Annotated in this window: 40 protein-coding genes, 1 tRNA gene and 2 pseudogenes; 27 read left to right on the top strand and 16 right to left on the bottom strand. The window is 27.3% G+C overall.

The features are described from left to right. Positions 1-21: 21 nt before the first annotated feature. The 6 genes from KQ44_RS12915 to KQ44_RS12890 form a co-directional block, all read right to left on the bottom strand. Positions 22-243 (bottom strand): hypothetical protein, encoded by a 222-nt coding sequence (locus tag KQ44_RS12915; RefSeq protein WP_096737747.1) that lies wholly within the window; start codon positions 241-243, stop codon positions 22-24. 11 nt (positions 244-254) lie between these two features. Then, positions 255-524, bottom strand: coding sequence for an HNH endonuclease signature motif containing protein (locus KQ44_RS12910; protein WP_096737746.1), 270 nt, complete (start codon positions 522-524; stop codon positions 255-257). A gap of 198 nt (positions 525-722) precedes the next feature. After that, complete coding sequence (locus KQ44_RS12905; protein WP_013114191.1) at positions 723-1,169, bottom strand: hypothetical protein; 447 nt, start codon at positions 1,167-1,169, stop codon at positions 723-725. 17 nt (positions 1,170-1,186) lie between these two features. Further along, positions 1,187-2,032 carry a DnaA/Hda family protein gene (locus KQ44_RS12900; RefSeq protein ID WP_096737745.1) on the bottom strand — a complete coding sequence of 282 codons (846 nt, stop codon included), beginning with the start codon at positions 2,030-2,032 and terminating at the stop codon, positions 1,187-1,189. Further along, positions 1,998-2,936: a hypothetical protein gene (locus tag KQ44_RS12895; protein WP_096737744.1), complete on the bottom strand. Its 939-nt coding sequence runs from the start codon at positions 2,934-2,936 to the stop codon at positions 1,998-2,000. The genes KQ44_RS12900 and KQ44_RS12895 overlap by 35 nt, the downstream gene beginning before the upstream one ends. Then, on the bottom strand, positions 2,926-3,294 hold the full coding sequence (locus KQ44_RS12890) for a hypothetical protein (protein WP_013114194.1): 369 nt from the start codon (positions 3,292-3,294) through the stop codon (positions 2,926-2,928). Before KQ44_RS12890 ends, KQ44_RS12895 begins: the two co-directional genes overlap by 11 nt. 398 nt (positions 3,295-3,692) lie before the next feature. Between KQ44_RS12890 and KQ44_RS12880 the strand changes: the two are divergent. After that, positions 3,693-4,348, top strand: a pseudogene (locus tag KQ44_RS12880) (Rpn family recombination-promoting nuclease/putative transposase). Positions 4,349-4,462: 114 nt separating this feature from the next. On the opposite strand, the gene KQ44_RS12875 reads toward KQ44_RS12880, so the two are convergent. Beyond that, positions 4,463-5,782, bottom strand: a complete 1,320-nt coding sequence (locus tag KQ44_RS12875) for an ATP-binding protein (RefSeq protein ID WP_240516655.1) — start codon at positions 5,780-5,782, stop codon at positions 4,463-4,465. 282 nt (positions 5,783-6,064) lie between these two features. Then, entirely contained in the window at positions 6,065-6,547 is a 483-nt protein-coding gene (locus tag KQ44_RS12870; protein WP_096737741.1) for an ATP-binding protein, read from the bottom strand. Positions 6,548-6,741: 194 nt separating this feature from the next. On the opposite strand from KQ44_RS12870, the gene rpmH reads away from it, so the two are divergent. The 6 genes from rpmH to KQ44_RS12840 all read left to right on the top strand — a co-directional run bounded on the left by rpmH (position 6,742) and on the right by KQ44_RS12840 (position 11,801). Continuing rightward, on the top strand, positions 6,742-6,885 hold the full coding sequence (gene rpmH, locus KQ44_RS12865; protein WP_008723263.1) for a 50S ribosomal protein L34: 144 nt from the start codon (positions 6,742-6,744) through the stop codon (positions 6,883-6,885). A 60-nt stretch (positions 6,886-6,945) separates the two neighbouring features. After that, positions 6,946-7,293 carry a ribonuclease P protein component gene (gene rnpA, locus KQ44_RS12860; RefSeq protein WP_096737740.1) on the top strand — a complete coding sequence of 116 codons (348 nt, stop codon included), beginning with the start codon at positions 6,946-6,948 and terminating at the stop codon, positions 7,291-7,293. 3 nt (positions 7,294-7,296) lie between these two features. Further along, entirely contained in the window at positions 7,297-7,506 is a 210-nt protein-coding gene (yidD, locus tag KQ44_RS12855) for a membrane protein insertion efficiency factor YidD (RefSeq protein WP_096737739.1), read from the top strand. Positions 7,507-7,596: 90 nt separating this feature from the next. Beyond that, positions 7,597-9,492, top strand: a complete 1,896-nt coding sequence (locus KQ44_RS12850; protein ID WP_096737738.1) for a YidC/Oxa1 family insertase periplasmic-domain containing protein — start codon at positions 7,597-7,599, stop codon at positions 9,490-9,492. A gap of 45 nt (positions 9,493-9,537) precedes the next feature. Next, entirely contained in the window at positions 9,538-10,245 is a 708-nt protein-coding gene (gene jag, locus KQ44_RS12845) for an RNA-binding cell elongation regulator Jag/EloR (protein WP_020004583.1), read from the top strand. Positions 10,246-10,718: 473 nt separating this feature from the next. Next, the gene (locus tag KQ44_RS12840; protein WP_096737737.1) at positions 10,719-11,801 is read left to right on the top strand and encodes an aspartate-semialdehyde dehydrogenase; all 1,083 of its coding nucleotides are present in this window, start codon (positions 10,719-10,721) and stop codon (positions 11,799-11,801) included. 98 nt (positions 11,802-11,899) lie between these two features. Here the strand turns inward: KQ44_RS12840 and KQ44_RS12835 are convergent, their stop codons facing one another. Both KQ44_RS12835 and KQ44_RS12830 read right to left on the bottom strand, forming a co-directional pair. After that, complete coding sequence (locus KQ44_RS12835) at positions 11,900-12,439, bottom strand: hypothetical protein (protein WP_096737736.1); 540 nt, start codon at positions 12,437-12,439, stop codon at positions 11,900-11,902. Continuing rightward, positions 12,436-13,476, bottom strand: a complete 1,041-nt coding sequence (locus tag KQ44_RS12830) for an AAA family ATPase (RefSeq protein WP_096737735.1) — start codon at positions 13,474-13,476, stop codon at positions 12,436-12,438. The genes KQ44_RS12835 and KQ44_RS12830 overlap by 4 nt, the downstream gene beginning before the upstream one ends. A 543-nt stretch (positions 13,477-14,019) precedes the next feature. Here KQ44_RS12830 and KQ44_RS12825 point away from each other — a divergent pair. The 8 genes from KQ44_RS12825 (at position 14,020) to KQ44_RS12790 (ending at position 21,648) form a co-directional block, all read left to right on the top strand. After that, positions 14,020-14,826, top strand: a complete 807-nt coding sequence (locus KQ44_RS12825) for a M55 family metallopeptidase (RefSeq protein ID WP_096737734.1) — start codon at positions 14,020-14,022, stop codon at positions 14,824-14,826. Between the two features lie 110 nt (positions 14,827-14,936). Beyond that, entirely contained in the window at positions 14,937-15,437 is a 501-nt protein-coding gene (locus KQ44_RS12820; RefSeq protein WP_096737827.1) for an NUDIX domain-containing protein, read from the top strand. A gap of 22 nt (positions 15,438-15,459) precedes the next feature. Next, positions 15,460-17,772 carry an RNA ligase gene (locus tag KQ44_RS12815; RefSeq protein ID WP_096737733.1) on the top strand — a complete coding sequence of 771 codons (2,313 nt, stop codon included), beginning with the start codon at positions 15,460-15,462 and terminating at the stop codon, positions 17,770-17,772. A 55-nt stretch (positions 17,773-17,827) separates the two neighbouring features. After that, on the top strand, positions 17,828-18,241 hold the full coding sequence (locus tag KQ44_RS12810; RefSeq protein ID WP_096737732.1) for an ATPase: 414 nt from the start codon (positions 17,828-17,830) through the stop codon (positions 18,239-18,241). A 362-nt stretch (positions 18,242-18,603) separates the two neighbouring features. After that, the gene (locus KQ44_RS12805) at positions 18,604-19,218 is read left to right on the top strand and encodes a PepSY-like domain-containing protein (protein ID WP_096737731.1); all 615 of its coding nucleotides are present in this window, start codon (positions 18,604-18,606) and stop codon (positions 19,216-19,218) included. A 46-nt stretch (positions 19,219-19,264) separates the two neighbouring features. Further along, positions 19,265-19,516 (top strand): PepSY-like domain-containing protein, encoded by a 252-nt coding sequence (locus KQ44_RS12800; protein ID WP_096737730.1) that lies wholly within the window; start codon positions 19,265-19,267, stop codon positions 19,514-19,516. A 305-nt stretch (positions 19,517-19,821) separates the two neighbouring features. After that, positions 19,822-20,748, top strand: coding sequence for a 1-phosphofructokinase (pfkB, locus tag KQ44_RS12795; RefSeq protein ID WP_096737729.1), 927 nt, complete (start codon positions 19,822-19,824; stop codon positions 20,746-20,748). A gap of 192 nt (positions 20,749-20,940) precedes the next feature. Continuing rightward, positions 20,941-21,648 (top strand): hypothetical protein, encoded by a 708-nt coding sequence (locus KQ44_RS12790; protein ID WP_096737728.1) that lies wholly within the window; start codon positions 20,941-20,943, stop codon positions 21,646-21,648. Between the two features lie 94 nt (positions 21,649-21,742). On the opposite strand, the gene KQ44_RS12785 is transcribed toward KQ44_RS12790, so the two are convergent. Together KQ44_RS12785 and KQ44_RS12780 are read right to left on the bottom strand one after the other, a co-directional pair. Beyond that, a complete protein-coding gene (locus tag KQ44_RS12785) occupies positions 21,743-23,077 on the bottom strand; it encodes a tetratricopeptide repeat protein (protein ID WP_096737727.1) in 1,335 nt (444 codons plus the stop codon). Positions 23,078-23,086: 9 nt separating this feature from the next. Beyond that, positions 23,087-23,383: a hypothetical protein gene (locus KQ44_RS12780; protein ID WP_096737726.1), complete on the bottom strand. Its 297-nt coding sequence runs from the start codon at positions 23,381-23,383 to the stop codon at positions 23,087-23,089. A 253-nt stretch (positions 23,384-23,636) separates the two neighbouring features. Here KQ44_RS12780 and KQ44_RS12775 point away from each other — a divergent pair, with 253 nt between their 5' ends. From KQ44_RS12775 to KQ44_RS12765, 3 genes are all read left to right on the top strand, one after another. Beyond that, positions 23,637-24,380, top strand: coding sequence for a hypothetical protein (locus KQ44_RS12775; protein ID WP_096737725.1), 744 nt, complete (start codon positions 23,637-23,639; stop codon positions 24,378-24,380). 115 nt (positions 24,381-24,495) lie between these two features. Continuing rightward, on the top strand, positions 24,496-25,434 hold the full coding sequence (gene lgt, locus KQ44_RS12770; RefSeq protein ID WP_096737724.1) for a prolipoprotein diacylglyceryl transferase: 939 nt from the start codon (positions 24,496-24,498) through the stop codon (positions 25,432-25,434). A gap of 297 nt (positions 25,435-25,731) precedes the next feature. Further along, entirely contained in the window at positions 25,732-27,042 is a 1,311-nt protein-coding gene (locus tag KQ44_RS12765; protein WP_096737723.1) for an NCS2 family permease, read from the top strand. 281 nt (positions 27,043-27,323) lie between these two features. Here KQ44_RS12765 and tlyC read toward each other — a convergent pair whose 3' ends face one another. The 4 genes and pseudogenes from tlyC to KQ44_RS12745 all read right to left on the bottom strand — a co-directional run bounded on the left by tlyC (position 27,324) and on the right by KQ44_RS12745 (position 32,005). Further along, on the bottom strand, positions 27,324-28,145 hold the full coding sequence (tlyC, locus tag KQ44_RS12760) for a hemolysin C (RefSeq protein ID WP_096737722.1): 822 nt from the start codon (positions 28,143-28,145) through the stop codon (positions 27,324-27,326). 13 nt (positions 28,146-28,158) lie between these two features. Continuing rightward, a pseudogene (gene ybeY, locus KQ44_RS12755) lies at positions 28,159-28,595 on the bottom strand (rRNA maturation RNase YbeY). Continuing rightward, the gene (locus tag KQ44_RS12750; protein WP_096737721.1) at positions 28,595-31,102 is read right to left on the bottom strand and encodes an HDIG domain-containing metalloprotein; all 2,508 of its coding nucleotides are present in this window, start codon (positions 31,100-31,102) and stop codon (positions 28,595-28,597) included. The pseudogene ybeY and the gene KQ44_RS12750 overlap by 1 nt, the downstream one beginning before the upstream one ends. 33 nt (positions 31,103-31,135) lie before the next feature. Then, complete coding sequence (locus KQ44_RS12745; RefSeq protein WP_240516651.1) at positions 31,136-32,005, bottom strand: PhoH family protein; 870 nt, start codon at positions 32,003-32,005, stop codon at positions 31,136-31,138. Between the two features lie 289 nt (positions 32,006-32,294). Here KQ44_RS12745 and KQ44_RS12740 point away from each other — a divergent pair, with 289 nt between their 5' ends. From KQ44_RS12740 to KQ44_RS14505, 9 genes are all read left to right on the top strand, one after another. After that, positions 32,295-33,905 carry a peptide ABC transporter substrate-binding protein gene (locus KQ44_RS12740; protein ID WP_096737720.1) on the top strand — a complete coding sequence of 537 codons (1,611 nt, stop codon included), beginning with the start codon at positions 32,295-32,297 and terminating at the stop codon, positions 33,903-33,905. Positions 33,906-34,055: 150 nt separating this feature from the next. Continuing rightward, positions 34,056-35,252, top strand: coding sequence for a bifunctional phosphopantothenoylcysteine decarboxylase/phosphopantothenate--cysteine ligase CoaBC (gene coaBC / locus KQ44_RS12735; protein WP_096737719.1), 1,197 nt, complete (start codon positions 34,056-34,058; stop codon positions 35,250-35,252). A 29-nt stretch (positions 35,253-35,281) separates the two neighbouring features. Continuing rightward, positions 35,282-35,989 (top strand): ABC transporter ATP-binding protein, encoded by a 708-nt coding sequence (locus KQ44_RS12730; protein WP_096737718.1) that lies wholly within the window; start codon positions 35,282-35,284, stop codon positions 35,987-35,989. A gap of 22 nt (positions 35,990-36,011) precedes the next feature. After that, positions 36,012-38,333: an FtsX-like permease family protein gene (locus tag KQ44_RS12725; protein ID WP_096737717.1), complete on the top strand. Its 2,322-nt coding sequence runs from the start codon at positions 36,012-36,014 to the stop codon at positions 38,331-38,333. Positions 38,334-38,404: 71 nt separating this feature from the next. Further along, positions 38,405-38,477, top strand: a tRNA-Thr gene (locus KQ44_RS12720). A 163-nt stretch (positions 38,478-38,640) separates the two neighbouring features. Beyond that, positions 38,641-39,675, top strand: coding sequence for an N-acetylneuraminate synthase family protein (locus KQ44_RS12715; RefSeq protein WP_096737716.1), 1,035 nt, complete (start codon positions 38,641-38,643; stop codon positions 39,673-39,675). A gap of 773 nt (positions 39,676-40,448) precedes the next feature. After that, positions 40,449-41,558, top strand: coding sequence for a cell surface protein (locus tag KQ44_RS12710; protein ID WP_096737715.1), 1,110 nt, complete (start codon positions 40,449-40,451; stop codon positions 41,556-41,558). 511 nt (positions 41,559-42,069) lie between these two features. Continuing rightward, complete coding sequence (locus KQ44_RS12705; RefSeq protein ID WP_013113998.1) at positions 42,070-42,261, top strand: hypothetical protein; 192 nt, start codon at positions 42,070-42,072, stop codon at positions 42,259-42,261. Between the two features lie 86 nt (positions 42,262-42,347). After that, positions 42,348-42,941: hypothetical protein (locus KQ44_RS14505; protein ID WP_168171277.1), on the top strand; the 594-nt coding region annotated here is incomplete at its 3' end.

The raw sequence follows: 42,941 nt of genomic DNA, 5'->3' as shown, positions 1-42,941 counted from the left end.
AAAGTTTACTTCTCTCATTATTCATTCCTTTTTTTCTAATTCTGTTTTTAATCTTACTGCCTCTTTTATAATATCAATAAAACCATCAGCAGGTACATTTTCTTTATTGGTTACAAAGTATATAAACTCAGTCAACAAATAAATAGTATCTTCGCTGCTAATATTTTTAGCATCAATAATAATACGTTCTTCTTTATTATCTCGTTCTATATGTATATATTGTTTTTGACTATCTATTTTCATGATCATATCCGTTAATAATCTTTCTTTTTATTTCCAAAAGCTCCATCTTCTTTTGCTGTTTTTCTGCTATGACACCTTTTGCATAAAGCCTGCAGATTATTTTTATCATAAAATAGAGGATCATCTTCACTTTCTATTCTTTTTATATGGTCCACATGTTCAGCAAAGTTATGGCACTCGTCAAAGTTTTTGCAAAGAGGATTTTCTTTCAAAAAACTTTCTCTAAAAGTACGCCATTTTTTACTTTGATATCTTTTATATGCTTTTTCATCACTTCTCATTATAAACACTCTTTACTTTTGAACATCTTATTTACAAGTTATCAACATTGTTGACAACTTATAAACATAGAATTATTCATTATTGGCTATCTCATCTTCTATATCAGTTAACACTGATTCAAAATCTTCATATTTTCCTCTTTTAATAAAATCTTATAAAAATAATCAAAATAATATTTTGACTATTTATAATAAAAGCTAATTTAATTCTGATTCCTCAAGTTTATGAAACAAATCCAGAGGTTTACTTAAATCAATTTTCTGTGTTCTATAATTTTCAATATAAGACTGATGACTTACAACCTTAGCTTTTGCATTTTCCGTATCTTCTATAGCTCCATTAAAAATGTATATATCACTGAAGATAATCCAATTGAATAATTGTACATTCTGCCATTTATAACAGCCTCTTGCATAGCCAAAGTCTTTTATTTCTAATTTTTCCTGCAATTCTTTATCTATATGAACATCTTTAGCTTTATATTCTCCTACTTTTACAAATAGCTCTCTTTCATATATACCGTTTGAGTAGTTATCTATGATTTTTATTAATCCTAGACTTTTAAATAGCTCTATATCTTTTGTAATATTTCCATCCCAAAATAAAGCTATTTCTGTACTTCTCATTTTTCTGCATAACTGCATAATAACCTCCTTATCCTCTATGATGCTAATTTATCAGATTTGATTTCAAACTTCTGCATTTCTAATTCTATAATATTTAAGTTCTTTAATCTGCTTGTAAGCCTGCCTTTGATTTCATCAATATTATCTTTTCTTGTTTTAATATTTAGACTGTTCATTAAACCTATATAGCTTTTATTTGATGTTAGTATCACTGTTTTTTCTAATTCTCTGATTTTATCAAATAGTTTATAATAGCCTTCGGCTGCATAATGAAAACCTACGCTGTCAATGTCGTCTATCATAATAATATCTGCAAATTTTATATTATCTATTTTGGCATCTATACTTGATTTCAAATCTCTATCCTGTGCATTTTTATTAAATAAGTTTTTATGCATATCTTCAAAACTAGATGCTTTCATATACAATGCTTTAATATTATTAATAGCATATATCTGCCATAACATTTTTAGCATTGTAGTTTTACCAGTTCCGCTTTCTCCTTCAATATAAAGTGAGTTCATACTTCCTAATTCTAAATATTTTTTTATACTGCTTACTAACTTTTGATTATTAAACTTTTCTGCAAAAATATTTAATGTCATATCATTGTCTAATTTATTAAATACCGTATTATATCTTTTTATTATTATTTCCAAATCCTCTATTTTTTTTTCTATCTTGCTTTTTTCATCACTCACACAATAGCAAACAATAGGAACTATACTTTTAGAACCTTTTACAAATCCAAACTCATCGCATTTTGTGCAGTGAGGGTCTTTGCCTTCTCTTGCCGTTTTTTTCAATTCTTCCAAATGTTTTTTATAGCTAAGAAGGCAATAACTGCTATCCGCAATTTGCAATTTTAGCATACGCTTCATTTATGTTTCCTCCTTTTTCTAATTCATTTAATAAGAAGTCTAATTTATCAAGCCCTCGAGGGATTGCATATTTTTTATTGCTGTCGGTTTTATTTTCTTTGTTGGTATTATTTTGATGACTTTCATTTTTTTGACATAAAGCCATTCTTAATAAGTCTTGAAGTTTTAATGAGTATCTTTTGTTTAATGGTAATTTTAAGAAATTAAACTTTACTATAGACAACGCTTCATCAAAATTATCATGCACACGTTTTTTGAATATATCAATTAAAAAGCTAGTATATATTTTATGATATTTATGATTGATTTTAACGCCTATTAATTCTTTATGAAGCTCATTATATTTTTCTAAAAACTCTTCCTCTTTTTTATCCTCTTCTTTTTCCTCAGGAGTTTTTTCTTCTTCGCTTTTTTCTTTTTCCTCTTTGATTAATTTCGGAGGCTGCAGAGGTTCAGTGCTTACATCATCATTAAACAAACTAGGCTCATCGTATTTCTGCTCTACAGGTGCATCCATGTTTCGTATTGCTCTGTCTTCTTCTACTAGCATCTCTATAGCTTTTTTTAATCCAGAGAAATTATATACTGTTCCTGTTCCTGCAAATCTATCGCCTATGTAAACATTTCTGCTTGAAAAAGTTAAATAGCCTTTTGCATACAAGCTCTGTCTTTGTCTATAATAATTTTTTTCTTTTGGATTTATTTCTTTGTCCCTTATTTCTTTATCTTTCTTCCAGCTTAAACTCATTACAGCGATTATAAACTCAAACTCGCTTGCTGTAAGTCCTAGTCTTTTTCGATAATAAATTAATGTATTCGGTATTGATGTAAAGCCTCTGTCAAGCATGGCATCGCCATACGTTGCTATTAAATATTCACTTTTTATTTCTCTTTCAGTCTGCATTCTCTTCCGCCTCTGTAAATAATTTTTTTGCTAGTTTATATAAATTATCAAGATGATTTGTATTGTTATTTTTATCAAGCTCCATAGCCATTTCTATAGTTTTTATTTTTCTGTTTTTTGCCAATTTTTTAAGATTAATCTTTTTTATTCTTGCATATTCTGCATATAGAATCTCATATCTTAATCCTATTAATTTATTATTTCCAAAGCTCACTTTATAAATATACTCATAAAGTTTTCTTCTGATGTTGTTATCAGATATCTGCTCTTCATTAAAGTTTGATAAATCTTTTTTATTAAATATTTTTTTTATAATATTTTTGAAAAATGCTTTAACTCCTTTTTCATTAACTATCATTTTGAACTTCTCCCCATAACTATATTTTTTAAAAATATACCTCCTTCTGCAGTAACAAAAATTATTACATCAAAGAACGATGCTGAAGATTTTGAAAAGTATAAATTTCTACTGCATTTATTTTTGATATTTTTTAGCAGGAATGCTAATAGATAAAATAGACTCTGTTTTTTATTATAAAAGCTGTAACCAAACTTTTTATTTATGATTTTCGATATTTTGAGAAATTGATTTTGTTTTAAATCTAGTATGCGATTAACACATACTAGATTTTTTATATTGTCGATAAGAGAAATTTTTGAAACTCGTACCGCCTTCAATAATCTTTGAAAAGCAGTTAAAACGATTATTTTGTACGCTATCTTTTAGGTTCTGTAGGTAACAATGATAACAGAAAAATAATTATATAAATACAGTTATCAGGAAATATATATTTTTTTAAAGAGAATATACTATTATATATCTATAAGAACATAGTAAATGAAGTGGTATAAAAAGAGCCTTATGATATAATAAGTGAAGTTATAAGTATCAACTTTGTAAACTTCAATATGGATTTTAATGACATAGGAAAACCTCATAGATGTTTTAGGCTGATAGATACTGAAAATCCAGAAGTTGTTTTGGATATGGTTCAAATGTACATAGTAGAAGTTACAAGGTTTATGAAAATATTATATAATACAAACATAAAAGATATAAAAAGAAATAAAATACTATCTTGGATAGAGTTTTTCACGGCTAAGTATTTGGATAAAATTAAAGATAAATTAAAGAGGTTAATAATATCATGCCTAAAGTAATTAATAAATACGAACATTTTATATCTATTTAGGATGAAATGGAAGTCTATAATGCTAGATTTATATGGCAGACTTTAATGCTTAAAAGAGAACGTGAAGAAGGCTTACAGGAAGTTATAGAGAAAGGTTTACAAGAAGGCAGAGGAGAAGAACAGCTTGCTATAGCTAGGAGTTTAAAAAATTCTGGTATAGATATAAAGCTCATTAGTGAAAATACTAGTCTTAGTGTAGAGGAAGTATTAAAATTGTAATTTTATGCATTATTATTTTTATTAGTTTTGAAATAATCATTTTAATATTTTACAAATTTTTAGTAAAAATTATGAGAGTAAAATTATATATTTAATATTTATTTTGAGATTATATTAATTTTTGCTTGGTATACCAAAAGGTATTCTTAATTTTACTATAGTTCCAGCACCTTCTGAACTGTCTATAGTAATAGTACCTTGCATAGTGTCAAGCAAATCTTTTACAACAGATAATCCTATGCCCATTCCTCCATATTCTCTTTCAAATCTTGAATCAGCCTGATAGAAAGGTATAAATATCTTTTTTAATTTACTAGGTTTAATTCCCTTTCCAGTATCTTTAACAGTTATTTCTATTTCATTAGGTATTATATTTTTCATAGTGTGATAATTAAATAAGTCTGGAGAAAAATCAAGCTCTTTTTTTTCTATAGTATCTAATGTTCTTATATTTATGGATATAGTTCCAGATTTTGTGAATTTGAAAGCATTTGATATAATTCCTTCCATAATAAGTCTGAATCTTTCATGGTATCCTATTAATATACGGCAGTTTTTTTCTATATTCATTTCTATTTTTATATCTTTAGGATAAATAAATTTGTATCCGTCTATTATGATGTTAAGCTCTTCTTCTACATCAAACTCAGATACATATTTAGAAGCCTCATCATCTTTTAAAGCTATTTGTATAAGATTATTATTAGTATCATAAAGTTTTTTAATACTTCTTGAAACTATATTAAAAAACTCCTCTCTTTTTTCTTCAGGCATATTATTTTTTTTAAGTAAATTAATATACCCCATAATTTCAGTAAAAGGGTGTCTTAATTCATGCGAAACAGTAGCTTTAAACTCTCTTATAAGTCTGTTGTAGTGTTCAGCACTTTTTTTAAGCGAACTAATTTCATTTAGAAGAGTATGAAGCCTTTTTTGAAGTATTAGATTATGATTTTTTTGATGTTCATACATTATTGAAAAATAAAGTCTATGAAGTCCTATTTCTGTGCCTGCATTTTTTATAACTCCTTCCTTACACCATCTCATAGCTTTATCAAAAGGTACAAAAAAAGTTTCTATACTCTCTTCCATAACAGAACCGTCAGTTTTTATTTCTTTTTTGGGAGTAATACCTGTAATATCGCAGGTAGCAATATTTATTCTTTCAGTAATAATACCAGATGAGCTATAATATCTATGACCTAATACATTTATGCTTTTTAATTGCACATAATATCCTGTTTCTTCTTCAAGCTCTCTTTGTGCACATTTTTTTATTCCTTGATTAGGATTTTTATCATTCATTTCATCTTCTTCAAGCATTCCTGCAGGAAACTCCAAAAAGTTCATTATATGCTCATCAATATCTTCAGGATTTTTACCAGTCATAACTTTTTCTCTGTAATAGACAACAGGTCTGAAAGTATTTATCATAAGTACATGTACTTGATTATCTATATAGGAGTATGGTACTATAATAACAGCATCTCTTCCTTTTCTGTTTATTATATCGCAGTTATATTCTTTGGAAAAAGATCCGTCATTATATTCATTAATAGCAATAAATCTCTCTAAATTAACAAATCCTGTATCTAATTGAATTGGAGGAGATTTTTTAAAGAATTTTGTATCTTTAACTTTTTTAACTTTTTGTTATTATTATTACTATCCATAAGTAAAAACTCTTTTTTATTAAAATTATTAAAAATTATTTTTTTATTGTTCTTTTGAAATAAATTTTATTAGAGTGATGGAGTTACCTTTTTTATTGAATTTTACTTCATCGAAATACGATTTAATCATCATCATTCCTCTTCCGCTTTCGCGTGCAAATCCGTCATTATTGATTTTTTTTGCTTCTTGTTTAGGCTTAAATCCAAGTCCCTGATCTTTCACATTGATATAAATATTGTCATCTTCAATTTTTAATACTATTTCAACATGTGTGTTTTTTGCTTTATCTGTTTTCAAAAGTTCTTTTAATTTTTTATTGTAAATATTTTTTTTAAGCCATTCTTTTTTAGTTTCATAAAGTATATGTAGGTTTCCATGCTCAATAGCATTCATAATTACTTCGTATAATGCTGAGGCGAATAGATCCAATTCATTATTTCCTATATATTTTTTCACCTCTAAACATATTTCTTCTATTAACGGAGTAATATCTTCTAGTTTGTTTTCGAGAATATACTTTTTCATTTTATGATTATATCATCATAACAATATTATATCAAATTTTAATTTTTATGTAAAATTATGATTTTGTTATTTTTTGATTATATATTATGTACTTGACAAAATGTTTTTTATATAGTAGAATACTTCGGTACATTTGTATAATTTTTTGATAAAAATCTAATTAAGAAATATAATCTTTTTAAGGAGAAAAATAAATGAAACGAACCTACCAGCCAAGTAAACTGCGTCGTGCTAGAAAATTTGGCTTTTTTAAACGTATGGCAACAAAACATGGACGCGATGTATTAAAACGCAGAAGAAGAAAAGGCAGATACCGCTTAACTGCTGCAGACGAATAATGCTTTTATAAGCAATTATTAAAAACAGTACTTATGGAAAACTGTGATAGGGAATATTAGTTGAAGTTATATAGTAAAGAGCGGTTAAAACATAGAAATGATATATCTGCATTCTTTAATAAGAATAGTAGTGTGAAAAGAATAAGTAATTCCAACTATACTGTTCTTTTATTAAAGAATAATCGCTTATATTGCAGGTTTGCTGTGGCTATCAAAAAAAATAAAACTAATTCCGTCGGCAGAAATAGGGTAAAAAGAATTGTGAGAGAAATATTTAGAAGCCAAAAAGACCAAATCCCTGCCGGCTATGATTATTTTATTATTATTAATAAATTTGATAGTTGTTATTCCCCTTCTTTTAACGATTGCAAAAAAAATTTGATAAAGTTATTTCAGAAGGTTTTATAAATTATGAAACATATTCTTTTACTTTTAATTTTTTTCTATCAAAAGGCTGTCTCCCCTTATTTGAAGCCTTCATGCAGATATATACCTTCATGTTCAGAGTATGCTAAACAGGCTGTTATTAAATATGGGGCTATAAAAGGCAGTTTCCTCGCAATTGCCAGAGTACTAAGATGTAATCCTCTAGCAAAAAAAATATATGATCCTGTACCATAATCTTTTTTGCAAAGACCATCTTCCTTTTTTAATTGCTTAAATAAATTCTCATTTGTTGTATATAATTGATTTAAGGAGCTTTAATATTTTATGAGCAATAATAAAAGAATGGTTATAGCATTCGCCCTTACAGCTATAATATTATTCATATATATGTTCTATCAGTCTAAAGTAATGAAACCTGTTTATAGTTCAAATACTAGTACTAACTCAGCGGCTGTTTCCAACATTATAGAAAATAATAATAACACTGTAAATTATTTATTAGATACTGCCCAAATGCAAAATTTTGCAAAAATAGAAGATACTAATGCATTACCTTTAAATAATGAAAAAATATTAGAAAATGAATATGTTATAGCCTCTTTTAAAAATGGCTCTTTATTTTCTTATAAATTAAAAAATTATTATCCTCAGGATTTGGGCAGAGATGCTACTAATGAAATTATTGATATGGTAGAGCAGGTTTATGAAGGTATTTATCCTTTTACTGTAACTTTTCAGAATCTTTCTAATTCCATTGCAATGCCTGAAAATTTAAATTATCAATTAATTTCGAATGAAAATGATGGTTTGGTAAGCTACAGTGCTCTAGCTCTTATAGATAATGTTCCAGTAAGAATTACAAAGACTTTCAGTTTTGGCGAAGACCCTTATCAGTTAAAAAACTCTGTAACTATAGAAAATATAGGAGAAAAAGATTTATCGCTTTTTTATTCTTATTTTTTGGCTACTGGAATAGGACCTTACAGAACAGATAAAAATTCTGTAAGAGAAGATGCTACAAGAGCACAATATTTAATAAAGGGAAGCGGTAAATCAAAAATATTATTAACAGGTGATATAGTAAAAGATAATATATTTTCAAGATTATTCGGTTCTTCTTCAAGAGGAATAAAAACTAATCAGATGAGATATAGTGTATATGAAGGTCAGGATAAATGGGCAGCTTTAAATAACAGATATTTTGCTATAATTTCTTCATCAGCTCAGCCAGATAATACAGTTTTTGAAACTATGACTTTTTCAAAACCTTCAACTAATGAATATAGAAATGATTTCCATTTAGCAAATTTGGTTTCTAAACATAGCATTAAAAGCGGTTCTTCTATAACTGATACATATTCAGTATTTATGGGACCTAAAGTTAGAAGACTATTTTCTAAATATTATGTAGAAGAATCTTATGAATCAATATTTCAGGAATCTTTCTTGGGTATTAATTTAAGACCTTTAACATATATATTGGATATTATGCTTAATGGTTTGTATAATATAACTAAAAACTATGCTTGGGCTATACTATTATTTACACTCTTGTTTAAGATAGTTACTTTCCCATTAAATAATGCTTCTTATAAATCTATGAAAAGAATGCAGTTAGTAAATCCTAAAATAGAGCGTATAAGAGAGCAGTATAAAGATAATCCTGAAAGATTGAATGCAGAAATAATGGCGATATATAAAAAAGAGAAGATTAATCCTTTAGGCGGCTGTCTTCCTATGCTTCTTCCATTTCCGCTTTTGATAGCGTTTTTCTACCTTATGCAGTCTATGGTAGAGCTTAGAAATACACCTTTTTTATGGATAACAGACCTTTCATCGCCAGATAAATTATTTGTGTTTCCAGCAAGTTTGCCTATATTAGGAGGATTTAATTTTAATTTATTCCCTATATTGATGGCAATTACAAGTTATTTAAGTATGAAACTTCAGCCTTCTTCTTCAGCAGGCGGCTCTTCTTCTGCAGCAGCTCAAATGAAGATGATGACTACTATTTTCCCGCTTATGATGCTTCTTATGTTCTATAACTTTGCAAGCGGACTTGCTCTATATTGGACAGCACAAAACGTATTCGGGGTAGCTCAGCAGTTTATAACATCAAAATTAGATAAATCATCAAATGATATTATAGAAGAAGAGGAAACAAAAATAACTACAAAAAAGAAAAAAGAAAAAAGAAGTAATAATTATTTATCAAATTAGGAGTAATAACAAATATTACTTATCATATAGAAAGGAGGAGATACTATGTTAGTAAAAGAGTTTAGTGGTAAATCAGAAAAGGAAGCCGTTAGCAAGGCACTAGAAGAACTTAATCTTACAGAAGATCAGGTGAGAATAGAGGTAGTAGATAAAGGCAAACGTTCTTTATTAGGCTTTGGAGAAGAATCACCAACTATTATACGTGTTTATTATGAAGAAATTTCTACTAATTTAGGTGAGTTTCAATCTATAGTATCTAATATATTAAAGTATATGGGAGTTGAAGCTGAAGTTACCGCTAAAGAAGAAAGCGAAAAAAGAATTTATATTAACATTTCAACAGAGGATTCAGGAGTTTTAATAGGTAAAAAAGGAGCTACATTAGAGGCTTTACAGTTTGTTATTTCATTAATAGCTTCCAAAAAATTTAATGATGATACTGAAAGACATATTATATTAGATGTTGACGGCTATAGAGAAAGACGCGAAGAAACATTAAAACATATAGCACGTCAGGCTGCTCAGCAGGCTAAAAAAACAAGAAGAGTGGTTGCTTTGGATCCTATGTCCCCTTATGAAAGAAGAATTATACATTTGGAACTTCAAAATGATAATGATGTTGAAACAAAAAGTGATGGAGAACCGCCATACAGAAGTGTAAAAGTTTATTCAAAAAGAAAAGGCGGATACAACAATAACAAAAGATATAATGACAGAGGCGGATATAATAAATCATATTATAGAAACAGATAATAAAAAGTTCATTATAATTTTAGGGGAAGCTTTATAGCTCCCCTTTTTTGTTATACTTATTTATTGAATTTGTACATATTTGATAAAATCTACATTTTAATCTATAAAATGACTTCTTTACATAGCAAAGCGTAGTGATTATCATTCCATACCTAACAGTACTTACAAGTAGCTACCGAGTGAACTAAAAAAACTGTGCACATATGTGTGGTACGACTATGTGAGCCGAACAAATACTGAAATTTACAAATATATTTTTTGACAAACTTAAAAATTTTCAGTATATAATAATTTTTCAAAATGAAAATAAAAATTAAAAAATATTATTGATAACTTAAATAAGATAAAATAATCATAATATTAAATAAAAAAATATATTTGGTATAACAAGTAAAACTTCTTGATTTTAATATACAATTATTATATAATATTAGGAACAAAAATAAATAAAAAAATAATTAACGGTAACCATCATGAAAAAAGTAAATTTATGTTTATTAGGAGCTTCTGGTGCTGTTGGTCAGGAAATGCTCAAAGTGCTAGAAGAGAGAAAATTTCCAATTAATGAATTAAGATTGCTTGGAAACAGAGAAGCTGGAAAAAAAGTGATATTCAATAAAAAAGAATACACAATAGAAAAAGTAACTAAAGATTCATTTAACAATATGGATATTACATTAGTTGCTGTAGGTGCTGATTTGAGTAAGAAACTCAGTCCTGAAGCAGTAAAGGCTGGAAGTATCGTTGTAGATAACAGCAGTGCCTTTAGAATGGATAAGAATGTTCCTTTGGTTGTTCCAGAGGTGAATCCTGATGATGTTAAATTACACAAAGGTATAATATCTAATCCTAACTGTTCTACAATAATAGCTTTAGTGGCTTTAGCTCCTCTTCATAAGTTTGGTAAAATTAAACGTATTATAGCTTCTACTTATCAGGCAGTTTCTGGTGCTGGTAAAGAAGGTATGGAAGAGTTGGAACAGCAGATTAAGGATTATGTTGCTGGAAACAAACTTAAAAACAGCACTTTTAAATATCAAATACTTCATAACTTAATCCCTCAGATAGATTCATTTGATAAAAATGGATACACTAAAGAAGAATTAAAAATGACTAATGAAGGAAGAAAAATACTTCATGCACCTGATATGCAGATAAGCTGTACTTGTGTAAGAGTACCTGTTATAAGAAGTCATAGTGAAGCTATTACTATAGAAACAGAAAAGAAAATTACTGTAAAAAAAGCTAGAGATTTATTATCAAAAGCTAAAGGTGTTAAAGTAGTTGATGATCCAGAGAAGTTCAGATACCCTATGCCTTTAGACACATCAGATCAAGACGATATATTTGTAGGAAGAATAAGAGAAGATATCAGTGCTAAAAACTCATTGGTATTATGGTGTGCTGGAGACCAAATAAGAAAAGGGGCTGCTACAAATGCTGTTCAGATAGCAGAATTACTTTTACCAGAATTAGAAAAGAAAGGTGAAGAAGCTCCTGCTAAGAAAACTGCAGCTAAAAAAACTTGCATAAGAAAAAAAGCAGCAAAAAAATAAATCATTAATATTTTTATTATATAGAGAGGGGTTTTTATTTTTTGCAAAACTCCTCTTTTTTTATGTTTTTTAATATTAAAAAATGTTTATTATAGATTTTATATTATATATTTAAGTTTCTTTTTGGCTGTTTCATAATCTAAAACTTGAACTTCTCTAATATTCCAAAGTTTACCTAATGGACATATAAGACTTCTTTTTATGATGTTTTCTATTTCTTTTACAATGTCAGAAATCATTGTTTTATCTTTAGAATTAAATTGTTTGAAAATAATATAAACTTTTAGTTCTATATTTGTATTATAATTTTTATTTAGATTATTTAATGTTTGTATGATATCATTATTTCCATCATACAAAGCTATTTTTAATAAGGCAGAAGAATGCAAAGCTTTTAGTCTTAAATCATCTTTTAAATTTGATTTATCCATATTATTTACTTCTTTACACTCTATCAAATCAATACAATTATCATGACAGTAGCAAAAATCCATTTCTTTCATTCCGCTGTAATGTTCTTTACTATCATCTTTACAAACTTCGTAATTTTTTTGATTTTGTATATAGAATTGATTTTCAGATAATCTAAAATATGAATTATCTTTAAACTCTATAAGCCATTCAGTATTATTACTCAATTTTTACTCTCCACAAACATATCATAAGCCTCATTAGATATTGAATTATCAGGAAACTCTTTTGATAAATCATAAGCTCCGTCTATTTTTGTGTAATTATTTTCTTTTATAAAGAAATATACATTTATAGGATAATTATCTTTTATGGCAATATTGCTAAGCTGATTTAAAACAAATGAATTATGACTAGCCATAAATATTTGTACTCCTTCTTTTGAAATATCAGCCAAAAATCTCATAAGCTCACGAACCATTTTTGGGTGTAAACTATTTTCTGGCTCATCAATAAATAAAACACTTTTCTTTGTTAAATTTCCAGTATTATGAAGAATTTCAAATATTCCTAGTTTTTTTATTCCTTCAGCAGTTATATTAATGTTATAAATATTTCCATCATTTTTATAATAATTAATCATATTAGTATTTTTATCTATTTGTATATTACCGCTATAGAAATCATATTTATTTTTAAATACGCTTAATAACTCTCTTTCATCAATATTTTTTCTTGCGAGTATTTCATAAATTATATCAGTATATGAATCATCAAATCCGCTTTCTATATTTTGATTTTTTAAATAAATAATTGCATTCATAATAGATAAGATTTCTTTAGCAGGTATAAATAAAGGTTTATAGTCATAATTATAATTATTAATGTTATCATCAGAAGTTATAATTTCATTTTGACTATTTATAAAAGAAGTTTTGAAATTTATATTTTTATTATCAAACAATAAGAGCTTTATTAATTTTGTATTTAGAAATAAATTATTTTGATAATACTGATTTAAATTATTTATATGATTTATATCTCCACCTAAAGGAGTATCTACCAATATAGGTAAAGCATCTGGAACATTATAAATAAGATTATCTATTTCATGTTTGAATAAATAAATATTTGAATATAAAAATTTTAATATTGTAGTTTTTCCTGTATCATTTTCTCCTACAAATAAGTTTATATTAGCAAAATTATCAAACTTAGCATTTTTAAATTGTCTGTAATCATGAATTTCAAAATTCTTTATCATAATCAATTAACCTAAATTGTAATGTTATAATATTCTATAATATATTTTCATTATTTCAAATAATTAATTGTTTTTATTTATCATTCATAATTATATCCTAAACACTAAACAGTATATTTTATAGTAAAAATAATTTGTTTTTTTGCAACTTTTTTAACGAAAAAAGTTGATGAAAATAAAAACTATAATTAGTTTACTAATATCTTATTATATAAAAATGAAACCTTTTATAATTAGAATATTGTTATTATTAGAAATTCACTTTTTGGTTTCACCTGCAACCGAAGAAAGTACTGTTAAATATGGCGTGCGGCTGGCTTCGCCAAAAGAACAATAAAAAAATTGACAAACTTAATAATTTTTAGTATATAAAATAGTTTTCAAATATTTAATTATTAAAATTAAACTTTTATAGTTAACATATTTTTAATAAAAAAATACTACAAAAAAATAAAAATCAATAATTAATATATTGAATAAAATCAGAAATAATAATATAGTTTTTAATCATTAAAATAAATTTTTAAATGTTCGAGGAATTATATGAAAGTTTTTATTAGTGCGGATATTGAGGGAATTACTACAACTACACAATGGCCAGATACGGATGCAGGAAGTTTAACTTATAAAGAGCATACTCTGCAAATGACTAAAGAGGTTAATGCAGCTTGCGAAGGAGCAATAGATGCAGGAGCTAAAGAAATATTTGTAAAAGATGCCCATGACTCTGCTATGAATATAGATCAAACGGTCTTACCAGAATGCGTAAAGATACATAGAAGATGGAGCGGAGATCCTTATTCTATGGTAGAAGGTATTGATGAGAGCTTTGATGCGGCTATGTTTATAGGGTATCATAATGCAGCTTCTATTGGAAATAATCCGCTTTCTCATACTATGAATACCAGAAATGTATATGTTAAACTTAATGAAGTTCTTGCAAGCGAGTTTATGTTTTTTAGTTATGCAGCAGCATATAGGAAAGTGCCTACAGTATTTTTGTCTGGTGATAAAGGGTTATGCGAAGAGGCTTTGAAGATGAATCCTAATCACCCTAATTTGATAACACTTCCTGTAAAAGAGGGTATAGGTTATTCTACTATTAATTATTCTCCAAATTTAATGGTTAAGATGATTAAAGAGAAGACTAAAGAGGCATTAAGTCAGGATTTTAAGGGTAAATTATTAAAACTTCCTAATCATTTTAAACTTGAAGTCTGCTACAAAGAACATGGTTATGCTCATAAAGTATCATTTTATCCTAATGCTAAAAAAATCAATGATACTACTGTAGTTTTTGAAAATAATGACTATTATGAGATATTAAGAGCCTTGAAATTTATATTATAAATTTTATAATATAATAGTCCGATAACTTATGAAAGCCTTCTTAAAAAATAAGTCTTTTTAAGGGGGCTTTTTTATTATTAAGAATTATTTAATTATTTATGGAAAATACTATGCCAGAGATTTGGGACGTTTATAATAGAAATAAGCAAAAAACAGGACGCATTCATCAAAGAGGACTGCCTCTAAGAAAAAATGAGTATCATATAGTTATACATGCTTGGGTGGTAAACAGTAATGATGAAGTTATAATGACAAAAAGACATAGCAGTAAAAAAATATGCCCTAATAAATGGGAATGTACAGAAGGCTCTATACTTGCTGGAGAAAGCAGCATCGAAGGAGCTGTAAGAGAGCTTAAAGAGGAGATTGGGTTATCATTTGAAAAAGAAGATGGCATATTTTTAACTTCTTTTATACTGGAGCGTTCAAAAACTATAATAGATGCCTTTATGTTTATAAGAGATGTAAAATTAGAAGATTTAACTTTGCAGGAAAATGAAGTTAGCGAAGCTATGATAGCTGATAGAGAAAAATATTTTGAGATGTGCCAAAATAAAAAAATTGTATCTTCTATAAGATATTTTTATGATATTTATGATAAAATCAAATAATTAAAAATTAAAGAGGTTTAAATTGAAAGTATTGATTATAACAGTAGGAGCTCAGGGAAGCGGTAAAACTTATACTATAAAAAAAGCTAAACTTGAAAATTACAGTGTAAGTTCTGATAGTTTAAGAATATTATATTCAGGTATTTTTCCAGACGGATATGACGGACTTTCTATTTCTGAAAAAGATAATTCTTATATTTGGAATAATTTAATATTAAACATATTAGAAAATAGATTTCGTTTAGGTCTATTTACTATATTAGACAGTACTGGGCTTTTTAATTTAAAGAGCATTACAGAGCTTGCCAAAAAATATGGATACAGAATAGCTGCTGTTTTATTTGATAATGTATCTCTTAAAGAATGCATTGATAATGTAAGAAATAGAGAAGTTGGAAATAATATATCAGAAGAAGTTATAAAAGACTTTTTTATACGTATGAAAGATTTTAAATTGTCTGGAGCTAATATTTATAAGGCTTCAGATTATGATAGTGCTGAAACTGCATTACTTGAGGCTTCAAAATGGGACAGTTTTTATTTAAATGAAAAAGAGTTTGAAAAATATGATAATATAAAAGTAATACCAGATTTGCATGGCGAATACCATGTATTTAAAAAATTTTTAAAAAAAGAGAATTATTTTAAAGATGAGAAAATCGCTTATATATTTGCAGGCGATTTGATAGACAGAGGAAGTAAATCAAAAGAATTGATTGATTATTTCCTTAATAATGATATAGGAAGTAATGTTTATTTTACAGAAGGTAATCATGATGTGAATTTAAATTTCTTTGCTAATGATATAAAAGTTACAAGTCAAGATTTTTATCAAACTACTTATAAAGAGATAAAAAAAGCATTTACAAATATAAAGAAAGTAAAAGATGATGATAATAATGTTACAGAAGATAAAATATTAAATGAAATAGAATTAAATAATTACAAAAAGAAAATAAGAAGTTTTTATAAGAGATTCAGACTTTATTATTTCTTCACTTTTAAAGGCAAGAAATTTTTTGTTAATCATTCAGGTATAGATAAAATGTACGAGCATATGCCAGCTTCTCTTTTAAACGGTATTGTAACTTACGGATATGATTATGATGAAGACAAGTATAAATCTTATATAGAAGTAGGAAACAGATTTAAAGAAAATCATAATGATATTATTCAGATATTTGGTCATAGAAATGTGCTTCAGGAGGAATTAGAAGATAATTTATGTAAGATAAATAATAATGCCTATTGTATAGAAAATTCTGTCGAGTATGGAGAGGATTTAATAGTTTTTAATTTGAATGATTTATCTGTAGAGCATTATAAAAATGATAAAAAGATAGATAATTTGTTTGATACAGAATTTTATATAGAAAAAGAAAATAATAATCTTGTACGATTTAAATATTTTGACACAGTTTATTCAACTAATTTTTCAGAGAGAGTATTTTATAAAAAATTATGGAATGAACAGACTATTAAAGCAAGAGGATTATACAGATATAATGAAACAAACGAAATTGCTGGAAGAAGCTATGATAAATTTTTTAATTATGATGAAGTTGATGAAACTAAATTAAAAAGTTTAGAGAAAAATATAAAATTTCCAGTAAGCGTATACAAAAAGTATAATGGATATTTATTTCTGGTATTTTTAGATAAAACGAAAGATGATTTAATATTTGCTACTAAAAGCTCTATAAATACAAAAATGACATCTTGGGCAGAAAGCTTATTAACAGAAGAAAATAAAAACTTTATAAAAGAATACTGTAAAAAAAATAATACCACATTTGTATTTGAATGCATACACTTAAAAGATTCTTCTCACCCTATTGTTTATGATAAATCTTTTTTGGTTTTGCTTGATATTATATACAATGAAGAAAATTACAGAAAATTATCCTATGAAGAGCTATCAGATAAAGAAATATCATCACTATTTAAAATAAAAGAGAGAATAGAAATATTTGAAAAACCAGATGATAATATTTCAAGAGATGAATATAATAATTATATAAAAAAAATGTTTTATAAATATATTGATGATTTTTCTATAGACTATGAGGGAGTGGTATTTGAAGACAATAATGGCTTTATGGTAAAAGTAAAATGTCCTTTTTATATTATTAAAAAAGCATTAAGATCAGAGGCTATGCGTTTGAATAGATTAAGTCATTCATTAAATATTCATTATCCTAATCAGTATGTTATTTTTACTGGAAATAAAATATTTAATAAGTATAAAAGAGAAAATAAATTAAAAGAATGGAGAAATCTTACTATAGATGAAGTATTAAAAAGTTATAATGAAGTCTTAGATGAACTTAAATAAAATATAAATTAGTTTGACTTAATGAATTAATTAATAATTTTTAGGAGAATAAAAAATGCAGTATGTGAAGTTTGGGAGCAGAAGAGGAAAAGAAGGAGAGATAAAACTCCTTGATATATTTTATAATCATAATATAGTATTTGCCGAAGTGAAAGCTGGTGCTCAAAAAGTGAAAGATAAGAGATTTTTAAAAGGCACAAAAATAATGATAGCGGACGGACTTACTACAGTTGCTGTTGCTTTGGCAGAAAGTGATTCTGATTCTTTAGATAAATTTAATATTAAGTTTAATAAAAATGAAATAGAGAGAGTAAATATTTCAGATTGGGTAATAGCATCAAGGGTAAAAATATATAAACTTAAAGAAGAAGATTATTTCCCTGCTACTATAGGCAAATTTTATCATATAAAAAATAAAGATAAAATAAAATTAATAGATGAGCTTATTGAAAAATATTCAAAAGAGTAAGTATTCTTTTTTTCCTTTATTTTCTCTATTAAACTAACTATTGCAAATATAATAAGCCATAAGATAACAATTACTTGTTAAATTATAAATAAAAAATATTTTTTAATAATACTAGCATTTTGTTATGATTAATTTTTATTAAAATATTGTCTCTTTTAATTTAAAGAATTACGTATCTAATTTTGTCAAGTAAGTTTGTAAGAAGTATATTATACCGATTTACAAAAAATGTAAAATTTTAGTAAAAAAATAGTAAATTTAATTGACATTATTTAATAAATATACTATAATTATAATGTAAAGATAATTTACTAGCAAACAATATGTCTTTACAAATGAAATAATAATAAAGGGGATAGTTTATGACTACAATAAAAAAATCATTATCAATACTTTTTGTTTTAGCAATATGTACAGGTTCATTATTTGCCCAGTATAATGGATACTATGATAATCAGCAAGGAGGTCAAGGAGGATATCAAGACCCTTATGGTCAGCAAGGGGGTCAGGGAGGATATCAAGATCCTTATGGTCAGCCTCAAGTACAGCCAGACCCTCAAAATAATTATCAGGACCCTTATACTCAGCAGCAAGGTCAAAATAATGCACAATATGGATATGGAGTACAGTTATCTTCTATACCTCAGAATGCTCAAAACTTTATAAAACAGCATTTTGCTAATGTAAAAGTAACTTTTATAGAAAGAGATTGGGACGATATTGAAGTATATTTAGAAAACGGAACACAAATAGATTTCTTCCCTAATGGTGATTGGAAAGAAGTTAAATGTTATGGAAATATGCCTACTACTATACTTCCAGCGAATGTTATGAATACAATAAAAAGAACTTATCCAAATGCTGCTATCATAAAAATAGAAAAACAATTCACTACATTTGAAATAAAATTAAATAATATGATGGAATTATACATAGATAGTAACGGACAGTTATTAGGTCAGAAATGGGACGATTAATTTAATATTTTTATAAAAATAATTTAATTAAAAAAGGAGAAAAAATATGAAAAAAATACTTTGTTTATTAGTAGCTTTAACAGTTTTAAGCACTTCAGCTTTATTTGCTGATTGGTATGTACCTCTCAATCAGGTTCCTCAAGCAGTACTTGCTACAGCTAGAAGAACATATCCTCAGGCTCAAATTTGGGCAGTAGAAATGGAACACTATAATGTGTATAAAGTAAAAATGAATAATATGATGGAATTGTACATTGATAAATCTGGACAGCTTTTAGGTCAGGAATGGGACGATTAATATAAGTATAAAACATTAAAAATAAAAGAACAGAGGATAATATATTTAATACTCTGTTCTTTTTTATTGCAGTAAATACTAGAATTTTTTTAATTTGTAAATTATTTTATTCAATTTTTTTACTAAGACCGTTATAGCTAACTGTACTTATCATGTTTATATACTGAATTAATAACTAAAAAATATATTTTTGATAAATTATAGTTGTTTAGATTATAATAAAGTTTTTTATTTGATTTTTTTATTTTTTTGTATAATCTATATATTAGATGTTATTTATCAAAAATAAAATATAGGAGTTATTTATGATTTACACTGTAACATTGAATCCTGCTGTAGATTACTATATGGATATGAATAAATTAGAAGAAGGAGAATTAAACAAAGTAAATAATTCATATACTTTGGCAGGTGGAAAAGGAATAAATGTTTCTAAAGTGTTAAAAAATTTCGGAATTGAATCTATGGCTTTAGGTTTTTGCGGCGGATTTACTGGAGAATATATAAGGGCAGATTTAAATAAATATGGAATTAAAGATAATTTTATTTTACTTGAAGAAGATACTAGAATAAATGTAAAAATAAAAACAGAAAAAAAAGAAACAGAGATAATGGGAAAATCTCCTAAAATACTTCAGCAAAATATAGATGCATTACTTTCTATTGTTGATAATATAGCCGATAATGATATATTGGTTCTCTCTGGAAGTGTACCTAGTTCTGTAAAAGAAGATATTTATAAAGATATTATAAACAAAACAAAATCAAAAAATAATGTTAGAGTAATAGTAGATTCCAGAGATAATGCTTTTAAAATAGCTGTAAAAGAAAATGTTTTTCTTACTAAACCTAATAAAAAAGAATTATCAGAGTATTTTGGAAAGGATATACGTTCTGTGTATGATATAATTGTTTATGCCCAGCAATTAGTAAAAGACGGAAGCGAAAATGTTATAGTATCCTTAGGAAAGGAAGGCTCTATTATAGTTAATAAAGATGAGGCATATATAGGAAATGCTCCTGAGGGAGAGCTTGTAAGTTCTGTAGGGGCTGGAGATGCTATGGTAGCAGGTATTGTGTATGGAATAAGTCAAAATCTAAATATAATTGATTCTTATAAATATGCTATAGCTTCAGGAACTGCAACTGCTTTTAGTGAAGGACTTACTACATTTGAAAGTATGAATAATTTGCTGGATAAAGTAGAAGTGAAAAAGATTAATTTGAAGTAAAAACTTCAATTTATTTTTATAGAGCAGAAATCTAAATGTAGGCTTTCTGCTCTTTTTATTTTAATATGTAAACTATTAATATCGTTATGTAAACTAAAAGTGTAAAAAAAAATTATATTATCTATATTTCTTATTGATTTAATAATAAAACAATCTTAATATATACTAAGATTGTAAAGGTGGAGTGATAACATGATAAAAAAAATTATAATAGCTTCTGTAATGGTTATTAACTCTTTTATACTATACGGAGAGTATTATGGTATAAATGAGTGGTATTTAATTGAAAAAACAGACCCTATAACAGATGATAAAGAAATATCTATTTTTATTAAAAAGCAGGAAGAAAACAGTTTGAATTTCAATACTTTGATGATAAAAATCGATAAAAACTCCATTAATATAAACTTATATACTCCTTCTATTATATTTAAAGAGAGATTTAATGATAAAGATAAAATAACTCTTATATACCGTTTGGATAAAAATGAACCTAGGACAAATACAGTAAATAAATATGGAGAAACAGAATTTTATTCATTATCTGCCAATCGGGAATCATCTTCTTTTAAAAGTATAATACTTTTAAAAGAGCTTTTATCACATAATGTTTTAGCTGTAAGGGCTTTTGAGAATATTGATAATGTAAGGCATACATATACTTATGTTTATGATTTAAATAGATTAAAAGAGCTTATTTTAACTGCCAATTTTGATGATACTATATTAGAAAATTCAGAAATAGAATCAATTATATTAAATCATCAGGATAATTCATCAGAAGAAAAGATTGAAGAGAATAATAATTCTGAAGCTAAAGACGAGCCTAAAAAAACAGATAAAACTAATCACAAAGAAAATATTTATTTGATAGATGATATTAGTTTTGATGTAATATAAAACTTTATTCTATTGTTTTGATAAAAGGAAAGCCCTTTAAGAATAGTTTTCCTAAAGGGCCTTAATTATTTGCTTTATTAAAAAAATATAATCATTATCTTAAATTAACAGCATTGCGGTATAAGAAATTTTTTCTGTCATTAGCATATTTAGCTTTAGAAGAAGTAGGGTATTCAGCTAAATACTGATTATAAGTTTGATATGCTTTATCAAAATTTCTTGTATTATTATCACCTTTTTCATATACTTCAGCTAAAAGAAGTATAGCATCTCCGCGTTTTGCAAACTTATTATTTCCTTCTAAAGACTTCTCTAATATAGGAGCAGCATCAGATATTCTTCCTAGTGTTTTTAAACTGTCAGCTATCTCATAAGCGGCATTTCCATACATAGAAGTAGAAGAGTATTTATTCATAACATCATTAAAATAAGCTATAGCTTCATCAAGTTTATTTTCTGACTTTTTTACAACTCCCATAGAATAAAGAGCTGCTGCTTTTTCATTATTATTTGCATTTTCCAAAGAAGATGCCTGTTTATACATATCAAAAGCATTATTATAGTCTTTATTTTGATTATAAATATCCCCTATTCTAAAATAGCTGTAAACAGAATATTTTGATTTAGGATATTGAATGATTACATTACTATAAGTATTAACAGCATTAGTATAATCTTTGATGTTTTTTAAATCTTCTGCTGATTTAAATAAAGCTATAGTTTCTGGATTAGATTCAACAGGTGCTTTAGCCTGAGTATTTTCTTTCATAACAGAGGGTTTTTTTATAACTGATGACTGCTGATTGGCTGTATTGTTTTGATTAGTAGAAATATTATTAGCTTCATTAGTCATAGTTGTATTTGCTGTTTCATTAGTCATAACTGTATTAGAAGATACTTCATTAGTCATAATTGTATTAGTAGACATTGTATTATTAGTCATAGCTGTATTAGTAGATATTTCATTAGTCATAGTATCATTATCCGCTTCTAATATAGCATTAGTTTCCATAGAGGCTATTCCCTGACTATTAGTTACATTTATAGTATAGAAATATTTTCTGATTATATTTTCTTCATTATCTACTTGGAAATCTAATTTTCCTATTCCAGCAGTTAAAGTTCTGAATGTTAAAAAAGCATTAGTTTTGTCTCTTGTAAATCTTACAAAATCCAAATTAGTAGAGTAGCTTGTTATACGTATGTATCTGTCGAAGTTAGTAGCATTTAGTTTGATAGAAAATAGTGTATTTTCTGATAAATCTACAGTTTTTACTAGGTCTTTTTCTAAAGGTCCGCCTTTAATACGGGCAGCTGTTTCATTAGTTACTACTTTATCGTCTGGCTTAACAGTGATTGTTTCCTGAGCAAATGCTGCTGAGAAAATAGTAAACATAAGTAACATACTAGAACATAAAAAAACACGCATAATCATCTCCTAAAAGTTAGTATTATTTTTTCGGCTTTCTGTGTAATTCCTTGAGTATTTAAGCTCATCGAAATCCAAGTTATTTTTTGTAGAAAGCATTTCCCCTTTTAAAATTTTTTCTTCGTCTTCTTTAATAATATTAATAGCCTTTGAATTCTCCTCTTCTGGTGTTAATGGTATAACTTTCGGTTTGGAACATGAGCCTATTAATATTCCAGATAGTATAGTTAATAATAACCAAATAAAAATAATGGCGAAAAATAAAATTTTCTTCGTCTTATAAAAATCTTTTACCTTTTCGAGCATAGGATTAATACCTCTGTCAAATTATAGAATATAGCTGAAAATTTGCAATAAATTTCATTAAATTTCAGCTTGTAAAATAGAATTTATTAAAATTTATTAAAAATTTCGTACCATTTTTATTAATTTTTAGTAAAAAAATCATTTACATGCCTTATAATAAAAATATACTGTTTTTTAGAATCATATAATCGATTAACTAAAATTTTCTTGATTTTTATTGCATATTTGTAAAAAATTTAATATCATATTTGCCATGAAACATAATTTAAAATCCGATTTGGACAAACTTAAATACAGAGGTCTTCCATTAGAAGAAGATGTTATTTTGCTTAAAGACAAATCATTAGAAGAACTTATATATTGTTTAAATGATAATGACGCATCAGTAAGAACATCCGCTGCTGTCAATTTAAAACATTATACTGATAAGGCAGCAGATTATTTACTGCTATGTTTGTCTGAAGAGGATAGTTTGTATACTAAGATAGCCATATGCGAGACTCTTGAGGCTGGAAATATCGATACAGCTAGAAAGATGGCTGAATATCTTGGAAAAATAGGAAATAATCAGTATAAAAAATTGCCAAAAAAAGTATCATTAAAAAAATCATATCCTCTACCTAGAGATATAATAGCTAGAACTTTAGCAAAGATGAAAGCAGATATTTTACATGTATTAATAGAAGTTTTACAAAGTGATGATTTGATAAAGATTTATGAGGCAGCAGATTCTTTCGGGTATATGTGTTTTTATAATGAAACTTTACAAAATGAAAAAAATCTTAAATATATAATTAATCTAATAGATAAATATAAAGATGATAAACTTCTTGTATGGAAATCTTTAACTTGTTTATCAGCATTTAATTTTTTTAAAAGCAGAGATATACTAAATAGTTTTATAAATGAATATAGTAATGAAGATATTTTATTTTTGGAAGCTAAAAGGTCTTTGGATATTTTAGGTAAAAGACAGCTTTATAATAAAACTAAATAAAAATACTTGATAGATTAATCATTTCAATGTATTATCCTATATTAAAAAATTACATTAATTATAGATTATAGGTTATTATAAAAAATAATATAATAAATAAAATAAAGGAAAACATATGACTTATCCTGAATTTTTTACTCCGTTCGTATTTCCGCCAAGCATACCTATATTAGGGGCTATAAGGTGGTATGGACTTATGTATATAGTAGGTATTATAACATCATGTATAGTTTTATATTTTGTGAAGAAAAGAGGCTGGATAAAATTTAATGCTGATGAAAAAAACGGCGGTATATATGACATGGTTTTTTATGCTGCTGTTGGTGCTATAGTAGGTGCTAGAATAGGATACTTTATTTTTTACTCGCCTCAGAGCTTTTTAACTCCTTGGGAAATATTTGGTATTAATCTTGATAATGGATTTACTTTCACTGGTTTTGCTGGAATGTCATTTCATGGCGGATTTATAGGTATGTTTATAGCATTATTTATATTCAGCAAAAAGTATAAATATGATTTTTATAATATTACAGATAACGCAACTCTGCCTGCAAGTTTATGTTTATTTTTCGGAAGGATTGGCAACTTTATGAATGCCGAACTTTACGGACGCGTTACAGATTCTTTTTTAGGGCTGAAATTTCCATTATATGATGCAGTAGGCGGTTATGAAAGATGGGCTTCTATGTTTGGGGCGATAAGACCTTATACTGAACCTAGACACCCTTCGCAGTTATATGAGGCTTTTCTTGAAGGCTTGGTTCTTGCATTTGTTTCTTTTTTAATAGGATATTTAAGTGAGAAGAATAAAAAAATAAGACCTGGTACAAGACTTTGGGTATGGATTTTGCTTTATGGGCTTTTTAGAACTTTAATAGAACAGTTCGCTCGTGATATTACAGAATGGACTGTAGGACCAATTACGGCAGGAGCTATTTATTCTGTGCCTATGGTGATAATAGGGGCTGTTATGCTTATATATATTTACACAAGAAAAGATAATACCGCACTTGAAGTGAATACAAAAGAAACCAAAAAGAATAAAAAGAAATAAATTGATTGACAATTAACTTAGTAAGTAATAGAGCCTAGTATGATATTAGGATTTTATTTTTTAATCATTATTATAAAATTTCTATAAATATATTATAATATTCTATTTTATAAAATAGAGTATTATTTTTAATTTTAATATTTTTTATAAGTAAAAGTTTCATTCATTTTTTACAATTATTATATTTGTCTTATAATTTATTCTCAAAAAAATATTGCAAAAATTATAATACTCATATATAGTATAGCTTTCACAATATTGATATTACTGTGATAAAAAATGATAAAGGATATATTTATGGAAAAGTTTTTTAAGCTGAAAGAACATGGCACAAATGTAAAAACAGAAGTGATAGCAGGCTTTACTACTTTTATGACTATGGCATATATATTGGCAGTAAACCCTGATATACTTAGTGCTACAGGTATGGATAAAGGAGCTGTTTTTACGGCTACTGTAGTATCAGCTATCATAGCAACACTAATAATGTCTTTACTTGCTAATTTGCCTTTTGCTTTAGCTCCAGGTATGGGACTTAATGCCTTTTTTGCTTTTACTGTAGTTCTTGGTATGGGATACAGCTGGCAGACAGCTTTAACAGCGGTATTTATAGAAGGTATTATATTTGTTGTTCTTACAATATTCAATGTAAGAGAGGCGATAGTTAATAGTATACCTGTTAATATGAAAAGAGCTATTTCTGTGGGAATAGGTTTATTCATTGCTTTTATAGGACTTCAGAATGCTAAGATAATAGTTAATAATGATTCTACTTTGCTTGGACTTGGAAACATTACTTCTGGAAGCGGACTTCTTGCTATATTAGGTATTATTATCACAGCTATTTTACTTGCATACAATGTTAAAGGAGCTATTTTATTAGGAATATTTATTACTACTATAATAGGCATTCCTATGGGGCTTACAAAACTTTCTCCAGATGCAAGTTTTATACCTCCTTCATTAGAACCTATAGCTTTTAAACTTGATTTCAGTAATATACTTAGTCCTAATATGTTTATAGTTCTATTTACTTTTCTTTTTGTAGATATGTTTGATACAGTAGGTACATTAGTAGGTGTTTGTACCAAAGCCAATATGCTTACAAAGGGCGGAGAAGTACCAAGATGTAAGCAGGCTTTATTTGCTGATGCAGTAGGTACAGTTGTAGGGGCATGCCTCGGAACATCTACTGTTACTACTTATGTAGAAAGTGCTTCAGGTGTTGCTGAAGGCGGTAAAACTGGTCTTACTTCTTTGGTAGTTGCTGCTTTATTCACTGTATCATTATTTTTATCACATTTATTTTTAGCTATACCTTCTGCTGCAACTGCTCCTGCTTTGATAATAGTAGGATTATTTATGATGACTCCTATATTAGAAATTAATTTTGATGATTATACGGAATCAATACCTGCATTTATATGTATAATATTTATGCCTTTTGCATATAGTATAGCTGAAGGTATTACTTTCGGGGTATTATCTTTTACTATATTAAAATTTGTTTCTGGTAAAACTAAGGATATATCTTTATTAACTTGGATATTATCAGCACTTCTTTTAATAAAAATACTTATGCCAGTTATACAGGGTTTTTTAGGTTAAATTGATTTATAGCATTTAACTAAGAGGGGATATGAATAAATATCCTCTCTTTTTTATTTAATTTTTTATTCAACTTTTGTCAAAGCCTGCTGCACTCCATCCTCACTCCCCCATTTAGCTGCTTGTAAACAGACGCAATAAAAGAACTGCGCTGCTACGCAGCACACAGCATTATTGACCGCAAATATCTAAATTTAAAAAATTAATTTTTTAGCAAACTGTATTTGTTTAGGTATATTTTTTATTCATATAAACTAATATTTTAATTTATAAAAATAAAATCATTCATCATCTATATTATTATCGTTATTATCTTTACTTTCTTTTTTGAGTTTCTCTATTCTTATTTTAGTAACAATGTTTCCACTCTTTCCAACAACTGTAAAAGAATAATCCTTATACTCTATAGCCTCATTTCTTTTAGGAAGCCTTCCCAAATATGAAAATAAAAATCCTCCTACAGTATCTGCCTCATCATCAGGTATAGGCGGAAGTATTCCGTATTTATTAAAATCTTCTATTCTTGCCCTAGCATCTACAAGATAAGTACCATCATCATTACTCTTTACCTCTTCATCTTCTTCATCATACTCATCTCTAATATCGCCTATAATCTGTTCAAGAACATCTTCCATAGATACTATGCCTGAAAAACCGCCGTATTCATCTACTACCATAGCAATATGAATCTGCTTTTCTCTAAAGTTTTTTAAAAGCTCCATTAAAGATATTGATATTGGTACAAATAAGGGCTTATGAAGAATTTTTTTTAGAGAAAAGTTTTTATCATCTGTATCTATCAAATCCTTTACATACAAAACACCTACTATATCATCTATACCGTCTTTATATATAGGTATTCTTGAGTTTCTGTCTTTATTAAAAGCCTTTATTACCTTATCATAAGAAGACTCTATTGGAAGCATAACAACATCTACTCTTGGAACCATTATCTCTCTTACACTTTTTGATTTTAATTCTATTGTATTTATTATAATTTCTCTTTCAGGCTCTGTTAATGCTGATAAATTTATATAATTATTTTTTTCAGTATCATTATCCTTTTTCTTAGTTATTTTAGATATTAATTTTTTTATTGACATTTTATATATATCCTTAAAAGTTATGTTTTTTTCTATTATCTTTTATATATTTTATTACCCTATAATATAATTCTTTCATCTTTTCATTATTTTCCATAAGTGATTTTTTGCTATAATTATGATGTATGCCTTTAAGATGAAGCACAGAATGTATAATAAGTTTTAATACTGTTTTTTTATCTTCTCTTCGCTGTATCTGTTTTTTACCCATTCATAAGAAATAACTATATCCCCTCCTTCATCAGCATCTCCCATAGGAAATGTTAATACATCAGTTGCTTTATTCTTATTTCTAAAATCATTATTAAGTTTTTTTATATATTCATCATCACAAAATAAAAGATTAACATCTCCTTTTACTTCAGAAACAATTAATAAATTATATAAAAAATATTTATAGTACTTTATATCAATATCATAATACGTTTCATTAAACACATTAACTTTCATTATTTTTTTACAGTATCCTTGTTTTCTTTATTTTCCTTATTTTCTTTGGCATTATATTTTAATTCATCTTTCTCATTTTTATGTTTTATAGGAGTTTTTTTTGATATTTTCTCTTTTATTTTTTCTTTTATCTTTTCAGTTTCTTTTTTTACTTTTTTTACAGCATCGCTGCTTTCTTTATTATCTTTATTATCTTTATTATCTTTATTATCTTTTGCGGGCTGTTTTTTGTTATCTTTATTAATATCTTTAGTATCTTTGATATCCTTGTCATTTTCTTCTGACTGATATTTTTCATTTTTCTCTTCTGGAAGTTCAGGATACTTTATTCTTTCATGCAAAGAAACTATAATTTTTTGGAATGATATTCTTTTAATAATTTCTATATCTTTTAAAGTAAGTCCGCTGTCATTAAGCTCGCCCTGAGACATTTTGCCATTAACAATATTATCTATAAGCATCTCCAAATCCTCTCTTTTAGGAGAATCCAAAGTTCTGCTTGCTGCCTCTATAGAATCAAGAATCATCAATATAGCTGTAATCTTAGACTGAGGACGAGGTCCAGGATAAGTAAATAAATTAATATCAACATCAGGATTTTCTTTTATAGCCTCTACATAAAAATATTTTATTAAACTTGTACCATGATGTTCTTTTATAGCGGCTATAACCTCTTTAGGCAGTCTATATTTTTTGGCTATCTCAACACCCAAACGTACATGAGCTTTTACTATAGAAGCAGAAAGTGTAGGTTTCAATTTGTTATGTCTGTTTTCATTAACATTAGAGTTTTCTATATAGTAAAGCGGATTTTCCATTTTACCTATATCATGATAATATGCTGATACACAGGCAAGTCTAGCATCCTCTCCTATCTCTTCTGCTATAGTTTCTACAAGATTGGCCATACTGATAGAATGGTGATAAGTACCAGGTGCATTCATCTGAAGTTTTCTAAGAAGTGGATTATTCAAGTCAGAAAGCTCCTGGAGTCTGAATATAGTAGCTGTTTCAAGCATATATTCACATATAGGAAGAAATATCATCACAAGTATAGCCTGAGTAAATCCGCTTACAAATGAGAAAATAAAAGTTAAATAAGTGATATTAATTTCATTATTAAGTAGCATTCCTACTAATGACATTAAGCTCAAATATACACCTATCATAAAACCTATCCATAAAAGAGCATATCTGCTATTAATTTTTCTAGAAAGTATAGAAGCTAATATTGATATAAGAAATAATGCTGATATTTCAAATATATTAGCCTGAGCAATATTTGCCGCAAGAAGTGTAATACCTAAAGTTACTACAGATGATATACCTCTTCTAGCTCCTAATAATGAGTTTATCATACCAAACATAGGAATAAATGTATAAATATAAAAAGGTATATATGTATCCAATAATTTATATGATATATGATTATAAAATAAATATGTAATACTTACAATAACGACATACTCTATACAAAATAGAATATAGTTTTTAAAATTTATATAAAAAGGTATTTTGTATTTAAATATAATGAAACCAATAAAAGCAAAAAGCAGAAGTATAAATAAAGCCTGCCCTATCAGAATAGAAATATTATAATTTTCAAAATTATTACCGAATAAATTTCTTATAAGCTCAGCCTTTTCTTCTGTTACTCTCTCTCCTACATTTAAAATCACAAATCCTTTTTTTATCATGTTATAAACTGGAGGTATTGAAGAGACAACATCATTCATTCTGTCTTTTGTACGCACAGAATTATATATAAGATTATCTCTTAAAAAAGCATTGACTATAGATGATATTGTATTAATATGATTTATATTAAGATTTCTATATTTTGCCCCTACTATAGAAGGAAGCTCCATTCTTAAATCTTCCAAAAAAAACACTCTGTTTCTTGGAAGCACTCTTTCTTCTACTAAATAATCATCATATCTGTATATAAATATTCCATTATCAAGTATAAGATTCAAAGTATCAGAACTCAAATTTCCCCTAGATATAACTCCTACGCTAAATAGTTCTTTAATAGTTTCTATTATTTTAGACTCATACCCTATATTAAGTTCATTAACAACAGCATTTGAAAATACTGATTTATTTATAGGTTCATTATGAAGTGCTAAAAACTGATTGTACATATCATCAATAGAAACATTATTATCATAAGATATTCTCATAAATGAAAACATATTGCTTATTTTAGATATAGTTTCATACTCTATATTTTTAGGCATGTCAAATATAGGAGCTACAGCGGCCTTAGCATAATATACAAGTTTTTGTGTTTCTTCCTTATTTTCATATTTTACATTGCGTTTAACTATTAGAGGCTCTTTTACTATATCGCCTACTGAAGGTACTGTAGCCTTTTGCATATATGTAGGAAAGACCAAAAATAAAGTAAAAAGATACAATACTATAGCTATTATTAATTGAAAAACTCTTTCTATATTTGGAGTTTTATTTATAACTGATTTCATTATTTTTTTATTTGTATTCATATTAAATTATAAACCTTCCATAAATAAAATATTTTATTTACCTGCATTATCATATGCAGCCAAAATCGCAGAAACTAGATGATGTCTTATTACATCTTTTTTATCAAAATGATGAAAACTTATACCGTTTATTCCTTTTAAAATTTTCAAAGCATTCTCAAGACCAGATTCCACATTATTTGGTAAATCGCTTTGCGATATATCTCCAGTTATCACCGCTTTGGATTTTTCGCCTATTCTGCTTAAAAACATTTTCATCTGAGAAACTGTAGTGTTTTGTGCTTCATCAAGTATTATAAAAGACTTGCTCAAAGTTCTTCCTCTCATATATGCTAATGGAGCTACTTCAATTTTTCCTTCTTCAGTATACCTTAATATAATATCACTTGATAAAAGACTATATAAAGCATCATAAACAGGACGCATATATGGAGATATTTTCTCTTTAAAATCTCCTGGCAAATATCCCAAACTCTCCCCTGCTTCAACTACAGGTCTTGTTATAATTATACGCTCTACTCTTCCCTCAGAAAGCAAATTTATAGCATAAGCAACTGATAAAAAAGTCTTACCTGTACCAGCAGCCCCAGAAGCAAATACAATATCACTTCTTTGCATTTTATATAAATATTCTCCTTGAGAAATTGTTTTCATCTGTATGCTTCGTCCTAGATACGGCAGTTTTATACGCATTGATATTAATTGATTTTCTTTATCGCTCTCAATATTATCTGCTATACTTATAACCTTCTGCATAGTTATATCATCAGATGAGTTATACATATCTTTTAATATATAAAGAACTTTAAGAGTGTCTTCTATTTTATTTGAATCGCCTTCTATTGTTAATTCATTTCCCTTTGGGTATATTGAAACATTAAATTTATTTTCTAATATTTCCAAATTCTTATCATTAATACCGCATATTGAAATAAAAGATTCATTATCCTTAAATTTAATTTTATTTCCTGATACTTTCTTGTTAATTATATAAAATCCTTATAAATATAATGTTATACTAAAATCATATATAAAATTAAATCTATTGTCAATATAATACTACAAAAAAAATATTATATCTTTTCACACCTCAAACATTTTTTATGATGTACAAAATACCATTGACAGTACTTATATATATTATATAATTATGTTATATATAAAAATGAAAATTAATGATGGAGTTATAAAAATGAATAATCGTATATTAACAGTAATATTTTTGATAATGTCATTCATTGCTGTATCCTGTAAGAGCGGAGGTATAAATAATGAAAACACAATTACTATTAATGCAGGACCTCAGCCAAAAACGATAGACCCTACTCTTAATACAGCATTAGACGGCTGTTATTATGTTATTCATGCATTTGAAGGATTAACAACTAAAGATAAAGACGGAAAAATAGTAGGCGGTGTTGCAGAAAGCTGGGAAGAACTTGATAATGGTACTAGATATATATTTCATTTAAGAACAAATGCAAAATGGTCAGATGGAAAAAATGTTGTAGCTGATGATTTTGTTTATAGCTGGAGAAGAGTAGTAGATCCTGCTGTTGGAAGTCAGTACAGTTTTCAGCATGAGCCTGTAAAAAATGCTAAAGCAATAACTGCAGGAGAGATGCCTGTTGATAGTTTAGGAGTTAAGGCTATAGATGACTATACATTAGAGGTTACTTTAGAAGCACCTACCGCTTATTTCTTGGATTTAACTGCTTTTACTACATTTTATCCTGTAAGAAAAGATATAATAGAACAATATGGAGATGCTTGGAGTCTTAAAGCTGAAACATATATAGGAAATGGTCCTTTTATGGCTAAAGAAATAAATCAAGATGAAAGCATTATAATGATAAAAAATACTAATTATTGGAATTACTCAGCTATTGTACCTGAAGAGTTAAAATTTGTACTTATGCAAAATGAAACTGCTTCTGTTGCTGGTGTAAAAGAAGGCTCTATAGATTTCTCAAGAATATTACCTACTCAAGATATACAAACATTGCAAAAAGAAGGTCTTCTTCAAATAAAACCAATGCTAGCTTCATATTTTTACTGTTTAAATACTACAAATGAAGTTTTAAGTGATATAAGAGTACGTAAGGCTTTAGCTTTAGCAATAGATAGAAACTATATAGTAGAACAAGTCACTAAAGGCGGAGAAACTCCTGCAAATGCTTTTGTTCCATATGGTATAAAAGATGTTAATAATGGAAGTTTTAGAGAAAATGGTGGCGGTTTTTTTGATATAAGCAGTGAAAATTATAAAAATAATGTAGAAGAGGCTAAAAGATTAATGGCTGAAGCTGGATATCCAGATGGAAAAGGCTTTCCTGTGTTTGAGTTTAAAGCAGACCCTGGATTTCATATAGCTATATTTGAAGCAGTACAGCAGATGTGGAAAGAAAATTTGGGAATAGATACTAAAATAGTTCAGGAAGAATGGGCAGTATTTTTACAAACTAGATATGACAAAAATCTTACTATGTGCCGCGGAGGCTGGTTTGGAGATTTTAATGATCCTATAAACTTCCTCGCTTTGTATACAAGTTATTCTCCTAACAATTATAGCTCATATAGTAATGCTCAGTATGACGCATATATACAAACAGCTTTAAGCACAGGAGATCAAAATATTAGAATGGAAGCTATGCATAAGGCTGAAGAATTATTGGTTAATAGTTTTGCTATAATTCCTATGTATTTCTATACAGAACCTTTATTAGTTTCTCCTAAATTGAAAGATGTTTATTATGATGACTTGGCTATGCATAAGTTTACTCAGGCATACAAAGAAAAATAATAAAATAATAATAAGTCTATATATTTTTTATATATTTTTTGTATAAAAAATAAAAAATATATAGACTATTTTTTTATTTATAGTAGTATATAATTAATAATATTAAAGTTTATAAGGAAATATTAAAGTTTTAAAACTTTTTAATAAACTATGAGAATTTTGCTTGCCATAACAAGTTCAATATCTGCATACAAAACCCCAATGTTAGTAAGTATGCTAAAAAAGGAAGGGCATGATGTTATTTGTGCCGTTACTAAAAATGCTCAAAATATGGTAGGATTAAAAGCACTTGAAACTATGAGCACAAATAAAGTAATAACTGATTTATGGCAGGAAGATGATGTTCTAAGACATATAAATATAAATAAAGAAACAGATATACTGCTTATAGCCCCAGCCGATGCCAATATAATATCCAAAATAGCTAATGGAATATGCGATGATGCTGTAAGCACTATAGCATGTGCATATACAAAAGATAAATATTTTGCACCAGCTATGAATCCTCATATGTGGCTCAATAAAGCAGTACAAAAAAATGCCAAATATCTAATAGAAGAGCTTAACTATAATATAATAGAGCCTGAAAGCGGAAATATGGCATGCCATGATACTGGGGTTGGAAGATTAGCCGATTTTGAAACTATAATAAAAAAAATTACAAAAGAAAATAATAAATACAAAAATATAAAGTTTACTATAACATCCGGTGCTACTAAAGAATGGATAGACCCTATAAGATATATAACAAATACTTCAAGCGGTAAGATGGGCTCTTCAATATATGAAGAAATATATAATAACGGAGGAAGTTCTGTATATATAGAGGGCGAAGTAAATACTCTTTTAAATGTAAAAGGAAATGATAAAAAGATAAAAATTGACACCACAGAACAATTAAAAGAAGCGGTGCTTAATGAACTTGATAATACTGATATACTTATAATGGCGGCTGCCCCTTTGGATTTCAGACCTGCTGTTTATTCTGACAAAAAGATAAAGAAACAAAATATAAACTCTATAGATTTAATAGAAAATTCTGATATACTAGCGTCTGCCAAAGAAAAAAAGCAAAAATCTACGCTGATAGTATCTTTTGCTGCTGAAACTGCAGAAAATGATGAGGAGCTTAAAAATTATGCTGTTGATAAGATGAATAGAAAAGGTGCTGATATGATAGTGGCAAATAAAATAAAAGACTCTATAGGTAAAGATACCAATAAAATAACTATCTTTTTTAAAGACGGAAGATTTAAATCATACCCTATATTGAGTAAAAGAGAATGTGCTGTAGAAATAGTAAATATAGCCGTTTATGAATGGAAAAAAAAGAATGGTTATAATTAGAAAATAATATTATTACGGGATTTTGTATAATGAGTTATCTTTATGAAATAAAAGAAATTAGTAAGGTATACGGTCATGGAGGCGGAGCTACTCAGGCTTTAAAATCTGTTAATCTTACAATAGAAGAAGGAAAACTTACTGCTATACTAGGACCTAGCGGTTCTGGAAAAAGCACTTTGCTTAATATACTAGGGGCTTTGGATAAACCTACAAGCGGACAGGTATTATTTCTGGGCGAAGACATTTCTCATTACAGCAATAAAAAGTTAGCTAAATTCAGAAGAGAAAATATCGGTTTTGTATTTCAAAGCTATAATCTGCTTCCTAATTTAACTGCTATAGAGAATGTAGAGTTTTCTACTGAAATAACTGGGCTTTCAAGAACAAATGCAGAAGAGGCTTTAAAATTACTTGGTCTTGAAAACAGAATAAAACATTATCCTACAGAATTATCAGGCGGAGAGCAGCAGCGTGTAAGTATAGCACGTGCTATAGCTAAAAAACCTAAAGTAGTATTATGTGATGAGCCTACTGGAGCATTAGACAATAAAACTGGTATTATGGCTTTAAAAATACTTAGAGATTTAAATAGAAATCTAGGAACAAGCATAGTATTAATTACTCATAGTAAAGAAATAGCCAAGATGGCTGATACTGTAGTAAAGATTCTTAGCGGTGAAGTATTAGATAAATATGATGTAGAGAAACCTCTAAATCCAGAAGAGATAGAGTGGTAAAAATAAAAACGGTAAACAAATAATGATTAATATAAAAACCAAACTACTATTTAGAAAAATATATAAACAGCTTGCGATATTTATGTCAGCAGTATTTATAGTAACATTGGCTGTACTTTTCTTTGTTGCTGTAAAAACTGTATATAGAGACTTCAAACTATCTGCTGAAAATTACTTTGAAGAAAATGCATTAGATGATTTAGTATTATTTGGAATGTTCGACGATAATGATATAGACATCTTAAAAGATATGAAAGGTATTGATAAAGCAGAAGCTAAACATAGATTTCAGGGCAAAATAAATAATATTGATGCTATTATTTACGGAACTGACAGTTCAAAAAATAGAATAAATAAGCCTTATATCTATGAAGGAAAATATGAATTAGAAACTAATGAAATAGCTATTAACAAAAATTTTGCTGATGCTAATTCTCTTAAACTAGGAGATACTGTAGAATTAACTTTTAATGATAAAACCAACTCTTTTACTATAGCAGCTTTGGTATCTTATCCTAATTATGTATTTCTTTTTAAAGACGGTGCAAGTACAGCCTCTGAAGCCAAAGATTTCGCTGTTATAGAAATAAGCGAAGATAATTTTAATTATGTGCCTTACAATTCAATTTATATAAAATATAAAGAAGATGCTGATAAAAATAATACTGAAAACTTAATAAGAACTAAATTAAAACAAAAAATATTCTTCTTTACAGACAGAGAACAGTCAGTAAATTATGTAAACTATGAACAGACTTTACTTCAAATAGATTCTTTTTCATATATTTGTCCTTCTATACTTCTTTTGATGGCTATACTTCTTTTATATATTATACAAAGAAGAAATGTTGCTGTCGAAAGAAAACAGATAGGCATTATGAAAGCTATAGGGCTTACTGATTTTTCTATTATGTTTATGTATATCAAATATTCTTTTTTGGTATCATTCTTCGGTATACTTTTAGCCTTTATAGCAAGTAAATTCCTTCTTCCTCCTATATTCAATGCACTTGGAAATATATTTGATATGCCTAATTTTACATACAATATTTATATAGATTTATGGATAATATCTGCTTTAATTATATTATTTGTATGTATATTTTCTAATCTTTTAGCTGCTGTTTCAATATTAAAGCTCAACCCTGCTCAGTCAATGAGAGGTGAGCCTCCTAAAGGTGCAGGAAAAACTTTTATAGAAAGATTCAAAATATGGAATAAACTTTCTTTTAATACAAGATATGCCATAAAAAATGCTTCAAGAAGCAAAACTAGATATTTAGCCTCTCTTTGGGGAATGTTTGCAGCAATTAGTATGACTATATTTGCTCAAGGGTTTAATAACTCTTTTGACTACTTTTTATATACATTATATGAAAAGTTTGCATTGTATGATGTTACTGCTACTATAAGTCCTACTAAATGGGAAGATAATTCTGATATACTTACAAACAAAAATATAAAATATTTTGATAAAGCTGCTATTTATCAGTCAAGACTTTATCCAGCTTTCAGAGAAGACTCAGAAAGTTTATACATACCTACTTTGATATACAAAGACAGTTTTTCTTCTCTTGATATACCAAATAATGAAAATAAAGAAGATTCTGTAATGATTCCTAAATATTTAGCAGACAAATTAAAAGTAAAAGAAAATGACTATATAGGAATAGAACTATACACACTTGGAAACAGTATTTCAAGAAGAGTAAAGGTTAGTAAATTTGTAGAACAGCAGGGTATGTTTTATATTTATATGGATAAAGATTTTGCTGAAGAAACATTTGAAGTTCAGGACGTTTATAATACTTTATTTTTAACTACTGAAACTAACACCTCTAAAGAAGAAATAAAAGATATATTAGATAACAGTAAAGAAGTGTCATATTATAGTTTTAGAAATGATGAATATGAAGCATATAAAAATCAAATAGCAACAATATATTTGCTTGTACAGATACTTATATTTATAGCATTCCTACTTGGTGCTACTTCTCTTTATGGTGTAGGTGTTATTACTCTTGCTACAAGAAGATACGAGTTTACACTTCTTAAAGTTATGGGATATACTACCAAAGAAATTATGATAGCTTCATTAAAAGAAACTATCACACAAGTAATAGTTGCCATACCTTTGGGAATAGCCGCAGGATATGGAATACTTTATCTTGTTAAAAAGCCATTCTCAAGCAAGTTATTCTCTTTTGTACCTCATGTATACAGTTCAAGCTACGGACTTGCTGTAATACTGCTTATAGCCGTAATATTTTTGGTAGCTCTTATGAGTACACATTATATTAATAAACTGGATATGGTAGAAGGCTTAAAAGACAGAGAAGAATAAAAAAATAATAATAAAAAATTATGTTTTATGCTTGACTTTTTTTATAGTTATAGTATAATAATAATCACTTCGCTGGTGTAGCTCAATTGGCAGAGCAGCTGATTTGTAATCAGCCGGTTGCGGGTTCAAGTCCCATCACCAGCTCATTTTTTTTTAACACTCTTATATCTACTTTAATAAATCAAAATATAATTTACAATTATTAAAAACATTCCTAATATCTTCATAAAATATTAATAAATAATTATATATCTATTTCGATAATATATTAGTAATAGTATCTTACTAGGAAGAGGTATATATAATTATGATTAAATTAAAAGACTTAATAAACAAAAAAGGATATTTTCTAATAGCTGAAGCAGGATGCAATCATGAAGGAGATTTGAACTCTGCTATAAAATTAGTTCAGGAAGCGGCCAAATCAGGAGCCGATGCTGTAAAGTTTCAGAGTTTCACTCAAAAAACATTATTTGCCACTAAAGAATATACCAAAGCATTAAAACTTAATGACAATGCACTTGACGGTGTTGATAATATAGTATTAAAAAAAGAATGGTATGAACCTCTCATAAAAGAAGCTAAAAAAAATAAAATAATGTTTATAACAACTCCTTTTTCTGTGGAATCTATTAATGATATAAATTATTATGATATACCTGTAATCAAAATAGCCTCATGTGATATAGACAATATTCCTCTTCTTGAAGCAGCAGCTAAAACAAAAAAACCTGTTATACTTTCAACTGGACTTGCTCTTAATAAAGATATAAAAGAAGCTTTAAAAATATTAAAAAATAATGAAATAGCATTACTTCATTGTTCTGTAGAATACCCTACCCCTATGGAAAATGCCAGATTAAATAGAATATCAATAATGAATAAAATATTTAAAAACTCAATAATAGGATACTCGGATCATACAATAGGAATAGAAGCCCCTATTATTGCACTAACTCTTGGAGCTAAAATAATAGAAAAACACTTTACTATAACACCAGAAAAAAAAGAAGGAGATCATATTATAAGTTTGGATACTGATAATATGAAAAAACTTATAAAATATATGGACAACACTTTAACTATGCTTGGAGGATCATCTGCTATTAAAAAAGAACATGTACTAAGTAAACAGGAGAAAAAAGAACTAGTATATGCTAAAAGAGGTGTTTATTTAAATCATGCTATGCTTAAAGGTGAAACAATAACAGAAAAAGATATTATCACTCTGAGACCTTGTGTTGGAATACCAGCAAAAGACTATAAAAAAGTTATAGGCAAAACTCTGAAAGTTGATAAAAAATCATGTACTGCATTAAGCTTTAAAGATTTAAAAAAATAATATTATCAGTGTATACCCAAACAAATATAGTTTGTCAACTTTAGCTAGATTTCCCTCATCTTCGTTCGGGACGCTTCGTAGGCACCTTCAGCACGGTATTATCTAACCATTATCGAATGTCAACGCAAACGAAGTAAGGAAGTACCCGAAGTGGTATGCAGCTGATTTACCTATTATTTTACAAAACAAATTAACTATTATACATATAAAACATATTTTATTGATTAACAAAAATATATTATGTTATAAATAAATTATAATTACATTCATAAATAACTAAAGTTTGTCAAAAAATAAATTTTTAAATTTTAGTATTTGTGGAGACTAGCCATACTTAATAACACTACAGCTCTTCGCAGACATAGTAAATTATATAAATTGCTATAAAAATCAAAACTCTGCCAAATCCGTTTTACTTCATTAAAAAATTGCATTTGATAAAATACAAATCTTTAAACATTCCTTTTGCAATGTGGATACAAATTTCAAGTATTATCATAAATTTGTTTTACTACATATAAGAAATCAGTACTTACGTTTTTATATAAATATACATTCTACTAAAGGAAATATATTTAGGTATGTATAAAACTTTGGCAAAGTCTTGTAAAAAAGTTGACAATAAAAAATATAATTGTTTAACTATATACCAAACATAAAAATTATTACAAAAAAAATTAGATTTTTTAAAAAAATCAAAAAAAAATTTGAATTCCAAAAATAATTTTCCTAGACTAAAACTATAAAATATAAAAACCTTAGGAGTGAGCAAAATGAGAAAATTTTTATTAATGGTAACTGCTATTTTTGTATTAGCAGGCAGTTCAGTATTTGGTATGTATGGTGCTGATAATACTTGGGTATTCTTTCTTATTCATGGAAATCAGCTAAGAGCTAGAATGAATCAGTTGGGCTTTACACTAGGAAATGGAACTATTAAAGGTACTTTCGGTTTTAAGGCTAATACAGGATTAACTGGTCAGATTTTCACATCAAGAGCAAATACAAATTTAGAAGCTACTATATCTGGAGGTATAGGATATACTGGTGATGGTTTTGGTGTTGGTGTGGGATACAATTATACTATGAATAATGTTTCAGGGGATAATAGCAAAATGGTTGATGCTCATACACCTGTAGTAGTATTTAATGCTGTTAATAATAATTTAAGAGCAGCAATACCTGTAAGTATCAGTAAAAAAGATGATGTAGGAAATGGAAGAACTGACTATTTTGGTTTGAGCATACCTGCACAAGTAAGATACTATACTGGAATAGATGCTTTCAACTATATAAGATTTGAATTTAACTATGGTCAAAACTCCTATAAACAAGCAGCAGAAGAATATTCAGCTAAAAATTTAAGTTTCCAATTAAGACTTCACTTCTTAAACACTATAATAGATAATGTAGTGGTTAATCCTTTCTTAAGAATAGATTTCGCTTCTGCTTTAGATGCTAAAGGAAAAGCTGTTATGACAAGCAGTTATACATCTGATATTAAAGCATGGTCTGTTATTGCAACTCGTAAAGCAAGTGCAGGAGAAGAAGCATATGACAGAAACCCTTATGATTTGAGAATACTTCCTAGTATATCTTTAAGCGTTAATACTGATATTGTAAATTTTATATTTGAACCCGGTTTAGGATATAGAGTTGAAGATGATGGAAAAAAAGGAAGCAAACTTGTACATAGTGTATACTGGTCAGCATATGGAGAAGTTTATGTAAGACCTATAGAAGCTTTAGAATGGTACTTTGAAATGGACGTAAATAACGGAGTACCTAAAATACAGTCTCCAGTAAACGGTTTGCCTATAGCATTCGGTGCCAACACTGGTATCACTTGGTATTTACCTTCTTTAAATCCTAATGCTCAGTAAAACATCGTTGTCATAAAATATAAAGGCAGGGCTTAATTTTAATCCCTGCCATATTTTGTTAAACTTATTCTAATCCCGCCCTTTTAGATTTAAAAGCTTTATTTTTATATAAACTTTGATTAAATCTTCTAAGTCTTCACTTCAAAAATTGCACCCGCCCAAGCGTTATTTAAATTTAAAATGCTATACACAAACAATAAAAACCTAATAATAATTGCTGTAAAATATTGACAAATGTTAATTATATTATATACTTAATTAATGAAAATACTAATATAAGGTTTATTTAATTATGTTGTTTAATCGCATCGTATTATAATATCTTACTAAACTTTATAAACTCATTCTATCAAATAACTAGCAAAAATTTATTTCAATCTTTGGAAATACTTAAATATATTAATGCCATCTCTTTCGGCATTGCAAAGAATTATTTAAAACAGCAAGTATTAAATTGTAATTTATTGCAATTTTTTATTTATATTAAATTTAATTTAAGGAGGCTATTATTATGCCAGATTACACAAAAATGCCAAAATCTACATTAGAAGCTACACTAAGAGGAACTTATTCTAGAAAAGCAAATGCTGAAGCAAGAGTGCAGAAAAATCCTAATGATATTAATGCTAAAAGAGATCTTAATGAGTTTGAAAATAAGATAGCTATTATCACTAATATACTTAGCGGATTTGGTAAAAAGTAATAAAAGTTAATTTCTTAAATTAGTGGATAATATTAGATGAATATTATCCACTACATATTTTTTATATTTATTAAGGAGAGTAAATAATGAATAAATTATTGGTATTTTTTATTTTTATTATAAATTCAATGTTATTTTCTTTTGAAATACCTGATAATGTTACGGTTATAGATTTAAGTAAAGATGAATCTTCATATTCAGATGAGAGGAAAGATAAGGAAATATATTATGTATTAGTTACAGATGATTATTATTTTACTATAATGGATACTGAAAGAGGTATTAGATTTTCTTATTCTATTAAAACCCCAAAAATAGACCTAAATTTAAATTATACAAAACTTTTTGGTCATAATATTGTTTACTTAGAAAATAAAACAGGTACTGATAAAATAAATCTTTCTTCTAATATAGGCGGTTTTTATCTTTCAGAATTTGATATTACAGATAATTCATATAGATGTCAAGCATTTTCGCCATCAGGTTATGATGAATATTCAAAGCTATCAGATTTGCATAAAAAATTAAAAAAAATGATAAATGATTATGGAAATGATTTAGATGTGGTATTTTATAAGTTATTATATTATTCTGAAGGAAATTCTGTTCTTGATAATTCAAAAACGGTAAGAGCCAATTATAAATCATTTTATAAAGATTTTTTAACAATGTTAGATTTA

The sequence above is a fragment of the Brachyspira sp. G79 genome (assembly GCF_002379365.1).
Taxonomy (GTDB): Bacteria; Spirochaetota; Brachyspiria; order Brachyspirales; family Brachyspiraceae; genus Brachyspira.
This window is presented reverse-complemented; position numbering and strand designations above follow the sequence as displayed.

Excerpts from the sequence above, each read along its gene's own strand:
- KQ44_RS12915 (WP_096737747.1), bottom strand. The coding sequence starts at position 243 with ATGAAAATAGATAGTCAAAAACAATATATACATATAGAACGAGATAAT.
- KQ44_RS12910 (WP_096737746.1), bottom strand. The coding sequence starts at position 524 with ATGAGAAGTGATGAAAAAGCATATAAAAGATATCAAAGTAAAAAATGG.
- KQ44_RS12905 (WP_013114191.1), bottom strand. The coding sequence starts at position 1,169 with ATGCAGTTATGCAGAAAAATGAGAAGTACAGAAATAGCTTTATTTTGG.
- KQ44_RS12900 (WP_096737745.1), bottom strand. The coding sequence starts at position 2,032 with ATGAAGCGTATGCTAAAATTGCAAATTGCGGATAGCAGTTATTGCCTT.
- KQ44_RS12895 (WP_096737744.1), bottom strand. The coding sequence starts at position 2,936 with ATGCAGACTGAAAGAGAAATAAAAAGTGAATATTTAATAGCAACGTAT.
- KQ44_RS12890 (WP_013114194.1), bottom strand. The coding sequence starts at position 3,294 with ATGATAGTTAATGAAAAAGGAGTTAAAGCATTTTTCAAAAATATTATA.
- KQ44_RS12875 (WP_240516655.1), bottom strand. The coding sequence starts at position 5,782 with ATGATAAATACTTTCAGACCTGTTGTCTATTACAGAGAAAAAGTTATG.
- KQ44_RS12870 (WP_096737741.1), bottom strand. The coding sequence starts at position 6,547 with ATGAAAAAGTATATTCTCGAAAACAAACTAGAAGATATTACTCCGTTA.
- rpmH (WP_008723263.1), top strand. The coding sequence starts at position 6,742 with ATGAAACGAACCTACCAGCCAAGTAAACTGCGTCGTGCTAGAAAATTT.
- yidD (WP_096737739.1), top strand. The coding sequence starts at position 7,297 with ATGAAACATATTCTTTTACTTTTAATTTTTTTCTATCAAAAGGCTGTC.
- KQ44_RS12850 (WP_096737738.1), top strand. The coding sequence starts at position 7,597 with ATGAGCAATAATAAAAGAATGGTTATAGCATTCGCCCTTACAGCTATA.
- jag (WP_020004583.1), top strand. The coding sequence starts at position 9,538 with ATGTTAGTAAAAGAGTTTAGTGGTAAATCAGAAAAGGAAGCCGTTAGC.
- KQ44_RS12840 (WP_096737737.1), top strand. The coding sequence starts at position 10,719 with ATGAAAAAAGTAAATTTATGTTTATTAGGAGCTTCTGGTGCTGTTGGT.
- KQ44_RS12830 (WP_096737735.1), bottom strand. The coding sequence starts at position 13,476 with ATGATAAAGAATTTTGAAATTCATGATTACAGACAATTTAAAAATGCT.
- KQ44_RS12825 (WP_096737734.1), top strand. The coding sequence starts at position 14,020 with ATGAAAGTTTTTATTAGTGCGGATATTGAGGGAATTACTACAACTACA.
- KQ44_RS12820 (WP_096737827.1), top strand. The coding sequence starts at position 14,937 with ATGCCAGAGATTTGGGACGTTTATAATAGAAATAAGCAAAAAACAGGA.
- KQ44_RS12810 (WP_096737732.1), top strand. The coding sequence starts at position 17,828 with ATGCAGTATGTGAAGTTTGGGAGCAGAAGAGGAAAAGAAGGAGAGATA.
- KQ44_RS12805 (WP_096737731.1), top strand. The coding sequence starts at position 18,604 with ATGACTACAATAAAAAAATCATTATCAATACTTTTTGTTTTAGCAATA.
- KQ44_RS12800 (WP_096737730.1), top strand. The coding sequence starts at position 19,265 with ATGAAAAAAATACTTTGTTTATTAGTAGCTTTAACAGTTTTAAGCACT.
- pfkB (WP_096737729.1), top strand. The coding sequence starts at position 19,822 with ATGATTTACACTGTAACATTGAATCCTGCTGTAGATTACTATATGGAT.
- KQ44_RS12790 (WP_096737728.1), top strand. The coding sequence starts at position 20,941 with ATGATAAAAAAAATTATAATAGCTTCTGTAATGGTTATTAACTCTTTT.
- KQ44_RS12785 (WP_096737727.1), bottom strand. The coding sequence starts at position 23,077 with ATGCGTGTTTTTTTATGTTCTAGTATGTTACTTATGTTTACTATTTTC.
- KQ44_RS12780 (WP_096737726.1), bottom strand. The coding sequence starts at position 23,383 with ATGCTCGAAAAGGTAAAAGATTTTTATAAGACGAAGAAAATTTTATTT.
- KQ44_RS12775 (WP_096737725.1), top strand. The coding sequence starts at position 23,637 with ATGAAACATAATTTAAAATCCGATTTGGACAAACTTAAATACAGAGGT.
- lgt (WP_096737724.1), top strand. The coding sequence starts at position 24,496 with ATGACTTATCCTGAATTTTTTACTCCGTTCGTATTTCCGCCAAGCATA.
- KQ44_RS12765 (WP_096737723.1), top strand. The coding sequence starts at position 25,732 with ATGGAAAAGTTTTTTAAGCTGAAAGAACATGGCACAAATGTAAAAACA.
- tlyC (WP_096737722.1), bottom strand. The coding sequence starts at position 28,145 with ATGTCAATAAAAAAATTAATATCTAAAATAACTAAGAAAAAGGATAAT.
- KQ44_RS12750 (WP_096737721.1), bottom strand. The coding sequence starts at position 31,102 with ATGAATACAAATAAAAAAATAATGAAATCAGTTATAAATAAAACTCCA.
- KQ44_RS12740 (WP_096737720.1), top strand. The coding sequence starts at position 32,295 with ATGAATAATCGTATATTAACAGTAATATTTTTGATAATGTCATTCATT.
- coaBC (WP_096737719.1), top strand. The coding sequence starts at position 34,056 with ATGAGAATTTTGCTTGCCATAACAAGTTCAATATCTGCATACAAAACC.
- KQ44_RS12730 (WP_096737718.1), top strand. The coding sequence starts at position 35,282 with ATGAGTTATCTTTATGAAATAAAAGAAATTAGTAAGGTATACGGTCAT.
- KQ44_RS12725 (WP_096737717.1), top strand. The coding sequence starts at position 36,012 with ATGATTAATATAAAAACCAAACTACTATTTAGAAAAATATATAAACAG.
- KQ44_RS12715 (WP_096737716.1), top strand. The coding sequence starts at position 38,641 with ATGATTAAATTAAAAGACTTAATAAACAAAAAAGGATATTTTCTAATA.
- KQ44_RS12710 (WP_096737715.1), top strand. The coding sequence starts at position 40,449 with ATGAGAAAATTTTTATTAATGGTAACTGCTATTTTTGTATTAGCAGGC.
- KQ44_RS12705 (WP_013113998.1), top strand. The coding sequence starts at position 42,070 with ATGCCAGATTACACAAAAATGCCAAAATCTACATTAGAAGCTACACTA.